The sequence below is a fragment of the Pseudomonas sp. NBRC 111130 genome (genome assembly GCF_001320485.1).
Taxonomy (GTDB): domain Bacteria; phylum Pseudomonadota; class Gammaproteobacteria; order Pseudomonadales; family Pseudomonadaceae; genus Aquipseudomonas; species Aquipseudomonas vlassakiae.
In genome coordinates, this window is record NZ_BCBG01000038.1 from 1 (window position 1) to 52,958 (window position 52,958).

At 64.0% G+C, this 52,958-nt stretch carries 42 protein-coding genes; 18 read left to right on the plus strand and 24 right to left on the minus strand.

The window, feature by feature from the left end; genetic code table 11:
* The 3 genes from APH33_RS17000 to APH33_RS17010 form a co-directional block, all read right to left on the minus strand.
* The coding region (locus tag APH33_RS17000) for a hybrid sensor histidine kinase/response regulator (RefSeq protein WP_054886263.1) at positions 1-2,327 on the minus strand (2,327 nt) is incomplete at its 3' end.
* A 13-nt stretch (positions 2,328-2,340) separates the two neighbouring features.
* Positions 2,341-2,802, minus strand: coding sequence for a response regulator (locus APH33_RS17005; RefSeq protein WP_054886264.1), 462 nt, complete (start codon positions 2,800-2,802; stop codon positions 2,341-2,343).
* A gap of 15 nt (positions 2,803-2,817) precedes the next feature.
* Positions 2,818-5,067 (minus strand): ATP-binding protein, encoded by a 2,250-nt coding sequence (locus APH33_RS17010; protein ID WP_054886265.1) that lies wholly within the window; start codon positions 5,065-5,067, stop codon positions 2,818-2,820.
* A gap of 271 nt (positions 5,068-5,338) precedes the next feature.
* Here APH33_RS17010 and APH33_RS17015 point away from each other — a divergent pair, with 271 nt between their 5' ends.
* From APH33_RS17015 to APH33_RS17045, 7 genes are all read left to right on the plus strand, one after another.
* Entirely contained in the window at positions 5,339-5,866 is a 528-nt protein-coding gene (locus APH33_RS17015; RefSeq protein ID WP_054886266.1) for a spore coat U domain-containing protein, read from the plus strand.
* 18 nt (positions 5,867-5,884) lie between these two features.
* A complete protein-coding gene (locus tag APH33_RS17020) occupies positions 5,885-6,421 on the plus strand; it encodes a spore coat U domain-containing protein (RefSeq protein WP_054886299.1) in 537 nt (178 codons plus the stop codon).
* A 19-nt stretch (positions 6,422-6,440) separates the two neighbouring features.
* Positions 6,441-6,974: a spore coat protein U domain-containing protein gene (locus tag APH33_RS17025; RefSeq protein WP_054886267.1), complete on the plus strand. Its 534-nt coding sequence runs from the start codon at positions 6,441-6,443 to the stop codon at positions 6,972-6,974.
* A gap of 15 nt (positions 6,975-6,989) precedes the next feature.
* Positions 6,990-7,493, plus strand: a complete 504-nt coding sequence (locus APH33_RS17030; protein ID WP_054886268.1) for a spore coat U domain-containing protein — start codon at positions 6,990-6,992, stop codon at positions 7,491-7,493.
* A gap of 46 nt (positions 7,494-7,539) precedes the next feature.
* A complete protein-coding gene (locus APH33_RS17035; protein ID WP_054886269.1) occupies positions 7,540-8,316 on the plus strand; it encodes a molecular chaperone in 777 nt (258 codons plus the stop codon).
* 165 nt (positions 8,317-8,481) lie between these two features.
* Entirely contained in the window at positions 8,482-10,722 is a 2,241-nt protein-coding gene (locus APH33_RS17040; RefSeq protein WP_256218666.1) for a fimbria/pilus outer membrane usher protein, read from the plus strand.
* The gene (locus APH33_RS17045; protein ID WP_054886271.1) at positions 10,719-11,678 is read left to right on the plus strand and encodes a spore coat U domain-containing protein; all 960 of its coding nucleotides are present in this window, start codon (positions 10,719-10,721) and stop codon (positions 11,676-11,678) included. The genes APH33_RS17040 and APH33_RS17045 overlap by 4 nt, the downstream gene beginning before the upstream one ends.
* 119 nt (positions 11,679-11,797) lie before the next feature.
* Here the strand turns inward: APH33_RS17045 and APH33_RS17050 are convergent, their stop codons facing one another.
* Entirely contained in the window at positions 11,798-12,946 is a 1,149-nt protein-coding gene (locus tag APH33_RS17050; RefSeq protein WP_054886272.1) for a M14-type cytosolic carboxypeptidase, read from the minus strand.
* A 196-nt stretch (positions 12,947-13,142) separates the two neighbouring features.
* Between APH33_RS17050 and APH33_RS17055 the strand changes: the two genes are divergently transcribed.
* Positions 13,143-14,357, plus strand: a complete 1,215-nt coding sequence (locus APH33_RS17055; protein ID WP_054886273.1) for an MFS transporter — start codon at positions 13,143-13,145, stop codon at positions 14,355-14,357.
* Here APH33_RS17055 and APH33_RS17060 read toward each other — a convergent pair.
* Entirely contained in the window at positions 14,337-14,852 is a 516-nt protein-coding gene (locus APH33_RS17060; protein ID WP_054886274.1) for a DUF4880 domain-containing protein, read from the minus strand. The genes APH33_RS17055 and APH33_RS17060 overlap by 21 nt on opposite strands.
* 433 nt (positions 14,853-15,285) lie before the next feature.
* Positions 15,286-15,597, minus strand: coding sequence for a DUF6124 family protein (locus APH33_RS17065; RefSeq protein ID WP_054886275.1), 312 nt, complete (start codon positions 15,595-15,597; stop codon positions 15,286-15,288).
* 87 nt (positions 15,598-15,684) lie between these two features.
* On the opposite strand from APH33_RS17065, the gene APH33_RS17070 reads away from it, so the two are divergent.
* Positions 15,685-16,392, plus strand: coding sequence for a LexA family transcriptional regulator (locus tag APH33_RS17070; protein ID WP_054886276.1), 708 nt, complete (start codon positions 15,685-15,687; stop codon positions 16,390-16,392).
* Between the two features lie 33 nt (positions 16,393-16,425).
* Here the strand turns inward: APH33_RS17070 and APH33_RS17075 are convergent, their stop codons facing one another.
* Genes APH33_RS17075 through APH33_RS17090 form a run of 4 tightly spaced genes read right to left on the minus strand, consistent with a single transcriptional unit; the run spans position 16,426 to position 21,984 of the window.
* Entirely contained in the window at positions 16,426-18,378 is a 1,953-nt protein-coding gene (locus APH33_RS17075; RefSeq protein WP_054886277.1) for an acetyl/propionyl/methylcrotonyl-CoA carboxylase subunit alpha, read from the minus strand.
* Positions 18,375-19,190: a gamma-carboxygeranoyl-CoA hydratase gene (locus APH33_RS17080; RefSeq protein ID WP_054886278.1), complete on the minus strand. Its 816-nt coding sequence runs from the start codon at positions 19,188-19,190 to the stop codon at positions 18,375-18,377. Before APH33_RS17080 ends, APH33_RS17075 begins: the two co-directional genes overlap by 4 nt.
* Positions 19,191-19,193: 3 nt before the next feature.
* Entirely contained in the window at positions 19,194-20,801 is a 1,608-nt protein-coding gene (locus APH33_RS17085) for a carboxyl transferase domain-containing protein (protein WP_054886279.1), read from the minus strand.
* A 19-nt stretch (positions 20,802-20,820) separates the two neighbouring features.
* On the minus strand, positions 20,821-21,984 hold the full coding sequence (locus tag APH33_RS17090; RefSeq protein ID WP_054886280.1) for an isovaleryl-CoA dehydrogenase: 1,164 nt from the start codon (positions 21,982-21,984) through the stop codon (positions 20,821-20,823).
* Between the two features lie 322 nt (positions 21,985-22,306).
* On the opposite strand from APH33_RS17090, the gene APH33_RS17095 reads away from it, so the two are divergent.
* The gene (locus tag APH33_RS17095; protein WP_054886281.1) at positions 22,307-23,983 is read left to right on the plus strand and encodes an AMP-binding protein; all 1,677 of its coding nucleotides are present in this window, start codon (positions 22,307-22,309) and stop codon (positions 23,981-23,983) included.
* Positions 23,984-24,034: 51 nt separating this feature from the next.
* Here the strand turns inward: APH33_RS17095 and APH33_RS17100 are convergent, their stop codons facing one another.
* The 5 genes from APH33_RS17100 to APH33_RS27440 all read right to left on the minus strand — a co-directional run bounded on the left by APH33_RS17100 (position 24,035) and on the right by APH33_RS27440 (position 25,698).
* Complete coding sequence (locus tag APH33_RS17100) at positions 24,035-24,295, minus strand: hypothetical protein (protein ID WP_054886282.1); 261 nt, start codon at positions 24,293-24,295, stop codon at positions 24,035-24,037.
* A gap of 59 nt (positions 24,296-24,354) precedes the next feature.
* A complete protein-coding gene (gene acpP / locus APH33_RS17105; protein WP_054886283.1) occupies positions 24,355-24,585 on the minus strand; it encodes an acyl carrier protein in 231 nt (76 codons plus the stop codon).
* Positions 24,586-24,851: 266 nt separating this feature from the next.
* Complete coding sequence (locus APH33_RS27700) at positions 24,852-24,983, minus strand: hypothetical protein (protein ID WP_256218664.1); 132 nt, start codon at positions 24,981-24,983, stop codon at positions 24,852-24,854.
* A 219-nt stretch (positions 24,984-25,202) separates the two neighbouring features.
* Positions 25,203-25,439, minus strand: a complete 237-nt coding sequence (locus APH33_RS17110; RefSeq protein ID WP_256218665.1) for a hypothetical protein — start codon at positions 25,437-25,439, stop codon at positions 25,203-25,205.
* A gap of 97 nt (positions 25,440-25,536) precedes the next feature.
* On the minus strand, positions 25,537-25,698 hold the full coding sequence (locus APH33_RS27440) for a hypothetical protein (protein ID WP_177332413.1): 162 nt from the start codon (positions 25,696-25,698) through the stop codon (positions 25,537-25,539).
* 152 nt (positions 25,699-25,850) lie between these two features.
* On the opposite strand from APH33_RS27440, the gene APH33_RS17115 reads away from it, so the two are divergent.
* The 3 genes from APH33_RS17115 to glgB are packed head-to-tail and all read left to right on the plus strand — an operon-like array spanning position 25,851 to position 33,414.
* Entirely contained in the window at positions 25,851-27,869 is a 2,019-nt protein-coding gene (locus APH33_RS17115) for an alpha-1,4-glucan--maltose-1-phosphate maltosyltransferase (protein WP_054886284.1), read from the plus strand.
* A gap of 15 nt (positions 27,870-27,884) precedes the next feature.
* A complete protein-coding gene (gene treS, locus APH33_RS17120; protein WP_054886285.1) occupies positions 27,885-31,223 on the plus strand; it encodes a maltose alpha-D-glucosyltransferase in 3,339 nt (1,112 codons plus the stop codon).
* Positions 31,204-33,414, plus strand: coding sequence for a 1,4-alpha-glucan branching protein GlgB (gene glgB / locus APH33_RS17125; RefSeq protein ID WP_054886286.1), 2,211 nt, complete (start codon positions 31,204-31,206; stop codon positions 33,412-33,414). Before treS ends, glgB begins: the two co-directional genes overlap by 20 nt.
* 55 nt (positions 33,415-33,469) lie before the next feature.
* On the opposite strand, the gene APH33_RS17130 is transcribed toward glgB, so the two are convergent.
* From APH33_RS17130 to APH33_RS27445, 9 genes are all read right to left on the minus strand, one after another.
* A complete protein-coding gene (locus APH33_RS17130; protein ID WP_054886287.1) occupies positions 33,470-34,549 on the minus strand; it encodes an autotransporter outer membrane beta-barrel domain-containing protein in 1,080 nt (359 codons plus the stop codon).
* Positions 34,550-34,869: 320 nt separating this feature from the next.
* A complete protein-coding gene (locus APH33_RS17135; protein ID WP_054886288.1) occupies positions 34,870-35,664 on the minus strand; it encodes an endonuclease/exonuclease/phosphatase family protein in 795 nt (264 codons plus the stop codon).
* Between the two features lie 159 nt (positions 35,665-35,823).
* Positions 35,824-37,977, minus strand: a complete 2,154-nt coding sequence (gene glgX / locus APH33_RS17140; protein ID WP_054886289.1) for a glycogen debranching protein GlgX — start codon at positions 37,975-37,977, stop codon at positions 35,824-35,826.
* Positions 37,978-38,130: 153 nt separating this feature from the next.
* Complete coding sequence (locus APH33_RS17145) at positions 38,131-38,397, minus strand: DUF2934 domain-containing protein (RefSeq protein WP_371263256.1); 267 nt, start codon at positions 38,395-38,397, stop codon at positions 38,131-38,133.
* Positions 38,398-38,414: 17 nt separating this feature from the next.
* The gene (locus tag APH33_RS17150) at positions 38,415-41,189 is read right to left on the minus strand and encodes a malto-oligosyltrehalose synthase (protein ID WP_054886291.1); all 2,775 of its coding nucleotides are present in this window, start codon (positions 41,187-41,189) and stop codon (positions 38,415-38,417) included.
* Entirely contained in the window at positions 41,186-43,255 is a 2,070-nt protein-coding gene (gene malQ / locus APH33_RS17155; RefSeq protein ID WP_054886292.1) for a 4-alpha-glucanotransferase, read from the minus strand. The genes APH33_RS17150 and malQ overlap by 4 nt, the downstream gene beginning before the upstream one ends.
* Positions 43,252-44,994: a malto-oligosyltrehalose trehalohydrolase gene (gene treZ, locus APH33_RS17160; protein WP_054886293.1), complete on the minus strand. Its 1,743-nt coding sequence runs from the start codon at positions 44,992-44,994 to the stop codon at positions 43,252-43,254. The genes malQ and treZ overlap by 4 nt, the downstream gene beginning before the upstream one ends.
* 13 nt (positions 44,995-45,007) lie before the next feature.
* Positions 45,008-46,567 carry a glycogen synthase GlgA gene (gene glgA, locus APH33_RS17165; RefSeq protein ID WP_054886294.1) on the minus strand — a complete coding sequence of 520 codons (1,560 nt, stop codon included), beginning with the start codon at positions 46,565-46,567 and terminating at the stop codon, positions 45,008-45,010.
* A gap of 521 nt (positions 46,568-47,088) precedes the next feature.
* Entirely contained in the window at positions 47,089-47,259 is a 171-nt protein-coding gene (locus APH33_RS27445) for a DUF6026 family protein (RefSeq protein WP_219824750.1), read from the minus strand.
* A 203-nt stretch (positions 47,260-47,462) separates the two neighbouring features.
* Here APH33_RS27445 and gnd point away from each other — a divergent pair, with 203 nt between their 5' ends.
* The 5 genes from gnd (at position 47,463) to APH33_RS17190 (ending at position 52,922) form a co-directional block, all read left to right on the plus strand.
* Positions 47,463-48,443, plus strand: coding sequence for a phosphogluconate dehydrogenase (NAD(+)-dependent, decarboxylating) (gnd, locus tag APH33_RS17170; RefSeq protein ID WP_054886295.1), 981 nt, complete (start codon positions 47,463-47,465; stop codon positions 48,441-48,443).
* Positions 48,443-49,948: a glucose-6-phosphate dehydrogenase gene (gene zwf, locus APH33_RS17175; protein WP_054886296.1), complete on the plus strand. Its 1,506-nt coding sequence runs from the start codon at positions 48,443-48,445 to the stop codon at positions 49,946-49,948. The genes gnd and zwf overlap by 1 nt, the downstream gene beginning before the upstream one ends.
* 144 nt (positions 49,949-50,092) lie before the next feature.
* Positions 50,093-51,889 carry a glycoside hydrolase family 15 protein gene (locus APH33_RS17180; protein ID WP_054886297.1) on the plus strand — a complete coding sequence of 599 codons (1,797 nt, stop codon included), beginning with the start codon at positions 50,093-50,095 and terminating at the stop codon, positions 51,887-51,889.
* A 56-nt stretch (positions 51,890-51,945) separates the two neighbouring features.
* The gene (locus APH33_RS17185) at positions 51,946-52,302 is read left to right on the plus strand and encodes a VOC family protein (protein ID WP_054886298.1); all 357 of its coding nucleotides are present in this window, start codon (positions 51,946-51,948) and stop codon (positions 52,300-52,302) included.
* Complete coding sequence (locus APH33_RS17190; RefSeq protein WP_054886301.1) at positions 52,302-52,922, plus strand: TetR/AcrR family transcriptional regulator; 621 nt, start codon at positions 52,302-52,304, stop codon at positions 52,920-52,922. The genes APH33_RS17185 and APH33_RS17190 overlap by 1 nt, the downstream gene beginning before the upstream one ends.
* Positions 52,923-52,958: the final 36 nt, after the last annotated feature.

The window sequence follows — 52,958 nt, forward strand, 5'->3', positions numbered from 1 at the left end:
TTCTGCATCACCAGGCTCCCCGGTAACTCCAGCCCTTGCAGTTCCGCATACCCGGTCAGGAACACCACCGGCAATTGCGGATAGCGGTCGCGCGCCGCCATGGCCAGTTGCCCGCCGTTGAATTCGGGCATGGCAAAGTCGGTCAGTAGCAGGTCGATATCATCGTCCAGCAAGGCCAGCGCCTGCTCCCCGCTGTGCGCCTGGCGCACCTGGTAGCCATACTGGCGCAGCACGTCACCGAGCAGGTCGCGCACCAGGTGATCGTCATCCACCAGCAGCACCGTGCGGTCCCTGCCACTGTCGTCGATGGTCAGTGCAGCGATCGGCGCGACGGGATCGATGGCCACCTCTTGCTTCACTGCCGGCAAGTACACCGCCACCAGGGTGCCATGCCCAGGCTCGGTATCGATGCGCACACCGCCACCGGACTGCTTGGCGAAGCCGAACACCTGGGCCAGGCCCAGGCCAGAGCCCTTGCCGATGTCCTTGGTGGTGAAGAACGGCTCGAACACCTTGGCCAGCACCTCTTCGCTCATGCCGCAGCCGGTGTCGCGAATGCTCAGCATCACGTATTCGCCGGGCTCCGGGTCTTCCGGGCGTTGCGGGCGGGTGCTGATGCGTGTGTTACGGGTCGACAGGGTCAACTGGCCGCCTTCGGGCATGGCGTCGCGGGCGTTGATCGCCAGGTTGAGGATGATCATCTCGGTCTGGGTCGGGTCGGTCAGCGCCTGCCACAGGCTATGGTCCAGGTCCAGGCGCACGCGGATATTGCCGCCGAGGGTGCGGCGCAGCAGTTCTTCCAGCCCGGTAAGGGTGCGGTTCAGGTTCAGCGGCACCGGCTCCAGGCGCTGGCGACGGGAGAACGCGAGCAGTTGCGAGGTCAGCTTGGCGCCGCGGTCACCGGCTTCGCGGATATGCGTGAGGCGGCTGCGGGCCTTGGCCAGGTCCCCCTTGGCCAGGTCGCGCTCAAGGAAGCTGGCGCCGGTGAGGATGACCGTGAGCAGGTTGTTGAAGTCATGGGCGACCCCGGCGGTGAGCTGGCCGACGGCCTCCAGCCGCTGCATCTGCTGCAGTGCCGCCTCGATGCGTTCACGCTCGGCGATCTGTTCGCGCAGGCGGTTGTTGGCTTCGGCCAGGCCCAGGGCGGTTTCCCGCTCGCTGGTGATGTCCCGCGCCACCACGTAGAGCAGGGTATCTTCCGGTACCACGACCCAGGACAGCCAGCGCAACTGGCCGCCGGCGTGCTGGATGCGGCCGACGAAGCGCGCACTGGTGCGGCCATGGGCGAGGGCGGCCAGTTCGGTCAGCAGCGCTTCCTGATCCGCCTCAGGCAGCAGGTGCAGCAGCGAAGCCTGGCTCAGACGCTCGCGGGAAAAGCCCAGGCTGGCCTCCCAGGCCGGGTTGAGGGCCACCGGGGTCAGGTCCTTGTTGAGCACTGCGAGCAAGTCCTGGGACAGCTCCCAGGCGCGGTCGCGCTCACGGGTACGGCGCTCGACCCGTTCGCCGAGCATCTCGTTGAGCTGCTTGAGCGCCAGGGTCGCCTGGCGTTGGGTATGGATGTCCTGCAATACACCGGTAAACCGCGTGCACTGGCCGTCGACGAACTGGCACTGGCCGCTGCTGAGCAGCCAGCGCGGTTCCAGGCCATGAGGTTGGGCAATGCGGAACTCGACCCGGTACAGGCCGTCGCTGTCCGGGCGCATGGCCTGCTCGACGGCCTCGCGCACCTTGGCGAGGTCGTCGGGGTAGATGCCGGCGTAGAACACCTCAAGGCTCATCTCGGTCTCGGCTGGCAGGCCGAAGAGGGTCTTGCAGCGCACATCCCAAACCAGTTGGCCCTGTTGCGGCCGGAAGTCCCAGGTGCCCATGCCGGCGGCATCGATGGCAATGCGCGCGCGCGCCTCGACATCAGCCAGGGCTTCTTCGGCACGGCGCCGGCGCTGGCGTTCCTGCACTTCGGACAAGGCCCGGCGCACGGCCTTGGGCAACAACGGCAGGTTCTTCTTCAGCACATAATCGGTGGCGCCCAGGCGAATCATCTCGACCGCATGCTCTTCGCCATAGATGCCCGAGAGGAAGATGAACGGCGTGTCAGGGGCCAGGCGCTGGGCGATGGCCAGCACTTCGGTACCGGACGATCCCGGCAGCACGCAGTCGCACAGGATCAGGTCGAAACTGCCTTCAAGCAGGGCGTGCTCGACCCCGACATGGTCGAAAACCAGCCGCGATTGCACCTGTAACCCGCTGCGCTCCAGGCGCATCAGGGTCAGCTCGGCGTCCATCGAGCTGTCTTCGACCATCAGCAACTTGAGTGGTGTGGGCAACATCTCTGCGGGGGCCTCAGTGGCTGCCACGGCGGTTCAGGCGCAGCGAACCGGGAGGCGGTTCGTTGAGCACCGCCCAGAATACGCCAAGGTCGGAAATCGCCGCGACGAACTCCTTGAACTCCACGGGCTTGACCACATAGGCGTTGACCCCAAGTTCGTAGGCGCGCAGCAGGTCGGGCTCTTCCCGCGAGGAAGTCAGCATCACCGTGGGTATGCTGCGCAGCTCGGGCGTGGTACGCACTACCTTGAGCACTTCCAGGCCGTCGACTTTCGGCAGCTTGAGGTCCAGCAGCAGGACGGCCGGGTTGCCGTCGGCACGCTCGTGGTAAGTGTTGCGGCGTAACAGGTAGTCGAGGGCATCGGCGCCGTCGCGCAGGACGATCACTTCGTTGGCCAGCTGGCTGCGTTCCAGGGCCAGGAGCGTCAGCTCCAGGTCCCGGGGGTTGTCTTCGACCAGCAAGATTGGTTTGAGCATGGTGATACGGGTACCTCAGGTGGTTGCGGGGTGACGGGGCAGGGTGAAGTAGAAGCAGGCACCCTGGTCGAGATGGCCTTCGGCCCAGACTCGCCCGTCATGACGCTCGATAATCCGCCGCACGCTGGCAAGGCCGATCCCGGTGCCTTCGAAGTCTTCCATGCGGTGCAGGCGCTGGAACACTCCGAACAGCTTGTTGGCGTAGGCCATATCGAAGCCTACACCATTGTCGCGGATGTATATCTGCGTCTCGTCGTGGTTTTGCTCGGACCCGATGGTGATGTGGGCGGGTTCACGGCCACGGGTGTACTTGATGGCGTTGGCGATCAGGTTGTGCAAGGCCAGGTTGATGAACGCCGGGTCGGCGATGACCTTGGGCAGCGGCGCGATATCCCAGACGATTTCGCGGCCTGCATAGTCCGGGGCCAGGTCCTGGCGGATGGCGTCGACCAGCGCATTGAGGTCGACATCCGACAGGCGCAGGGCCGAGCGGCCCATCTGCGAGAAATGGAGCAGGTTGTCGACCAGGCTGCCGGCAAAGCGCGCGGCTTCATCGATGTGCTGCAGGAAGCGTTTACCGCGCTCGCTCAGGCCCTGGCCCTCGATCTCGCCGAGCAGCTCGGTGTAGCCGGCGATGTGGCGCAACGGGGCGCGCAGGTCATGGGACACACTGTAGGAGAAGGCTTCGAGTTCCTTGTTCGAGCGGCGCAGCTCGTTGGCCAGTTGCGCCAGCTCCTCGGCTTTGCGCAGCACGATACCCAGCACTGCCGTGCGCAATTCGAGCACGCCTTCGATGACCAGTGGGTCCCAGGGGGCGCTGTAGCCGCTGATCTCTTCTCGCCAGCGCTCGAAACTGTGCCGCGGGTTGAGCGTACCCTGGGCGTCGATCTGCTTGTCGGGGCGCCCGGCCCAGTCGACGGTACGCACCTGCTCGGGGCGGAACCATAGCAGGTAGTGCGAGTGGATCTGCGAGATGGCCACGGCCAGCACGCCGCCGGCATACGCGGCCAGTTCTGGCAGTTCATCGATGTCACGGCGCAGGTTGTCGCTGTGGAATACCGTTTCTTCGCCACGCTGCTCCAGCCAGTGCACCAGGGCCGTGACCTGCGCCGCAGGCGGGGTCTGGCCGATCAGCTCACAGCGGTCGGCGGAGATGATCGCCGCGCCGCTGGCGCCTGCGAACGCCAGCAGCACCTCGGGCAAGTCGTACAGGCCATCGCTGACGCTGTCATGGTCGGCCATCGACGAGATCATGCGCACGATGTGCTGGCGCAGCTCGAGCAACTGGCGGGTCTTGGCGTGCGATTCGCGGCTCTCGATCTGCAGCGACAGCACGCTGGCCAGCAGTTCGCAGGCCGTGCGGGTACGGAACTCGACCGCGCGCGGCTGGGCGTGGTGGCAGGAGATCAGGCCCCAGAGCTGGCCATCGACCACGATCGACAATGACATCGAAGCCAGGGTACCCATGTTGCGCATGTATTGCAGGTGCACCGGCGACACGCTGCGCAGGGCGGCGAAGCTCATGTCCAGAGGCTTGCCAGTGCGCGGGTTGTTCGCCGGCAAGAGGGGGGAGGCGTGGTAGTTGGCATCTTCGATCACGCGGATGCGATTGACCCGGTACAGGTCGCGGGCCTGGCGCGGGATGTCCGTCGCGGGGAAGCGCAGGCCAAGGTAACTCGGATAACCGGCGTCGGCCAGTTCGGCGAGCACCTGGCCATTGCCCTCGGCATCGAAGCGGTAGGCCAGGACCCGGCCGAAGCCGGTGATGCGCTTCACTTGCACCACGCATTGCTGGAGCAGCTCTTCGAGGCTGTCGGCGTTGTGCAGGCTGCTGACGAACCCGCGCACCAGTGGGTAGTAGTCGCCCTGGTCGGTTACGTCCGCAGGCAGGCGGAAGGGTTCGAACTCGGCGATCAGTACCTGGTCATGGCGGTGGGTCAGCAGGCGCAGTTTGTCGCTGCACGGCGCGCCCTCGCGCAAGCGCACATCGCCGATGTGGAACGGGAACGCTTCGTCGTCAGGCAGGCGTTCGAGCTGGACGCGGAGGTCGAAGCGCTCGCTGACCAAGTCAGCGAAGGTACAGCCGATCAGCTCCCTGGCCGGTACACCCAACCAGCGCTCGATGTTCTCGCTTGCCTGGAGGATACGCAGGTCGTGTTCATCCAGTACCAGCAGAAAGCCGTGCGGCTGGATACTGCCGGGCACCTGGATCGGCTCTTCGGCGCAGCGCTCCACGGCGGCGTCGAGCGCTTTGTCTGCAGTCATTGGTGGAAACGCTCCTGTGAAGTTCTTCCATGCATGCCGCCGGCAACGGACGCTGGCGGTTGGCTAACGGCCACCCTAGCAGAATGCCGATCGCTTTTGTCGGCCCATGGCCATTGGAGGCATGGGATGGCCCGGGGTTCGCCGGGATTCGGAAATTTCTTGTCGGCCTGCTACCGCTTTGGCGTTAGCACAAAAGAATGGCACCCAGCCATCACGGTTCTGTCACCTGCTGCTACGCTCAGAATCACACGAGAAAAACAAGGAACATCCAGTGACGGAACGCTTTCTGGCCGCGCTGTTTGGCCTGTTGTTGAGCGGCAGTGCCGTAGCGGCGGACTTCCTGGTCGAGGTGCGGGTACTGGTGCAGCGCGGCTGCATGCTGATTACCCAGCAGCGTGATGCGGGCGCCCAGGCCCTGGGTCGGATCGACCTGGGTGCTGCCGCACGCCTGGACGGCCCGGATGCGCCACTGAGTGGCGTATTGCTCAGCCAGCGCCCGCCACGGCTCGAATGCAACCCTGACACAGCTTACCAAGTGCGGGTCGACGGTGGCCAGCATGGCGGCGTTGGCGAGCTGCGCTTTCTGGCCAGCGACGACACCAAGGCCAGACCGATCCCCTATCGGCTTTTCCGTGATGCCGCCTGGCGCGAGCCGGTGGTTGTCGGTGAAGCGCATGCCGCGCGTGTGCCTGATACCGGCTCGGTTGAGCTGCCGCTCTACGCCCGCATCGACAAGCTGGCCTGGGTGCCACGCGCCGGCCAGTACGCCGACCGGCTCAAAGTCACGGTCACCTGGTAGCGAGGCACCCGGCACATGTTGAACCGTACTTCGATCCTGCTGCTCAGCCTTGGCCCGTTGCTGTTGCCCAGTGGCGGGGCACATGGCACCACCACAGGGTTCATCCAGGCGCGGCTGGTGATCAGCGCTGCCTGCCAGATCAACAGCGGTGACCAGCCGCCAGCCACGCTGGGCAATCCAGGCCTGATGGATTTCGGCGAGCGCGGCCCGAACTGGGACACGCCGCTGCGCAGTCGGGTCGACGAGGCGGGTGGCGAGGGCAGTTTGCGGATCAGTTGCACGCCAGAGGTGCGGGCGTTCAATGTGCGCATCAATGGTGGCCTGAATGGCGACGATGGCGTCCGTCGTCTCAGCAATGGCCGAGAAATGATCCCCTATCAACTGGCAGTCGACCCGGGTGGCAACAGCCGCTACGGCATCGGCCAAGCCCGTGCCTTTACCGTCAGCAGTTTCGAGCAGATCCCTATTCCCATCTACGGTGTGGTAGTGGCGCAGCCGCGCGCACTGCCGGCTGGGCTGTACCGCGACACCCTGAGAGTGACCCTGGACTGGTAAACGACGCAAGGAGACTCAGATGCGCACGACTTTTTCCCGTTGCATGCTCGCCGGCCTCGGCCTGGCCATGGCAGCTCACACCCAGGCCGCTACGGTGACCGGGACCATCTCCTCGACCCTGACCCTGACCTCGGCGTGCCAGGTCAACGGCGCCGGCGGCACCTCGGGGCTGAACTTCGGTACCCTGAACTTTGGCACCCAGGAAGCCCTGTTCACCACCGCCAATGCCCAGGTGCTGGGCGGTGGCGGTGGCGCCATGAGCATCCTCTGCTCGGCCGGCACGGTGCCGGCGATCCGCGTGCGGGCCGGGTCACATGATGGCCAGTCGACCGGCGGCACGCGTGCGCTGGCTGACGGCGCTGGCAATTTCGTGCCCTACGACTTCTACACCGATGCCGGGCGCACCACGCTGTTGGCCATCGACGGCACCATCACCTTGCCGACCAGCACTGGCGTGGCGCAGACCGTCAACCTGTATGGCCAGGCGCGGGGCAAGGCGGGCCTTCCGGCCGGGACGTACACCGACACCGTGGCAGTCGAGCTGTCGTTCTGAACCATGCCCAGCGCCATGCGTTGCTGGCTCACGGGTTGCCTGACGGGGCTCGGCATGTGGCTGCCCCTGCCCCTGGATGCCGCGACCAGCAGTACTTTCCAGGTCACCGCGCAGATCGTTGCCGGCTGCCTGGTGGTGGGCGGGGTGACCAATTACGGCGCGCTCGACTTCGGCACCCAGTCGGCACTGTCCACCGGCCTTCTCAGCACCTCGCTGGGCGGCGCCACGGTGACCTTCCAGTGCACCCCGGGGGTGACCATGAGCATGAGCCTGGACGGCGGCCAGAACAGCGCCAGTGGTACGCGCAACCTCAAGCGTACGGGCGGCACCCAGGTGCTGGCCTACCAGTTGTACCGGGACGCGGCCTATAGCCAGGTTCTGGGCATCGGCCAGAGCGTGACGGTGAGTTACACCGACGCCACGGCCATCAAGTTGCCGGTGTATGGCCGTACCCAGTTGCCCGGCACTTTGCCGGCCGGGACCTACACCGATGTGGTGCAAGTATCGGTGACCTGGTGAACACACCAGGACCCAGGACCCAAGAAAAAAGACCAAGGAGAGTGGTATGGGGGGAGGCGCGAAGTGGGCGCAAGGTGCGGTCGGTCTGTTGCTGTTGGCGAGCCTGCCGGCAGGGGCGGCCACCTCGGTGCTGATCTGGCCGATCGACCCGGTGCTGGAGGCTGACCAGAAGGCCGGCGCCCTGTGGCTGGAAAATCGCGGCACGGCGCCGGCCAGCCTGCAGGTACGGGTGTTCGCCTGGCGCCAGGGTGACTATCAGGAGCAGTTCCAGGCCCAGCGCGAGGTCATCGGCAGCCCGCCGGTGGCCACCATTGCTCCCGGGCAAAAGCAGCTGATCCGCCTGACCCGCACGGGCAGTTCGCCGGCCGGCCAGGAGCAGGCCTACCGCATCATCATCGACGAGATCCCCTCGCCGATGCCCACCGACACTGCCAGCCAGGGCACCACCGCAGCGATCCGCCTGCAGATGCGCTATTCGGTGCCGTTGTTCGTCTATGGCGAAGGCTTGTGGGGCAAGCCTGACCCGCAAGGCAAGCGCAACGCCGACGGCGTCGGCAAGCCGCAGCTCAGCTGGCGCGCGGTGACGGTGCAGGGCAAACCCTATGTGGAAATGCGCAATACCGGCCCGGTGCATGCGCGTCTGACCGATGTGGTGGTGCAGCAGGGTGGCCAGGGCAAACCCTTGGCCGAGGGCCTGCTTGGCTATGTGCTGCCCGGTGCCAGCATGCGCTGGCCGGCGCCGGTAGTGCCGAACGCAGGCAGTGTGATCAAGGGCAGGGTAAACGGCCAGGAAGTGGCCGAAGCGATCCGGCAAGGGCAATGAGCCCGCGGCTGGATGAAAGGCATGGCCCATGGAGCATCTGGCAATGGTCGGAATCCGTGTGTGAGGCGGCTGTCGCGGGCTTCGCGCCGCTGGTGCCTGGGGCTGACCTTGTTCGGCCCCTGGCTGGCGCTGGCCGACGACCTGCCACCCCCGCCCAGCGAAACCATGGCCGTTGCCGACGCTACGCTGTACCTCGACTTGCTGGTGAACCAGATGCCCAGGGCTGAGCTGGTGGCGGTGCAGCAACGTGCCGGGCGCCTGTACCTGGACAGCGATGTGCTGCGCAACCTGGGCATTCAGCTGCCGGGCGATCCGCAGGGTGAAATTTCGCTGGACGATGTGCCGGGCCTGCACAGCGATTACGACAGCCAGAACCAGCGCCTGCTGCTGCAGGTGCCGCCGGCCTGGCTGCCGGACCAGCAGGTCGGTGATCGCGGGCTGTACCCGGCCACCGAAGCGCGCAGCAGCTTCGGCGCCTTGTTCAACTACGACCTGTACCTCAATGACACCGACGATGGCGGTTCCTACCTGGCAGCCTGGAACGAGCTGCGCGTGTTCGACAGCTGGGGCACGTTCTCGACCACCGGCCAGTGGCGCCAGTCGTTCAATGGTGCGCAGAGCGATGCCAATCGCCAGGGCTTTCTGCGCTATGACACCACCTGGCGGTTCACCGATGAACAGCGCCTGCTCACGTACGAAGCCGGTGACTTCGTGACCGGTGCCTTGCCCTGGAGCAGTTCGGTGCGGGTGGGTGGCGTGCAGTTGTCGCGTGACTTTGGCGCCCGCCCGGATCTGGTGACCTATCCGTTGCCGGCCTTTGCTGGCGAAGCCGCAGTGCCGACCTCGCTGGATCTGTTCATCAATGGCTACAAGTCCAGCACCACCGAATTGCAGCCAGGCCCCTACACCCTGACCAACGTGCCGTTCATCAACGGTGCCGGCGAGGCCGTGGTGGTGACCACCGATGCCCTGGGCCGGCAGGTGTCCACGACCTTGCCGTTCTATGTCACCAGCAGCCTGCTGCAGAAAGGCCTGTCGGACTTCTCCGTGGCCGCCGGCAGCCTGCGCCGCGACTATGCCGTGGAAGATTTCAGCTACGGCACCGGCGTTGCCTCGGCCAGCCTGCGCCATGGCCTCAGCGACAGCTTCACCCTGGAAACCCATGTTGAAACCGCGCAATCACTGCTGCTCGGCGGCCTGGGCGGCAACATGCGCCTGGGTAACTTCGGTGTGCTCAATGCCGCCTTGGCACAGAGCCAGTTCGAGGGTGAGAAGGGCCACCAGGTCGCCCTCGGCTACCAGTACAACAGCCAGCGCTTCGGCTTCAATTACCAGCGCCTGCAGCGCCATGGCGAGTATTCGGACCTGACCCGGGTCGACACCCCTGACATGCAACTGAGCCAGCGCAGCGAGCAGGTGACCCTGAGCGTCAACCTCGACCAGTACGGCAGCCTCGGCGCCGGCTATTTCGATGTTCGCGCCGGCGACGACACGCGCACCCGGCTGATCAACCTGAGCTGGAGCAAACCGCTGTGGGGCAACAGCAGCCTGTACCTGTCGGCCAACCGTGAGGTCGGCGACAGCAACTGGGCGGTGCAGGCGCAGGTGGTCATGCCGTTCGACTTCGGCGGCACCCTGGCGGTGGGGACTGAACGCAGCAAGGATGGCGAGCGCCTGCAACGGGTCAATTACAGCCGCGCCGTGCCGGTGGGCGGCGGCGTCGGCTACAACCTCGGCTATGCCAGCGGCAGCGACCGCGATGCCTATCGCCAGGCTGATGTCACCTGGCGCCTGCAATCGGTGCAATTGCAGGCCGGCGTTTACGGCAGCAGCGGTGAGATGACCCGCTGGGCCGACGCCAGTGGTTCGCTGGTGTGGATGGATTCCGGCGTATACGCAGCCAACCGCATCGATGATGCCTTCGTGGTGGTCAGCACCAATGGCTACGCCGATGTGCCGGTGCGTTACGAGAATCAGGAAATCGGCCGCACCGACCGTAGCGGCCATCTGCTGGTGCCGTACAGCAGCGGCTACTACCGCGGCAAGTACGAAATCGACCCGATGAACCTGCCGCCCGACGTGCTGGCCGCCGAGGTCGAGCAGCGGGTGGCGGTGCGCCGTGGCAGCGGCTACCTGCTGGAGTTCCCGCTCAAGCGTGTGCTGGCGGCGAGCATCGAGCTGGTCGACGCCAATCAGCAACCGCTGAAGCTCGGCAGCAAGGTCAGCCATCAGGAAAGCGGCAGCCAGGCTGTGGTGGGCTGGGACGGGTTGGTGTACCTGGAGAACCTGTCGCCGCACAACCGCCTGCACGTGACGGTGGAAGGAGGAGGGCAGTGCCAGGTGGAATTCGATTTGCCCGATTCGCAAGGCAGTGTTCCGCTGATCGGCCCACTGGTGTGCCGATGAAGCGGCTATTGTGTGCCTTGATGCTGTTGCCGGCAGGTTCGGCCTGGGCGCTGTGCTCGTCGGTGGCCACCACGCCGGCGGCGTTCGGCACGATCAACTCGACCCTGGTACGTACCACGATACAGAGCGCATCGAGCACCAATGCCGGGCTGCAATGCACCGGTTCGCTGCTGAGCCTGCTCAGTGCCAGCGACCATTTCTACGCGACCATCACCTCGTCCACCAGCGGGCTGGTCGGCCCAACGGGGGACGTCATTGCGTACACCCTGTACGCAGACAACAGCACCAGCTTTCCGATCACCCGCGGTGTCGCCTTCGATTTCGCCCGTAATGGCATCCTCGATCTACTGGGGTTGTTGAATGGCACCACGCCCAAGGCAGTGCCGCTTTACATGAAGACCCAGGTCGGCAGCAATGTCGCGGCGGGTTTGTACCAGGAAACCCTGACCATCGCCTGGAGCTGGAACTACTGCTCCGGGATCGGGGTCGGCGGCCTCTGCCTGGGGCGGGATATCGGCTCCGGCACCCAGACGATGACCGTCAACCTGACGGTGAGCAACGACTGCCAGATCACCACCCCCAGCATCAGCTTCGGCAGTGCCCCGGTGGTGGCCGGGTTTGGCACCGTGAGCCAGAGCGTGAGCCTGTCGTGCACCAAGGGTAGTGCCTATACGGTGGGCTTGAATGATGGGGAGAATGTGTCCGGCGGGCGGCGGCGAATGAAGTCCTCGGCGGGCAACTATCTGGCCTATGACATCTTCAAGAGCGCAGGCACCGTGCGCTGGGGCTCGCTGACCACCGCCCGGCGGGCGAGCAGCGATGCCGATGTGAACCCCGGTAATGGCACCGGGACCGGAAGCCAGGTGTTCAACTACAACGCCAAGGTCTACACCGACCAGGCCACACCGCCAGCGGCCAGTTACATCGACAATGTGATTCTCGATGTGCAGTTCTGACTGGACAAGCCTGGTCTGGCCTCTTCGCGGGTAAACCCGCTCCCACAGGTTCTCCACTCGCCTCAAGGCCAGTGCACTGCCTGTGGGAGCGGGTTTACCCGCGAAGAGGCCGAACCTGATCAGCGCAGATTGTCGACCATTTTCAGCAAGGTCTCCAGCACCGCCCCGGCCAACGCCTTGGACCGCGCCCCCGACCACTCGGCCAGCGGCTCCGGTGCATCGTCATGGTCCTTGAACGGCATCTCCAGCGTCAGTGACAGGCAGTCATACGCCATGCCCACTGCATTGCACGCCAGTGTGGTATTTGCCTGTCCCGGCTCGTCCCGCGTGTAGCCATGCACTGTCTGGAAGTCCTTGGTCACACTGCACAAGGTCGTGCGGAACTGCTCTTCCAGCTTGGCCAGCCGCGGTGTGTACCCCGGGTTGCCCTCACAGGCCGCCGTGAACACATGCGGGATTTCCTCATCCCCATGCACGTCGATGAACGCATCCACCCCGTACTGTTTCATCTGCGCCTGGGCAAAGAACACCTCCGGGCTGAACTCGACACTGGCATCCTGCCAGGCCCGGTTCAGGTCCTTGCCCTTGAAGTTGGTGCGCAGGTGGCCGAGGAAAGCGCCGTCCGGGTTCATGTTCGGGATCAGGTACAGGTCGGCTTTCTCCAGCAGCTTCTGAACGGTTGGGTCATTGGCTTGCAGCCGGTCGATCACCCCCTCCATGAACCACTCGGCCATGTGCTCGCCCGGGTGCTGCTGGGCAATCAGCCACAGCTTGCGCTTGCCCGCCGCGCCATCGCCTGCGCGCAGCAGCGGGATATCCCGGCCTTGCACGCTGCGGCCGTGGGCCAGCAGCTCGACGCCAGGGATCTGCTGGGCACGTTCGATCAGCTGGTTGTGGCGGGCACGCGAGTAAGGCTCGAAGTAGGCGAACCAGACCTGCTCCTGCTCGGCCTTGAGTTCGAACGACAGCGCCTTGCCATCGAACTGGCTTGGCACGCGGAACCAGCTCTGCTGGTCGTAGGAGGCCACGGCGTTGTAGCCGCTCCAGGCGTTCTTGTAGGAAGACTCGCTGGCGTTGTCCAGGCTGAAGCGATGGACCTGGCCCGGGGTGAGGCCGCTGACCTTGAAGTGGAACCACTGGAAGTGGCCGCTGTTCGTGTCCGGGCGGATGGCCAGGCGCACCTGGGCCGGATTGCTGGCATCCAGGACCTGGATGTTGCCGGAATCGAAATCGCAGTCGATTTGCAGGGGGGACAGCGTCACGGTCATGGGCGGGCTCCTTGGGATTTGTTGTGGGGGTACTGTACACCGCTTGAGAGGGAAGTGTGCGGGTGACTATCAGGCTCGCGAAGCTAGGGGGTAGACGTTTCCTACAGATATTTAAGGGTATTCGCTCTGTTTTTTGTCTTGTGCATCTTGCTCGAATACATCCCAATTTCTCCGTTTGAAATTGAGGGTTGGCTATATGAAAAGGCGAGACACTCCGCGGTCCACTAATTGTTATGTTTTATTGCTCCTTCTCATCACGCTTCTGGGCGTGTTTCCGCTAGATGTGATCTTGCCCTCTGTGCCGTTGCTGGCCCGGGACTTTGCTGTTGATGCGCAGTACATTGCGTACTCAATCAGCCTGTTCGCCATCGGTGTTGCCATTTCACAAACTATCATCGGTCCGCTTTCCGACCGGATGGGGCGAAAACGTCTGCTGATTGTTGGTCTGGTGGTTTCCATTGCAGGTGCGGCGGGATGCATCTTTGCAACCCGTTACGAAGGCTTCATGGTCTTTCGTTTACTACAGGCAGTCGGATGCGGGTGCTTCGTGCTCAGCCAGGCTTTGGTGCAGGATAAGTTTAATGGCCATCAGCGCAATGCGATGCGTATCCTCTTGACCAGCGCAAGTGGTGTATTTATTTCTTTGTCGCCACTTGCGGGCAGCGTACTCCAGCGACATCTCGGTTGGGCAGGCAGCTTTCAGGTCTTTGTGGTGCTGGCCATTGCTGTGCTGGTGCTGGCTTTGAAGTTGCTGCAAGAGAAGCCGACATCTGCTGCCAGTGCAGGCGTATTGGATAGTTATCAGGCTTTACTCAAGGACCGCGCGTTTCTCGTCAGTTCGCTATTTTCTTGCTTGGCGTTCGCCTGCCATTTTTCATTTGTGGTCGTCTCCCCATTGTTGCTAATCGAGCAACTTGGCCTGACGGAGTTCGCCTTCTCCATGGTCTTTCTCGGGTATGGGCTGGCGTACCTGATCGGCGGCTTCATTGCCAGCTGGCTGAATTGCCGCATCGCAATGCAGGCGCAGGTGGGTTGGGGATTCGCACTCATCGGTCTGGCTGGGCTTGCTCTTTGCCTGGTTGTCACCCTGCATGAGCTTGGGGTTTTCAGCCTTCTGCTTCCCTTGGTGCTCTGTACCATCGGCACAACCATTGTGCGGCCAGCTGCAACCAGCCATGCGCTGGGGCTGCACCCGCAGCGTGCAGGTGCTGCGGCTTCGCTCAGCAATACGATGCTGTTTGCATCCGGTGGGGGCGCCAGCATGCTGGTGGCATCTACGAGGTACAGCTTGCCGATGAGCCTGGCGCTGGGCTTTATCGTCTGCAGCCTTGCGGGCGGGTATTTGCTTATCTATCTGAATGGTTTGGAGCGGCGCCAGCGGGTTTGTGACTCAGGCCCAATACCCAAATAGCAGTAGCGCGGCCAAGCCCAAACCAACCGCCACCGAACACCCACCCACCGAAATCGCCGCCCGCCCTTGCCGGTACCAGCCATCCTGCCCCAGCTCCTGCGCCGGGGCGAGCAGGCTGCGCCAGCGCAGCTCGGTATCGTGAAACGCTTGCAAGTGTGCAGGTGCCGCATCCAGCCAACGGCGAAAATCGATGCGTTCGCACGACGTCACCTCAGGGCTCTGCAACCGCACATACCATTGCCCGGCCACGCTGGCCAATGCATCCCCGCGTGGGTGTACGACCTGCAGGGCCTGGTTCATGTTGCGTTCGATGCTGAGTAGCGGAAGGTCGAGGCGTTTGGCGATGCTGGCAAAGTCCAGCTGATCGAGACGGTTGAGCAGAAACACTTGCTGCACACGCCGAGGCAGGCGCTTGAGCGCATGCAGCAGTTCATTCTCGGCAGCCTGCTCGCGGGAAGGCGTGGGATGCTCAAGGGGCAGCAGCAGACGGCTCATGGACAGCTCCTTGCTCGGGGGTAGGGTGGGGGCATCGTCCTTGATGCAGAAACAGCCTAGATAAAACGAGATTGATTCTCAAGTGCTGATTCCGCAAAGATTTGTAATGAGCGTTCACGCTCTGAAACACTTTTGCTATCATGCGCGCCATCAACGATCTTCATTAGCCTGAAGAGCCAAAAAAAATGACCCGGCAAAAAGCCGGGTCAAAAACCGTGATTAGCCTGATGAGGAGATAATCTGGAGCGACCTAAGCTCCGGGTTATCCAGCAGATCTCGCGATCAGCTGAGTGCAATAATAATCGTTATCATTTGCCAGTCAAATGAATTTTCAGTTATCCGGTAAAAAGATTTTACCGGCGCGCTTCCCGATCCCGGCAAATGGGGCCTTTTGCCGTTACCCGGCCATCACGTTTCTCCCGCCTTTTTTTGCCTATAAGCCGTTCTGCAGGGCGCGTCTGTGCTCCAGCAGGGCCCTGGCCATGTCGATCATGTGCATCAGCGCGAACGTCAATTCGCGGGTGCTGCCTTCCTGATGGGTGGCGGTTTCGTGGGCTGTGGCGGCGGCGCAGCGCAGCAGCTCGATGGCGTGATCCTGGGCCTGCTCGGCGGTGACGCCTTCGTGCAGGGTCCAGATCCGGTTGTTCGCGCTAGGGCGCGTGGGGTTCGGATTGAGGTAGTAATCGAGCGCGCGGCGGGCTGCTTCGCTGTCGAGATCTGTTACGTCGTCTTTCGGTGGTTTCATCCTGATACCTGCGCAGGCCAATGGGAAAGGGTTCTGCCTCAGTTTAATACCTTGGGTATTTATGTGCTTTTCTAGAAATAATACTGAATGTTTATTGAGCGCCAGAAGGCAGTCCGTATCGTGCCAGCGATGAATATGGATAAATGGATTGCCCTCGTCCGTGACCGGATGGAGGAGCTGAAGCTCACTCAGGAGCAGCTGGCCGAGCGCGTTGGCGTGTCTCAAGGCAGCGTGGGGCATTGGGTGAACAAGCGGCGCCAGCCGAAGATCGAGTCGATGAACCGCACCTTCGTCGAGATTGGCATGCCTCACTACAGCGTCAGCCTGCAGTTGCGCATTCAGGGGCAGGTGGGTGAGGAGCGCGGCATCTACGAGGTGGATGACGACGATGACGAACTTGACCTCATGCAATACATCGTGTGCTTTCGCTACCCGGTGTTGGCTTGGGATGAGCTTGGAACTGCAGAGATGGCTGAGCCCGGCGAGTTCGAGCAGACGGATTACCTGGCACAGGGCAAGGCGTTCTGGTTGACCGTTGAAAACGACACGATGAGTTCAGCCAGTGGCCGCAGCGTGCCCCAGGGCATGCGGATACTGGTGGATCCGGGATTGGAGGCGGAGCCGGGGCGGTTGGTCATTGCCCGGCAGCCGGGGAAAACGGCGATTCTGCGTGAGCTGGCCGAGGAGGGTGGGCAGCAGTACTTGAAGGCGCTGAACCGCAGTTATCCGACGCTGGTGTGTGAAGAAGGCTGCGAGTTTCTCGGCGTGGTCGTGCGGGTGCACGGCGTCTTCTAGATTGCTGGGGCCGCACAGCGGCCCCTGTATGCCTCACTCAGCCAGTTCGACCAGCACTGTCCCTTCGCTGACCATATCCCCTTCCTGGCAGAACAGCGCTTTCACCGTCCCGGCATGGGGCGCACGAATGCTGTGCTCCATCTTCATCGCCTCCAGCACCACCAGCGCCGTTCCAGCCTCAACTGCCTGCCCAGGCTCTACCAACACCCGCACGATACTGCCGTTCATGGGCGCGCCGAGCCCGCCCTGATGGCTGTGGCTGGCCTCGGCTTCGGCAATCGGGTCGAAGGCTTCGACGGCATGCACCTCGCCATCCCAGTGCAGGAACAGCGTGCCACCGCGGCGTACCGCCAGAGAGCGACGACGGATACCGTCTGCGTCATGGCCCAACTGTTCGCCCTCCAGCTGCCAGGTCGATGCGGCACTGCACTCCAGGGCAACCGCCTGGCTTTCACCGCCACAGACCAGGTGCAAGCTGCTGCGCGCCGGCAGCCCCAGGCGCAGGCCATTGCGTTCGGCCCACGGCGAACGCGCATCGTCGGCGCGCTGGTGCGGCGGCTGGCCTTGCAGCCAGGCTTGTGCCGCGGCCTCCCAAAAGCCCGCAGGCAGTGCCTGGGGGGCTGGCAGCAGCACCTCCTGATGCCGGGGAATGAAGCCGGTGTCCAGCTCGGCGGCGGCAAAGGACGGGTGGGCCAGGATGCGGCGCAGGAAGGCGATATTGGTCTTCAGCCCGCCGATGGCGAACTCGTCGAGCATGGCCAGCAAGCGCAGGCGTGCCTGTTCGCGGTCCTGGCCCCAGGCGATCAGCTTGCCCAGCATCGGGTCGTAGAAGGGCGATACCACGTCGCCTTCGCCGACCCCGCTGTCCACCCGGCGGCCTTCGCCCGCTGCCGATTCGCGGTACAGCGTGAGCGTGCCAGTGGCCGGCAGGAATTCATTGGCCGGGTCCTCGGCATACAGCCGCACCTCAATGGCATGGCCGATCAGCGGCACCTGTGCCTGGGTGATCGGCAGCGGCTCGCCGCAAGCCACGCGAATCTGCCAGGCCACCAGGTCGAGGCCGGTGATGGCTTCGGTGACCGGGTGCTCGACCTGCAGGCGGGTGTTCATTTCCATGAAGAAGAACTCGCCACGGGCATCGAGCAGGAACTCGACGGTGCCGGCACCGACGTAGCCGATGGCCTGGGCCGCACGTACCGCTGCCTCGCCCATCGCCCGGCGCAGCTCGGCGGACAGGCCCGGCGCGGGCGCTTCCTCGACCACCTTCTGGTGCCTGCGCTGGATCGAGCAATCCCGCTCGTTGAGGTACAGGCAGCTGCCGTGCTGGTCGGCGAACACCTGGATTTCCACATGGCGTGGCTTGAGCACGTACTTCTCCACCAGCATGCGCGCATCGCCAAAGGACGACTGCGCTTCACGCTGGGCCGAGGCCAGGGCGTCGGCCAGCTGGCTTTCGTCCTCGACCACTTTCATGCCCTTGCCACCGCCACCGGCGCTGGCTTTGAGCAGCACCGGGTAGCCGATGCGCTCGGCGGCGGCGCGGAAGGTGTCCAGGTCCTGGGCTTCGCCGTGGTAACCGGGCACCAGTGGCACCCCGGCCTCTTCCATCAAGGCCTTGGCCGCCGACTTGCTGCCCATGGCATCGATGGCGCTGGCCGGCGGGCCGAGGAAGATCAGCCCGGCCTGTTCGATGGCGCGGGCAAAGCCGGCGTTCTCGGACAGGAAGCCATAGCCCGGGTGGATGGCCTGGGCGCCGCTGGCCTTGGCCGCAGCGAGAATCTTGTCGACCACCAGGTAGCTGTCGGCGGCCTTGCTGCCGCCCAGGTCGACGCGAATATCCGCTTCGCGGCTGTGGCGGGCGTCACGGTCGGTGGCGCTGTGCACGGCGACGGTGGTCAGGCCCATGGCCTTGGCGGTGCGCATCACCCGGCAGGCGATTTCGCCACGGTTGGCGACCAGCAGGGTGGTCAAAGCGGGGCGGCTCATGGGCGCGGCTCCTTCTTGTCGTCGGTTTGCCAGGCGGGGCGGCGTTTTTCCAGGAAGGCGCGCAGGCCCTCCTGGCCTTCGGCGCTGACGCGGATGCGGGCGATGGTGTTTTCGCAGTAGCGGCGCAGGGCCGGGCTGAGTTCGCCGTCGTCCACTTCGCGCAGCAGGTCCTTGGTGGCGCGCAGCGCTTGCGGGCTGTTCTGCAGCATATTGCTCACCCAGGCTTCGACCTGCGCGTCCAGTTCACTGGCCGGGTACACCTCGGCCAGCAGGCCCAGCTCGCGGGCCCGCGCGCCGCTGAAGCGCTCGGCGGTCAGGGCATAGCGGCGTGCGGCGCGTTGGCCGATGGCCTTGACCACGAACGGGCTGATCACTGCCGGGGCCAGGCCGATGCGCACTTCCGACAGGCACAGTTGGGCGTCTTCGGTGCCAATGGCCATGTCGCAGCAGCTGATCAGGCCCAGCGCGCCGCCGAAGGCCGCGCCTTGCACCACGGCCAGGGTCGGTGCCTTGAGGCGGTGCAGGGCGTACATCAGTTCGCCTAGCTCGCGGGCGTCATCGAGGTTGGTGTTGAAGTCCAGCTGCGCCGATTGCTGCATCCAGGCCAGGTCGGCGCCGGCGCTGAAGTGCCGGCCGCGGCCGCGCAGCAGCAGGAAGCGCAGGCTGGCATCTTCGGCCAGTTGGTCGAGGGCAACGATCAGTTCGCGGATCATCAGCGCGTTGAAGGCGTTGTTCTTGTCCTCGCGGCTCAGCCACAGGGTGGCGAAGCCGCGAGGGTCGCGGATCACTTCGAGGGTGCTGAAATCGCTCATGGATCACATCCGGAAAATGCCGAAGCGGCTCTGTTCGATCGGCGCGTTAAGCGCGGCGGACAACGCCAGGCCGAGCACGTCGCGGGTCTGCGCCGGGTCGATGACACCGTCGTCCCACAGGCGAGCGCTGGAGTAGTAGGGGTGGCCCTGGTGTTCGTACTGGTCGAGGATCGGCTGCTTGAGCCTGGCCTCGTCCTCGGCGCTGAAGGCCTGGCCGCTGCGTTCGCTCTGCTCGCGCTTGACCTGGGCCAGCACCCCTGCAGCCTGCTCGGCACCCATCACGCCGATGCGCGCGTTGGGCCACATCCACAGGAAGCGTGGGTCATAGGCGCGGCCGCACATGCCGTAGTTGCCCGCGCCGAAGCTGCCGCCGATGATCACCGTGAACTTTGGCACCTGGGCACAGGCCACGGCGGTGACCAGCTTGGCGCCGTGCTTGGCGATGCCGCCTTCTTCGTACTTCTTGCCGACCATGAAGCCGGTGATGTTCTGCAGGAACAACAGCGGGATGCCGCGCTGGCAGGCCAGTTCGATGAAGTGCGCGCCTTTTTGCGCGGCTTCGGCGAAAAGGATGCCATTGTTGGCCAGGATCGCCACTGGGTAGCCATGCAAGTGGGCGAAGCCGCACACCAGGGTGGTGCCGAACAGGGCCTTGAACTCATCGAACACCGAACCGTCGACCAGCCGCGCGATCACTTCGCGCACGTCGAACGGCTGCTTGGCATCGGCCGGCACCACGCCATACAGCTCGTCAGCGGCATACAGGGGGGCCACCGGTGCCTGGCATTGCAACTTACCGAGCTTGTGCCAGTTGAGGTTGGCCACACTGCGCCGGGCGATGGCCAAGGCGTGCTCATCGTTGTCGGCGTAGTGGTCGGCAACGCCGCTGGTGCGGCAATGCACATCGGCGCCGCCGAGGTCTTCGGCGCTGACCACTTCACCGGTGGCGGCTTTCACCAATGGCGGCCCGGCGAGGAAAATGGTCGCCTGCTGGCGCACCATGATCGCTTCGTCGGCCATGGCCGGCACATAGGCGCCGCCCGCCGTGCACGAGCCCATCACCACGGCGATCTGTGGGATGCCCAAAGCGCTCATGTTGGCCTGGTTGAAGAAGATGCGCCCGAAATGTTCGCGGTCGGGGAACACTTCGTCCTGGCGCGGCAGGTTGGCGCCGCCGGAATCCACCAGGTAGATGCACGGCAGGCGGTTCTGCAGGGCAATGGTCTGCGCGCGCAAATGCTTCTTCACCGTCAGCGGGTAGTAGGAACCGCCTTTGACCGTGGCGTCGTTGGCGACGATCATGCATTCCACGCCTTCGACGCGGCCGATGCCGGCGATCACCCCGGCGGCCGGCACGTCTTCGCCGTACACCTCATGGGCCGCCAGCTGGCCGATCTCGAGGAACGGCGAGCCTGGGTCGAGCAGCCGGTCGATGCGCTCGCGCGGCAGCAGCTTGCCACGCGAGGTATGCCGCTCCTGTGCCTTGGGCCCGCCGCCCTGGGCCACCTGGGCGAGCAGCCCGCGCAGGGCCTGGACCTGTTCGAGCATGGCCGCGCGGTTGCCGGCGAACTCCGCCGAACGCGGGTTGATCTGGGTGTGCAAGGTAGCCATGTGCGCCCGTCCCTCGTGCTCAGCGGGTTTCGTTGAACAGTTCGCGGCCGATCAGCATCCGGCGGATTTCGCTGGTGCCGGCACCGATCTCGTACAGCTTGGCGTCGCGCAGCAGGCGGCCAGCCGGGAATTCGTTGATGTAGCCGTTGCCACCGAGAATCTGGATCGCTTCCAGGGCCATCTGCGTGGCGCGTTCGGCGGTGTAGAGGATCACCCCGGCGGCGTCCTTGCGGGTGGTCTCGCCACGGTCGCAGGCCTGGGCCACGGCATACAGGTAGGCGCGGCTGGCGTTGAGCTGGGTGTACATGTCGGCGATCTTGCCCTGGATCAGCTGGAACTCGCCGATGCTCTGGCCGAACTGCTTGCGGTCGTGGATGTACGGCACCACCAGGTCCATGCAGCTTTGCATGATGCCGGTCGGTCCGCCGGACAACACCACGCGCTCGTAGTCCAGGCCGCTCATCAGCACCCGCACGCCGCCGTTGAGCTGGCCGAGGATGTTTTCTTCCGGCACTTCGACGCTGTCGAAGAACAGCTCGCAGGTGTTGGAGCCGCGCATGCCCAGCTTGTCGAACTTGTTGCTGCGGCTGAAGCCTTTCCAGTCACGTTCGACGATGAACGCGGTGATGCCGTGCGGCCCCTTGTCCAGGTCGGTCTTGGCATAGATCACGTAGGTGTTGGCATCAGGGCCGTTGGTGATCCAGGTCTTGCTGCCATTGAGCACATAGTGGTCGCCGCGCTTTTCGGCGCGCAGTTTCATCGATACCACGTCGGAGCCGGCGTTGGGTTCGCTCATGGCCAGGGCGCCGATGTGCTCGCCGCTGATCAGCTTGGGCAGGTACTTGAGCTTCTGTTCGTGGGTGCCGTTGCGGTTGATCTGGTTGACACAGAGGTTGGAGTGGGCACCGTAGGAGAGGGCGACCGAAGCCGAACCGCGGCTGATCTCTTCCATCGACACCACATGGGCCAGGTAACCCAGGCCGGCGCCGCCGTATTCCTCGGCAACGGTAATGCCCAGCAGGCCCATGTCGCCGAACTTGCGCCACATGTCGGCGGGGAACAGGTTGTCGTGGTCGATCTGTGCAGCGCGCGGGGCCAGTTCGGCGGCAACGAAGGTACGCACCTGGTCGCGGAGCATGTCGATGGTTTCGCCCAGGGCGAAGTTCAGGGAGGGGTAATGCATGCTGGGGCACCTTGTTGTTCTTGAAATTGGGTTACACCGTAGCTCAAGGACAATCCGCCGGCCCTGTGGGAGCGGGTTTACCCGCGAATGCATTGGCAGGGTCACCGTCATTGCCTGACAGATCGCATTCGCGGGTGAACCCGCTCCCACAGGGTCGGCGCTGTACCGAAGATCCGGGTGTCGTTCATCACCTTTACGTTAACGTAAACCTGCAATCGGTGACTGTCAATCCGCTGGTCACCTTTACGTAAACGTAAATCTGCGCCACAGTATTCCCAGCTCGCTTCAGCCGTGCCCAGAACAACCACAAGAAGGGACACCCATGAGTCAACCAAGCTACACCCGCGGTCGCCAGGACCAACCGTTGCTGACCCTGACCATCGGCCAGGCCTTCGATGCCACCGTGGCCCGTTGCGCCGACGGCGAAGCGCTGGTGGCGCGCCACCAAGGCCTGCGCTACAGCTGGCGGCAGCTGGCCGAACAGGTCGACACCCATGCCCGCGCCCTGATGGCCCTGGCCGTGAACACTGGCGACCGGGTCGGCATCTGGTCGCCCAACTGCGCCCAGTGGTGCATCTTGCAATTGGCCAGCGCCAAGGTCGGTGCGATCCTGGTCAACATCAACCCGGCCTATCGCGTGGGTGAACTGGAGTACGTGCTACGCCAGTCTGGCTGCCGCTGGCTGGTGTGTGCCGATGCGTTCAAGACCTCTGATTACCATGCCATGGTCCAAGCGTTGGTGCCGGAGCTGGCGACCGCCAACCTTGGCGAGCTGGCCAGTGAACGCCTGCCCGAACTGCGCGGGGTGATCAGCCTGGCGGCCAACCCGCCCAGCGGCTTCCTGCCCTGGCAAGCGCTGGCCGAGCGGGCAGGGCAAACGCCGCTGCAAGCCTACGTGGCTCGCCAGCACAGCCTGCAGTTCGACCAACCGGTGAACATCCAGTACACCTCCGGCACGACCGGTGCGCCCAAAGGTGCCACGCTCAGCCACTACAACATCCTCAACAACGGCTTCATGGTCGGTGAAAGCCTCGGCCTGAGCGACCGCGACCGCATGGTGATCCCGGTGCCGCTTTACCATTGCTTCGGCATGGTCATGGCCAACCTCGGCTGCATCACTCACGGCAGTACCATGGTCTACCCCAATGACGCCTTCGACGCCGAACTCACCTTGCGCGCCGTCGCCGAAGAACGTGCCAGCATCCTGTATGGCGTGCCAACCATGTTCATTGCCATGCTCGACCACCCATCGCGCACGCAACTGGACCTGTCGACCCTGCGCAGCGGCATCATGGCCGGCGCCACCTGCCCGATCGAGGTGATGCGCCGGGTCATCGAGCACATGCACATGGCCGAGGTGCAGATCGCCTACGGCATGACCGAAACCAGCCCGGTATCCTTGCAAACCGGCCCGGACGATGAACTGGAGCTGCGCGTGACCACCGTCGGCCGCACTCAGCCGCAGCTGGAAACCAAGCTGGTGGACGCCGATGGCTGCATCGTCGCCCGGGGTGAGATCGGTGAGCTTTGCACGCGCGGCTATAGCGTGATGCTTGGCTACTGGGGCAACCCCGAGGCCACGGCGGATGCCATCGACCCGGCTGGCTGGATGCATTCGGGCGACCTGGCGGTGATGGATGAGCACGGGTATGTGCGCATTGTCGGGCGCAACAAGGACATGATCATTCGCGGTGGGGAGAACATCTACCCGCGCGAGCTGGAGGAGTTCTTCTACACCCACCCGGCAGTGGCCGACGCACAGGTGGTGGGCATTCCGTGCAACCGATACGGCGAAGAGATCGTGGCCTGGATCAAGCTGCACCCGGGGCACAGCGCCACGGCTGAGGAGCTGCAGGACTGGTGCAAGGCACGTATTGCGCACTTCAAGGTGCCACGGTATTTCCGCTTCGTTGACGAATTTCCGATGACGGTGACCGGGAAGGTGCAGAAGTTTCGCATGCGGGAGATCAGTATCGAGAGCTTCTCCTTGCGGGAATGATGACGATGGAAACAGGTCGGTGTTCCGGCCTGTTTCCTGTCAAGCAATCGCTCAAGGCGTGCAGAGCGTTTCGATCACATCGCCAACGGTCATCGCATCGCTATAAGTTAGCGGTTTCCGGGTGGCCACCCGAAGCGCTTTCAAGTACAAGCGTAGTGTCTTCTCGCCGAGTGCTTCCCTTAGCAGCAGTTCATCGTGAACTTTGAAATCCTGCAATAACTCGCTTACGCCATAGGCTCTGGTGTGTTGCAGCTGTTTGTTGGACAGAATCTTCTGAAGGCTTCTGACTACGAGCTTGCGATATTGATCCATGATGGCGTCTCCGGAGGGCGCGAAGGCTTGGTTTGAGGTCGCATGGGCGGACTTCTGGCCTATTGGGCGCTGATGTAATCGATTGCGTCTTGCACGGTGGAGAGTTTTTCCGCGTCTTCGTCGGGTATTTCCATCTCGAACTCTTCTTCCAGCGCCATGACTAACTCTACGGTGTCGAGCGAGTCTGCGCCGAGGTCCTCGGAGAATGATGAAGAGAGCGTGACCGCATCAACTTTGACGCTCAATTGCTCTGCAACGATTTGCTTTACGCGTTCCTCGATGGTGCTCATCTCATGCTCCCGCTGATGGCTGGTGTGCCTTGTATAGCGCGCAGGAGAAAGTACCGAAACTGGTAAAAATGACAGTTGTCGAAGGCACATTGCGTGCTTGCTGTCTTTGGTTCTTGCCGGTTGACGTATTTGCGCTACCGGCCCTTTCGCGGGCACGCCCGCTCCCACAGGTATTGCGCCGGACTTGATACGGCGCGGTACCTGTGGGAGCGGGTTTACCCGCGAAGAGGTGCAGCCTGGCGGCGGAATGTGCTTGAAAGGCGGACTCAACCCATCGACTCCAACTGGCTATAGTAGGTCTGCGCCATTTCCTTCACTGTTTTACACGCTTTCATGGCGCTGCCAGGAGCCTCGTTGAACTCCTTAAAGTCCAGGTCAATTTCGTTCAGTGCCTTCATGACCTTGTCCCGACCCATTGCATCTACCGTGTCGGTCAGACTCGGGTCGGGAATCCCTGCTTCTTTGAGTTTTTTAATGACATAGGCCAGAGCATCCGGTTGTCATCATCAGACATGGTGTAGCCTCTTTGAGTATTGAGGAGGCTTCAGTGTCAGAGTGAGCCGTTAAAGGCACAACTGGCATTTTTGTCAGTTCAACAGGCGAGCTGACTGGAAGGGTCAGCTCAGTTCCATTGCCTTGCAAAGCCCCGCGGCAAGCTCGGCAACGGTCTGGTAATCACGGCGCAAGTGCACGCCGTAACGTGCCTCCAGCGCCATCAGCGCGAATTCGCATTTATCCTTGTCCTGATGGGCCAGCCAGGTTCCCAGCCATGGGTCGACCACCCCGGCATCCTGCAAGTAGTCGATCACTTGTCGCTCGAACTCCATGCGCAGCCAACGGGTCGCGATATGCACGATAGGGGGCTCCTTGGCATAAATAGGGAGCCCTCATCTTCAGCAACGGCGGCAAACCGCGCTACTGGCAAAAATATCAGTCCGCCGTCGTCTACCCTTAAGCCTTCACCGGTGGTTCATCACTCGGCGGATCCCCCACCGTTGGCGGCATGGTCGGCTTGATCGGCAGCTCGTCCGGGTCGTCCTCCGGCACGGGCGGCGGCAGGCTCGGGTCGTCGATATTAGGGTCGGGTGTTTCCGGTGGAATGGGAATGTTCATGGCTGGGCTCGTGTGAATGCGCGTGGGTGGAATTGAAGAGGTCCTGCAGGCTCTGACCGCTGGCAGCAGCCATTCGCTCCAATTTTTTTGAACCCCTTGACGTGCGCCCGGCTCTGAACCCTTACCGCCACCAGCCTGAGGGAGCAAGGTCGATGTCACGCAACGAGCCCTTTGAACATGCGCCCACGGCGAATGATCACCCGGACCAGGCCATCAGCCTGTCCCAGGCGCTACTGGCGCCACGCATCGTCATCGAAGACACCCAGCCGGTGCTCGACGCCGGCAGCTTCGCGGCCAAGGCCATCAGCGGCCAGCCTGTGGCGGTCAGCAGCAAGGTCTATACCGATGGCCATGACCGCATGGCCGTGGTGCTGACCTGGCGCCAGTCGCAAAGCCGCCGGGTGCACTGCGTGCCCATGCAGTCGCCGGGCAATGACCTGTGGCTGGCCGAGTTCACGTCCACCGAGATCGGCCCGCACGTGTTCAGCATCGAGGCCTGGATCGACCCGTTCGCTACCTATTGCCATGATCTGGAGAAAAAGTACCACGCCGGCGTCGACGTCAAGCTGGAGCTCGAAGAGGGCCGGCTGATGCTCGGCAAAGGCATCGAACTCAGTGAAGGTGTGCTTCGCGACGAACTGCAACGCTTGCAACAGCAATTGGGCGAGCTGCACACCGATGATCAGGTAGCACTGTTGCTGGGCGCCGAAGCGTCGCGGCTGATGGCCGAAGCCGAGCACCGTAGCTACCTGACCCGCAGCATCGAATTCCCGCTGGATGTCGACCGGCCGGCAGCGCAGTTCGCCAGTTGGTACGAACTGTTCCCGCGTTCGATCACCGACAGCCCCGAGCGCCACGGCACCTTCAACGACGTGCACCAGCGCCTGCCGATGATTCGCGACATGGGTTTTGACGTGCTGTATTTTCCGCCGATCCACCCCATCGGCAGCAAGCACCGCAAAGGCCGCAACAATGCACTGCAGGCCGAGCCCGGTGACCCGGGCAGCCCCTATGCCATCGGCAGCCCGGACGGTGGTCACGACGCGATCCATCCGCAGCTGGGCAGCCGTGACGACTTCCGCCGCCTGGTGTCGGCCGCCGCCCAGCATGGCCTGGAGATCGCTTTGGACTTCGCCATCCAGTGCTCCCAGGACCACCCGTGGCTCACCGAACACCCAGGCTGGTTCAGCTGGCGGCCGGACGGCACCATTCGCTACGCGGAAAACCCGCCGAAGAAATATCAGGACATCGTCAACGTCGATTTCTATGCGCCCGACGCGGTACCCAGCCTGTGGCTGGCCCTGCGTGACGTGATCATCGGCTGGGTCGAGGAGGGGGTGAAGACCTTTCGTGTCGATAACCCGCACACCAAACCGTTGCCCTTCTGGCAATGGCTGATCGCCAATGTGCGTGCTCAATACCCCGACGTGATCTTCCTCGCCGAAGCCTTCACCAAGCCCGCGATGATGGCGCGCCTGGGCAAGGTCGGGTACGCCCAGAGCTACACCTACTTCACCTGGCGCAACACCAAGCAAGAGTTGCGCGAGTATTTCGAGCAACTCAACCAGCCGCCATGGAGCCAATGCTACCGGCCGAATTTCTTCGTCAACACACCAGACATCAACCCGTACTTCCTGCAGCATAACGGCCGCGCCGGTTTCCTCATCCGGGCGGCGCTGGCAACCATGGGCTCGGGGCTGTGGGGCATGTACAGCGGCTTCGAGCTGTGCGAAAGCGCAGCGCTGCCGGGCAAGGAGGAATACCTGGACTCGGAGAAGTACGAAATCCGCCCCCGGGATTTCACCCAGCCTGGCAACATCATCGCCGAGATCGCCCAGCTCAATCGCATCCGTCGCCAGAACCCCGCGCTGCAGACCCACCTTGGGGTGGCGTTCTTCAACTGCTGGAACGACAACATCCTGTACTTCGCCAAACGCACGCCAGCGCGCGACAACTTCATCCTGGTTACGGTGAGCCTCGATCCGCACAACGCCCAGGAGGCGCATTTCGAATTGCCGCTGTGGGAACTGGGCCTGGATGACAATGCCGAAACCCATGGCGAAGACCTGATGACCGGCCATCGCTGGTCCTGGTACGGCAAGACCCAGTGGATGCGCATCGAACCCTGGAACCTGCCGTTCGGCATCTGGCGCATCAGCAAGGCCCGATAGGGCAAGGAGTCGCACATGGCCAAGCGGTCCCGCCCGGCAGCCTTCATCGATGACCCGCTGTGGTACAAGGATGCCGTGATCTACCAGCTGCATATCAAGTCGTTCTTCGATTCGAACAACGACGGCATCGGCGATTTCGCTGGCCTGATCAGCAAGCTCGACTACATTGCCGAGCTGGGCGTCAACACCCTCTGGCTGCTGCCGTTCTACCCCTCGCCACGGCGCGACGACGGTTACGACATCGCCGAGTACAAGGCTGTGCACCCGGACTACGGCAGCATGGCCGACGCCCGCCGCTTCATCGCCGAGGCGCACAAGCGCGGCCTGCGGGTGATCACCGAACTGGTCATCAACCACACCAGCGACCAGCACCCGTGGTTCCAGCGCGCCCGCCACGCCAAACGCGGCAGCAAGGCGCGGGACTTCTACGTGTGGTCGGACGACGACCAGAAGTACGACGGCACGCGGATCATCTTCCTCGACACCGAAAAATCCAACTGGACCTGGGACCCGGTAGCCGGGCAGTACTTCTGGCACCGCTTCTATTCGCACCAGCCGGACCTCAACTTCGACAACCCGCAGGTGCTCAAGGCGGTGATCGGGGTGATGCGCTTCTGGCTCGACCTCGGCGTCGATGGCCTGCGCCTGGACGCCATTCCGTACCTGATCGAGCGCGACGGTACCAACAACGAGAACCTCGCCGAGACCCACACGGTGCTCAAGGCAATCCGCGCCGAGATCGATGCCAACTACCCTGACCGCATGCTGCTGGCCGAGGCCAACCAGTGGCCCGAAGACACTCGGCCGTATTTCGGCGAGGGGGATGGCGACGAATGCCACATGGCCTTCCACTTCCCGCTGATGCCGCGCATGTACATGGCGCTGGCCATGGAAGACCGCTTCCCGATCACCGACATCCTGCGCCAGACCCCGGACATTCCGGCCAACTGCCAGTGGGCGATCTTCCTGCGCAACCACGATGAGCTGACCCTGGAAATGGTCACCGACCGCGAGCGCGATTACTTGTGGAACTACTACGCCGAGGACCGTCGCGCCCGTATCAACCTCGGTATCCGCCGGCGTCTGGCGCCGTTGCTGCAACGTGACCGGCGGCGCATCGAGCTGCTTACCAGCCTGTTGCTGTCGATGCCGGGGACGCCAACGCTGTACTACGGCGATGAACTGGGCATGGGCGACAACATCTACCTCGGCGACCGCGACGGTGTGCGCACGCCGATGCAATGGTCACCGGACCGCAACGGCGGTTTTTCCAGAGCCGACCCGCAACGCCTGGTGCTACCGCCGATCATGGACCCGTTGTACGGCTACCAGACCGTCAACGTCGAGGCCCAGGCCCACGACCCGCACTCGTTGCTGAACTGGAACCGCCGGCTGCTGGCAGTGCGCAAGCAGCAGAAGGCCTTTGGCCGCGGCAGCCTGCGTACGCTTACGCCGAGCAACCGGCGCATCCTGGCCTACATCCGCGAGTACACCGACGCCGACGGCAATACCGAAGTCATCCTTTGCGTCGCCAACGTTTCCCGCGCCGCCCAGGCGGCGGAGCTCGAACTGTCGCAATACGCGGGCAAAGTGCCGGTGGAGATGCTCGGTGGCAGCGCCTTCCCGCCGATTGGCCAGCTGCCGTTCCTGCTGACGTTGCCGCCGTACGCCTTCTACTGGTTCCTGCTGGCTGCCCATGACCGCATGCCCAGCTGGCACATCCAAGCCACCGAGGGGTTGCCGGAATTGACCACTTTAGTGCTGCGCAAACGCATGGAAGAACTGCTGGAATCGCCCTCCAGCGACACCCTCAACGACACCATCCTGCCGCAATACCTGCCCAAGCGTCGCTGGTTCGCGGGCAAGGAAGGCCCGATCGATCAGGTGCGCCTGCGCTACGGCGTGCGTTTCGGCACCGCTACCACCCCGGTGCTGCTCAGTGAGATCGAAGTGCTCAGCGATGGCATAGCCACCCGCTACCAGTTGCCGTTCGGCCTGCATGCGGAAGAGCAGATCAACTCGGCGCTGCCACAGCAGTTGGCGCTGTCGCGGGTGCGCCGTGGCCGTCAGGTCGGCCTGATTACCGATGCCTTCGTCCTCGAACCGTTCATCCGTGCGGTACTGCGGGCCTGCCAGGACGGCACGCAGCTGCCCTGCGGCAATGGCCAAGGCGAGTTGCGCTTCGCGTGCACCGCTCAGCTGGCCGGGCTGGAACTGAACGAGCAAAGCCAGGTGCGCTACCTCAGCGCCGAGCAATCCAACAGCTCGGTGGTGGTTGGCGACCGCGTGGTGCTCAAGCTGATTCGCCGGGTCAACCCAGGCATTCACCCCGAGCTGGAAATGAGCGCCTATCTCACCGCCGCCGGCTTCGCCAACATCTCGCCGCTGCTGGCCTGGGTCAGCCGCGTCGATGAGCAGGGCGCGCCGCACCTGTTGATGATCGCCCAAGGCTACCTCAGCAACCAGGGCGATGCCTGGGCCTGGACCCAGAACACCCTTGAGCGGGCCATCCGCGACGAGATGGAGCCTGGCACTGCCGACCCAGAAGCGCATACCGACGCGCTGGCCGAACTCACCGGCTTCGCCGCCTTGCTCGGTCAGCGCCTGGGCGAGATGCACCAGCTGCTCGCAGCACCGAGCGACGACGAAGCGTTCCAGCCGCGCCCCAGCGACGCCGACGACTGCCAACGCTGGAGCGCGCAGATCAGCGCCGAACTGGATCATGCCCTCGACCTGCTGGCGCAGCACCGCGAACACCTCGACAGCGACAGCCAGGCCCTGGTCGACGACCTGCAACAGCAGCGGGACGGCCTCGCCCAGCACGTCGCCAGGCTCGCCGAACAGGCCCAGGGCGGCCTGCTGATGCGCGTGCACGGCGACCTGCACCTGGGCCAGGTGCTGGTGGTGCAGGGCGATGCCTACCTGATCGATTTCGAGGGCGAACCTGCCCGTCCGCTGGACGAACGCCGGGCCAAACACAGCCCGTACAAGGATGTCAGCGGCGTGTTGCGATCCTTCGACTATGCTGCTGCGATGATCTTGCGCAGCGCGTCTGCCGTAGACCTTTCCGACCCGGCCCGGCTAGCCCGGCAACGGGTTGCCCGGCGGTACCTGCACCAGTCGCGGCATGCCTTCGTCGAAGCCTACGGCCTGGCCACCGCCGCCGTGCCCCACGCCTGGCAACATGCCGAGGGCGAGCGCGCCGCACTGGAGTTGTTCTGCCTGGAAAAAGCCGCCTACGAAATCACATACGAAGCCGAAAACCGTCCAAGTTGGCTGGCCGTGCCTTTGCATGGCCTGCATGGACTGATCAGTACCTGGGGGAGATTCATAGATGAACGCAACCACGCGTGAAAACGGCGGCCTTCGGCAACGGGACCTGGATGCCCTGGCCCGCGCCGAGCACGCCGATCCATTTGCAGTGCTGGGCCCCCATGGCGACGGGCAGGGCGGCTTGTTCGTCCGTGCCTTCCTGCCCAATGCCCTGAGCGTGCGGGTGCTGGCGCGCCATGACCGGCGTGTCCTTGCCGACATGGTGCAGGGCAGCCTGCCTGGCCTGTTCACTGCGCACCTCGATGAGGCACAGCCGTACTTGCTGCAAATCGGCTGGGCCGGTGGCGAGCAGGTGACCGAAGACCCTTACAGCTTCGGCCCGCAACTCGGCGACATGGACCTCTACCTGTTTGCCGAAGGCAACCACCGCGACCTCTCCGGGCGCTTCGGCGCTCAGCCGACCCAGGTCGAGGGTGTCGATGGCGTGTGCTTCTCGGTGTGGGCTCCGAATGCGCGGCGGGTGTCGGTGGTCGGCGACTTCAACAACTGGGACGGCCGCCGCCACCCCATGCGGCTGCGCCACAGCGCTGGCGTGTGGGAGCTGTTCGTGCCGCGCCTGGGTGTGGGCGAAACCTACAAGTTCGAAGTGCTCGGCAAGGACGGCATACTGCCGCTGAAGGCTGACCCGCTGGCCCGCGCCACTGAGCTGCCACCTAGCACCGCGTCCAAGGTGGCCGCCGAACTGAGCCATGCCTGGCAGGACCACGACTGGATGGAGCACCGCGCCCAGCGCCACGCCTACAGCGCCCCGTTGTCGATCTACGAACTGCACCCCGGCTCCTGGCAATGCGAGCTTGACGAGCTGGGTGAAGTGTCGCGCTACTACAACTGGCGTGAGCTGGCCGAACGCCTGGTGCCTTACGTGCAGCAACTGGGGTTCACCCATATCGAGCTGCTGCCGATCATGGAGCACCCGTTCGGGGGCTCGTGGGGTTACCAGCCGCTGTCGATGTTCGCACCGACCTCGCGCTACGGCAGCCCTGAGGACTTCGCGGCCTTCATCGATGCCTGCCATCAGGGTGGCATTGGCGTGATCCTCGACTGGGTACCGGCGCATTTCCCCACCGACGAACACGGCCTGGCCCGCTTTGACGGCACTGCACTGTACGAGTACGACAACCCGCTCGAAGGCTACCATCAGGACTGGAACACGCTGATCTACAACCTCGGCCGCAACGAGGTGCGTGGTTTCATGATGGCGTCGGCCCTGCACTGGCTCAAACACTTCCACATCGACGGTTTGCGCGTCGATGCGGTGGCCTCGATGCTGTACCGCGACTACTCGCGCAAGCCCGGCGAATGGGTGCCCAACCGCCACGGTGGGCGCGAAAACCTCGAGGCCATCGACTTCATCCGCCACCTCAACGGTATCGCCGCCCATGAGGCACCGGGCGCACTGATCATCGCCGAGGAATCCACTGCCTGGCCGGGTGTGAGCCAGCCGACCGAGCAGGGCGGCCTGGGCTTCGCCTACAAGTGGAACATGGGCTGGATGCACGACACCTTGCACTACATCCAGAACGATCCGGTGCACCGAACCTATCACCACAATGAGATGAGCTTCGGCCTGATCTATGCCTATTCCGAACACTTCATCCTGCCGATCTCTCACGACGAGGTGGTGCACGGCAAGCACTCGCTGATCGACAAGATGCCAGGCGACCGCTGGCAGAAGTTCGCCAACCTGCGCGCCTACCTGACCTTCATGTGGACCCACCCGGGCAAGAAGCTGCTGTTCATGGGCTGCGAGTTCGGCCAGTGGCGCGAGTGGAACCATGACCACCAACTGGACTGGTACCTGCTGCAATATCCTGAGCACCAGGGCGTGCAGCGCCTGGTAGGCGACCTCAACCGCTTGTATCGCGAGCTGCCGGCACTGCATGAACAGGACTGCCAGCCCCAGGGTTTCCAGTGGCTGATCGGCGATGACGCGCACAACAGCGTGTACGCCTGGCTGCGCTGGAGCAGCCAGGGTGAGCCATTGCTGGTGGTGGCCAACTTCACCCCGGTGCCGCGCGAGGGTTACCGGATTGGTGTGCCATTTGGCGAGCGTTGGCAGGAGTTGCTGAACAGCGATGCCGAGCTGTATGCCGGGTCGAACGTGGGCAACCTGGGGGCGGTGGCGAGTGATCAGGTGGCCAGCCATGGGCAGCCACTGTCACTGGCACTGAACTTGCCACCGCTTGGCGTTCTGGTGATGAAGCCGGCCTGATTTATTGCCCGTACTGGCCTCTTCGCGGGTTCACCCGCGAAGAGGCCAGACCTGCCTACCACCGCATCCGCACCCCAAGGCTGCCTATCAGCCCATTGAGGTCGTTGCCATCCACATCACTGCTGTAGTCGGCACTGACGAACAGCGCCACCTTGGGTGTCACCCGTGCCACCAGGCCCAAGCCCAGTTCTACCGTGGTCGAGTATCGCGAGCTGGAGATCTTGTCGACCTGGTCCAGCTTGACATCGCTGGCGTCGTTGAAGTCATACCAGACGTTGGTTCGCACATAGGGCTCGATCGGCATGCCTTTCACGTCGTAGCGCCCGGACAGCTTGGCACCGACCCGGCCGCTCCAGCTCGGCTGGCTGTCGAAGGCCTGCAAGGTCTCCGCCTGCACCTGGTTACCCGGGAAGAACTGCTGGTTGATCAATTGCGCCTGGGGCTCGATCACCCAGCCGCCACCCAGGCCGATCGGGTAACCGCCTTCAATCGAAAAAGTCATCGCATGGCCACTGTCATTCAGGCGTTGGCCACTGTCGCCGCGGCCCATCACCTCGATGCGTGAGCCCATGGCCACGGCATCCAGGTGCCAGCCTCGCTCATGGGTCATGCTCCAGAATACCCCCAGGCTTTCGCCACTGAGGTTGACTGCGTTGCGCTGCTTGTCACCCAGCAACGGCCGTACGCCATTGAAGCTGCTTTGCAGGTTGTTATGGCCGACGAAAATCCCCGCACGGTGGACATTGCCATCGGCGGTTTCACGCACGAACAGGTCCGGGCCGATCATCAATTGCTGGCTGGGCGCTTCCAGTTGCTCTGGCGCTCGCGCCCCAGGCCGAGGCATGGTGCCAGGGAAGAACTGTGCCCACTGGCCGCCTGCCCGCTCGGGGGCCGACAGGTTGTGGCGTTCGCCCATTTTCTCGCTGAAGGCGTTCAGTGTCCCCATGTTCAGGCCGCTGGCGGTGACCGGGTCTAGCGACAACGTCGGCACCGTCGTTTGTTGCAAGTAGCTGGGCGAGATCGGATCTTCCTGCAGTTCGAACGCGAAAGTTTCCACTGGGGTTGCCAGAAGCATCGACGTGGAAACCGCATAGAAAATAGGTTCGAAGCGCAAGGGATTCGAGGTTCTTTTCATGGCGGATCTCCTCTGTTTTTTTTGGTGTGAAGCCCAAGGACCTGGCCTGTTGTCACGAGCTGTACGTCAAAAACAGAGGGCGACAAAAACCAGCACGCCGGCGTTCACGAGCGCGCACAAAGGCGCGAGCTAGAGGCCCGGCGCGAGTTCTTACATCTAGTGATAGTGTTCAGCTAAGGAGAGACAGGCGCTTGCGTCAAGAAAACGTGAAATGTCTGTTCAAACCCTGTGTTCAGCAGTAAGTCATTGATTGAAATAATTAACTTTCCATATATAGCGATGATCGCTATTTCTGCTGCACTGGCTATGCCGAATCATTGTTACAGCCTGACCTCTACGGCCAGTGGCAAGTGGTCGGAGAGGTGCGTCCAAGGTTTGTGCCCCAGTATCTGCGGCGCATGGCTATCGGCATTGCGCAGGTAGATGCGATCCAGGCGCAGCAGGGGCAGGCGCGCCGGGTAGGTACGGGCGAGGTGGCCATGGTGGCGTTCGAAGGCCTCGTGCAGGTCGCGCTGCAGGCCAAGGGTGCGGTTGCCGTGGGACTTCCAGTCATTGAAATCGCCGGCAATGATCACCGGTGCCTCGGCAGGCAAGGAATCAAGCAACTGACGCAGCAGCTTGAGCTGCTTCTGTCGATGGTTTTCCAGCAATGACAGGTGCACGCAGATGGCATGCACGTTGTGCTGGCCGGGGACGTCGAGGATGCAGTGCAGCAGGCCGCGCCGCTCGGGGCCGGTGATCGACACGTCGAGGTTGCGGTGCTCGATGATCGGGTACTTGGACAGCAGCGCATTGCCGTGGTGGCCGTCGGGGTAGACCGCGTTGCGGCCATAGGCGAAGTCGCTCCACATGCTGTCGGCAAGGAATTCGTACTGCGAGGTCTGCGGCCAGCCGGGGTAGCGCGCGGCATGGCGGTCGTGGCTGCCGAGCACTTCCTGGAGGAACACGACGTCGGCCTGGGTGCTGCGCACCGCCTCGCGCAGCTCAGGCAGGATGAAGCGCCGGTTGAAGGCGGTGAAGCCCTTGTGGGTGTTCACCGTCAGCACCCGCAGGCGTTTCACGGGAGGGGCCTGGCGGGTGCTGGCGAAACCTGGGTTGCCGGCTTCGAGGTTCACGGTGACTCCTTCATGCGGGTTGCGCACCTGTAGGAGCGGCCTTGTGTCGCGACAGGGCTGCGCAGCAGCCCCGGCAATTTCTGCTGCGCAGCTCAAATCCTGGGGCCGCTTCGCAGCCCTTTCGCGACACAAGGCCGCTCCTACAGCCGCCTGGTGGGTTCAGTCTTCCTCGCGCTGCAATGCCAACAGCAGCAACGACCGCCCCTTGACCTCAAAGGTACTGTCGAACTGCACATGCTGCGGCTTGCGCAGCTCCGGCCGGTCGGTGTCGATCAGGCAGCTCCAGTAGTCACCTTCCGGAACCGCCGGCAGCAAGAATGGCACCACATCGTGGTGCGCATTGACGATCAACAGCATGGTCGCCTCAGACCCAGGCCGGGCAATACCACTGACCTGCGCGCGACCATCGATCAGCATGCCCAGGCAACGGCCGTGCGGGTCTTCCCACTGCTCCACGCTCATCTCGTTGCCATCGGGCGCCAGCCAGGTCACGTCCTTGACCCCGATCGCTTCGTTGTAATCGCCGACCAGGAAGCGCGAGCGGCGCAGCACCGGGTAGGCCAGGCGCAGGCGGGTCAGACGCTTGACGAAGGCCAGCAGTTGCTTGCCTTCGTCATCCAGGTCCCAGTTGACCCAGCCGATCTCGCTGTCCTGGCAATAGGCGTTGTTGTTGCCATGCTGGGTGCGGCTGAATTCATCACCGGCGACGATCATTGGCGTACCCTGGGCCAATAGCAACGTGGCGAAGAAGTTGCGCATCTGGCGCATGCGCAGAGCGTTGATTTCAGGGTCGTCGGTCGGGCCTTCGGCGCCACAGTTCCACGACAGGTTGTTGTCGGTGCCGTCCTGGTTGTTCTCGTCGTTGTCTTCGTTGTGCTTGCCGTTGTACGACACCAGGTCGCGCAGGGTGAAGCCATCGTGGGCGGTGATGAAGTTGACCGAGGAATACGGCCGCCGCCCGCGGTTGTTGAACAGGTCGCCTGAAGCGGTGATACGTGCGGCGAAATCGGCCAGCTGGCCTTCGTCGCCCTTCCAGAAGGCCCGTGCCGTGTCACGGAAGCGGTCGTTCCACTCGGCCCAGCCCGGCGCGAAATTGCCGACCTGATAGCCACCTGGGCCGCAGTCCCAGGGTTCGGCGATCAGCTTGACCTGGCTGAGCATCGGGTCCTGGCGGCAGGCGACAAGGAAGCCGTGACGCTCGCTGTAGCCGTCGTGATAGCGGCCAAGGATGGTCGCCAGGTCGAAGCGGAAGCCGTCTACATGCATTTCGCCCGCCCAGTAGCGCAGCGAGTCGGTGACCAGCTGCAGTACGCAGGGGTGGCTGAGGTCGAGGGTGTTGCCGGTGCCGGAATCGTTGATGTAGTAGCGCTTGTCGTCGGGCATCAGGCGGTAGTAAGAGGCGTTGTCGATGCCACGCATCGACAGGGTCGGGCCGCGTTCGTTGCCTTCGGCGGTGTGGTTGTAGACCACGTCGAGGATCACTTCCAGGCCTGCGTCATGCAGGTGTGCGACCATCTCCTTGAACTCGGCAATCTTGCCGCTGGCCAGGTAGCTCGGGTGCGGTGCGAAGAAGGCGATGCTGTTGTAGCCCCAGTAATTGTTCAGGCCCTTGTCCAGCAAATGCTGGTCGTTGACGAAGGCATGGATCGGCAGCAGCTCGATGCTCGACACGCCCAGGTCCTTGATGTGCTTGAGCAGTTCGTCGTTGGCAAGGCCGGCGAAGGTGCCACGCAGCTCTTCCGGCACGGCAGGGTGGCGCATGCTGATGCCGCGGGTGTGGGCTTCATAGATGATCGTGCGCTCCCAAGGGACCTGCACGCGCTGGTCGCGGCCCCAGGTGAAGGCCGGGTCGATGACCTTGCACTTGGGCACGAAAGGCGCACTGTCGCGTTCGTCGAACGACAGGTCGCCATCCGGGTGGCCAATGGTGTAACCGAACAGCGCCTCGGACCATTTCAGGCTGCCGACCAATTGCTTGGCATAGGGGTCGATCAGCAATTTGTTCGGGTTGAAGCGGTGGCCGTTTTCCGGCTCGTAGGGGCCGTATACGCGGTAACCGTAGACCAGTCCGGGATGCGCATCAGGCAAGTAGCCATGGTAGATCTCGTCGGTGTACTCGGGCAGCTCGATGCGCTCGAGCTCCTGCTCGCCGGTGGAGTCGAACAGGCACAACTCGACCTTGGTGGCATTGGCCGAAAACAGGGCGAAATTGACCCCCAGGCCGTCCCAGGTCGCGCCGAGGGGGAAGGGCAGGCCTTCGCGGATGCGCGTTGGGGCGACGGAGCGGGTTTTCTTTGGGGTGCGCGGGCTCATGGCAATCCTCGATTGGCCGTTGTGGAGGGTATGTTGCGCAGTCCGGCAGTGGCCTCTTCGCGGCTCAAGCCGCTCCCACAGCAACTGCATTGCCCTCAAGGGCAGTGGAGAACCTGTGGTAGCGGCTTTAGCCGCGAAAGGGCCGGCACGGGCTTAACCAGCAGTTGGCTTTTTCACCGCGCGAGGCTTCTTGGCAGCCACCGGTTTGCTGGCCCCAGGCAACGCCGCAGCCTTCGGTTCAGCTGCTACCTTGGGCTTGGCCGGCGCCCGCTTGCGCGGTGTCGCCTTGGGGGCCAGCGCTTCGGCTTCGGCAAGCTTGCGTGCCATGTCCCAGTGGCGTTCCTCCTGACCCTCCGGCTTACCCTCCGATTCCCAGATCTGATAAGCGAATTCACGTACTCGTTTTTCTTCGACACTCATCACGACGCTCCTGAATGCTATGCATGTTCAATCAACAAGTTGACTGGGAATTGGGCCAAGACCGCGCTCAACATCAGCTCCCTTGTAGGGCTGACAGCGGCGCCGCCGAAAAGTCCAGTCCAAGTGGCAGGCGACAAGGCAAACGGCAGGATCACTCGGGTATCGTCCCAGTTCTGTGCCGGGATCAACGGTGTACTGGCGCCGCCGAGCAAGCCGCAGGCCAGGCGCGGGGCGACGACAATGGCGCGTTGGCCTTCACCCAGGCGGGCGAAGGCAATGACCTGATCGGCATGCCGGCCCTGCACCTGCAGCGGCAGGTAGGCCCCGCGTCGGAACAGCTCGGCGTGGGCCTGGCGGCAGTCCAGCACCCGGGCGATCAGCGCCTGCTTGATGCGGCCGTCACGCCAGTGCGCCAGCAGCTCGCCGGGCGCGCTGGTATCGTCCAGGGTGCGACGCCTGCAAGCGTAGTCCACGGCGCGGCGGTTATCCGGGTCGACCAGGCTGAAATCCCAGTATTCGTTGCCCTGGTACAAGTCGGGCACGCCCGGCACGGTCATGCGCAGCAGGCTCTGGACCAGGCCGTTGAGCGCGCCGGGGCAGGCGATCAGCTGTGCAGCATCGGCCAGTGACTGGCGCAACTGCTGGTTTTCCCGGCCCAGCAGCAAGCCGTCGACATAGGCGGCGCAGGCCGCTTCATAGGCTTCGTTGGGCGCGCTCCAGCTGCTGCGCAGCTTGGCTTCGCGCAGGGCCTTCTGCTGCCATTGGCGGATACGTTCGGCGTACTGGCGCAGTGCCTTGTCATCCTGCAGGTCAAGCGCGAGTGGCCAGCTACCCAGCAACGTCTGCCACAGCAACAGCTCGTCGCCGGGGCTGGGGGCCACGCCCTCATCCAGTTGCTCGCGCAGCGGCGCGGCCAGCTCGCGCCAGTGTTCCACGCGGCTGGCCAACCAGGGCCCACGCTCGCTCAGCACGGCCAGGCGAGCACGGCTGTCCTCGCCGCGCTTGTGGTCATGGGTGGCGGTGGCCAGCAGGTTGTCGGGGAAGTCGCGCAGGCGGCGCTGAGCCTCGTTATGGAAATGCTCGACGCCTGCGCTGAAGCGCTCGGCCTCGAAGCCGACATCGTTGCGCGACAGCAGCCGTGCCGAGCGGTAGAAGGCGGTGTCTTCCACAGCCTTGGCGGCACTGGGTGCGGTGAGCTGCTGAAAGCGCACGCAGGCATGGCGCAGGTGCTTGCGTGGGCGGCCCGGTGGCAGCTGGCGCCAGGGTTGGCCACCGAGCCATTGCTCGAGCTGGTCGAGCAACGGCCAGTCGGCTTCGCCAAGGTCCTGGCGGGCATTGGCCAGGGCCTGCTGGAAGAAGCGTTCGTCCTCGGCCGGGCGCCCGCAGGCATTGAAGTAGGTGCGATACACCGGGTAATGCGCAACCAGCGCTTGCAGCGCGCGGCGAATCGCGCCCAAGGTCAGGTCGCGGGTCATCAGGTCGTCACGGGCGACCTGCAACAACGCCTGGGCGACGGATTCGCAATCGCCGGCGAGGCTGGCATTGAGCACCAGATGGCGCGCCAGCCGCACTTCCTCGGGGAACGCGGGGCGCTCGCTGACCGTAGCCCACAACTCGGTCAGCGGCGCTTCACCGGCCGGGTCGTGTTGCAGCAGCGAGACCTGGTTCATGAACTCGTAGCCGGTGGTGCCGTCGGTCAGCCAGTCGCGGTGCAGGTGTTCGTCGGTGCCGAGGATCTTTTCCACGTAGATCGGGAAGTGTTCCAGCGCAGCCTGCAGCGGGCGCCTGGCGAGCAGGCTGTCGACCCGGCGGCGCAGCTTGCGGCAATAGCCGCGCGGGTCGGCCAGGCCGTCGATATGGTCGATGCGCAGGCCGTCCACCAGGCCGCGCTCGATCAGTTCGAACAGTTTGGCGTGGGTGGCTTCGAACACCGCACTACGCTCCACCCGCAGGCCGCCCAGTTCGTTGATGTCGAAGAAGCGCCGCCAGTTGATGTCATCGGCGGCAGTGCGCCAGCTGGCGAGGCGGTAGGTCTGGCGTTCGAGCAACAGGTGCAGGCGCTTGAAGCCGTTTTCGCTGCGGCTGTCGAAGGCGATCAGGGCCGACTCCAGGTCCGCGCCTTCGCCCACCAGGCGCGCCAGTTCGGCGTGCAGTGGCAAGGCGTTCGCCACGGGTTCGGGGGATTCGCGCAAGGCGGTGAAATGCTCCGCCAGGGCCTTGAGTGCCGGCTCGGGGCTCTGTGCGAGGATCCAGCCGTAGTCCAGCGGGCAGATCGGGAAGCGATGGTGATAGTGGGCGATCTGCAGCACGCCGGACTGCGCGTCGAATTGCAGCGGGATGTCGCCGTTCTTCAGCGCCACGCCGTAGTCGCTGCCGAGAAACGGCAGCAGCAACTGCCCGGCCAGCAGCGGGTCGCTGGAGTGCCACTGAATGTCGAAGAACTCCGCGTAGGGGCTGCGCCGGCCCCAGGCCAGCAGGCTCTGCCACCACGGGTTGTCGGCGCCGCCCACGGCCATGTGGTTGGACACGGTATCGAGGATCAGCCCCATGCCATGCTGGCGCAGCGCAGCCACCAGCCGTTGCAACGCAGCCTCGCCACCCAGTTCGGGGTTGACGCAAGTCGGGTCGACCACGTCGTAACCGTGGCGCGAGCCGGCGCGGGCCTTGAGGATCGGCGAGGCGTACAGGTGGCTGATGCCCAGCCGGGCGAAGTACGGCACCAGTGGCACCGCGTCATCGAGGCTGAAGTCGCTGTGAAATTGCAGGCGTAGCGTCGCGGTCAGTGGTTTCATCGGTCACGCTCCCAGGCTTGTTCGCGGGCCTGGGCCAGCAGTTCAAGGCGCCGTGCGGCGTCTTCGTCGTCGAGTAGTTCGTGCACCGGAGCGGCGAAGCGCCGGCGCCAGTTGGGGTGGCCGCTGGTGGTGCCGGGCAGGTTGGGCTGCTCGTCACTGCCCAGCAGGTCTTCCAGTGGGATCAGCACCAACGGGGCGCGGGTGTGGCCGACGTAGCGGATGGCGGCATCGATCAGCGCGTCATTGTCCGATTGCGGGCCATAGTTCGCTTCCAGCGTGCGGCGCAGGCCTTCGCGTTCCTTTTGCCGATCGTGGCGCCAGTGCAGTTCGGTGGCGGCGTCGATCAGGTTCAGGCGCTGGCTCCAGTCGATGTCGCGGCTTTGCAGCCAGCCGGCCAGTGGCGCCAGGTCATGAGTACCGGTGGTGGCCAGGGCATCGTCCGGCCAGTCGAGGATCGGTTTGAAATGGCCGGGCTGGGTCTGTTCGAACGGCAGCACGCGCATGCCCAGTATGGCCTTGGCCGCCAGTTGCTCGCGCAGGCCCTCGGGCACGGTGCCGAGGTCTTCACCCAGAATGATCGCCTGGTGGCGTACCGACTCCAGGGCCAGCAGGCGCAGCAGGTCTTGCACCGGGTATTCGAGGTAGGCGCCCTGGTCGGGCTCGCAGCCACGCGGGATCAGCCACAGCCGGCGCAGCCCCATCACATGGTCGATGCGCAGGCCGCCGGCATGGGCCAGGTTGGCGCGCAGCATCTCGATGAAGGCGCGGTAGCCGTTGCGCTTGAGGCCTTCGGGAGAGAAGGCGCAAATGCCCCAGTCCTGGCCCGAGCGGTTGAGAATATCGGGTGGCGCGCCGACCTTGAGGTTGGCCAGCAGCTCGTCCTGGCGGCTCCAGGCCTGGCTGCCGGCGCCATCGGCACCGACGGCCAGGTCGGCGATCAGGCCGATGGCCATGCCATTGCTGCGTGCGGCGTGCTGGGCGCGTTGCAGGCTGCGTTCGGTCAACCACTGGCAGAACGCGTGGAATTCGATCTTGGCCGGATACGCGTTGGCAAAGGCTTCGACTTCCGGGTGGTACGGGTCGTGCCAGGCGCTGGGCCAGTTGCGCCAGTCGGCGCCCAGGCCATGCTCGACGGCATGCGCCTGCAGCACTTCGAAGCGGCAGTGGTGTTCCAAGGCCTGGCCACGGGCCTCACGGAAGCTGTCGAAGTCTTTGCGCAACGGGTGGTCGGCCTGGCTGAAGTCCAGGTACAGCGCTTCGAGTAGCCGCAGGCGGGCGTCGGCGGCGCGGGGCCAGTCGACCAGTGGGCGTTGTTCCAGGTCTTCGAGTACTTGTTCCAGGCCGCAGGCCTCGATCGCCATGCGCACGGCGCGCTCGCCCAGCAGCGCGGCGGGGCTGGCATACAAGGTATTGAGCAGCAGGCGGCTGGACGGCGAGTAGGGGCTGTAGTGTTGCTGGTCGATGGCTGACAGGGCATGGATGGGGCTGATCGCCAGGGCGTCGGCGCCGCGTTCGGCGGCACTGCGTGCCAGCTGCTCCAGCGCCAGGCAATCGCCATATCCGCCGTCGCCTGGGCGGCGCAGGCTGTAAAGCTGCACGGCCAGGCCCCAGCAGCGCGGCGGTGGTTCGCTGACGACGTCAGCCAAACTCCAGCAACGCGGCGGTGCCACGGCGACGGTGAAGCTGCGGTCGTTGACCTGCAGCAGGTGATAACCCACCGGCAAGCCGCCGGGCAGGTTGCCCTGGGCATCGAGGGTCAGGTACTGCAGGCGGTTGCTTTCCAGGGTGCAGCGCACGGCGCTGCCTGGCGGAAAGTAGCGCCCCAGGGGCAGCGGTTGGTCAAGCTCGGCAGTGATCAGCGGGGGCAGGTGCTCGGCGTCTTCGGCGGCTTCCACTGCGCGCAGGCTGGCGAGGATGGCAGGCTCGTCGTCAGCAGCGTGGCCCAAGCCGTCGAGGACCTTGCGCAGGACCTCGTCGCTGACCTGCTGCGGCCGGTTGTTGGCGTCGATCCAGTCGCGGGCCAGCCCTACGCGGGCGGCCAGTCGGTGCAGGGCGGTTTCGCTCATGGGCGCTCCTGGCCAGGTGGAAGCAGGCTGACCACGCAGCTGTAGGCGGACAGCGCGGTATCGGGGTGGCGGGTGTCGCTGCTGTCGAACAGGCGCCATTGCGCGGCGGGCAGTTCAACGACCTGCGGCGTCGCGGCCAGGTTAAGGTCGATGCGCAGGATACGGCCATCGCCCAGGCGCCAGCGTGCGGTCAGGGCCTGATCACCCAGCACCACGGCGCCCAATGCACGGCTGCCGGGCAGGTGTGGGATGACATGGCGCTGGCGCACGTCGAGCAGCTGCTGATACAGGCCGTGCCAGCCGGCAAGGACCTGCTTGCTTTGCGGCCGCGATGCCTGGAAGGTCTGCTCGGCGTTGGGGTCGGGTATGTGTTCGCGTTGCTCGGGGTCGGCAAACGCCTTGAAGTGGGCGAACTCGCCGCGCCGGCCCTCGCGCACGGCATCGGCCAGCTCGTCGTGGAAGTCGGTGAAGAACAGGAACGGCTGGCAACTGCCATCTTCATCGCCCATGAACAGCAGCGGAATCATCGGCGCCAGCAGCAGCAGGCCGGTGGCGGCACGCAAGGCCGCTGGCGAGCACAGGCGAGTCAGGCGTTCGCCCAAAGCGCGATTGCCGATCTGGTCATGGTTCTGCAGGAACAACACGAACGAAGAGGGTTCCAGGTGCCCGCTGGGTTCACCGCGGGGCGTACCGTGGCGGTTGGCCTGACCTTGGAAGACGAAGCCTTCGGACAGGCAGCGAGCCAGTTTTTCGATGGGTTTTTCCTGGTAATCGGCGTAGTAACCTTCGGTTTCCCCGGTCAACAGGACGTGCAAGGCATTGTGGCCATCGTCGTTCCACTGGGCATCGAAGCCCTGTTGCAGCAGCGAGGCCTGGTTGTGCTCGTTCTCCAGCACCAGCCACACATGCCGGCCCGGTTCCACCGCCGCGCGCACGCGTTGCGCCAGTTCCACCAGGAAGTCGGGCTGGTCGATGGCGTGCACCGCGTCCAGGCGCAGGCCATCGCAGCGGTAATCGCACAGCCACATCAGGGCGTTCTGGATGAAGTACTCGCGCACCTCTGGGCGGCGGAAATCGATGGCGTCGCCCCAGGGCGTCTGGCGGTCTTCCCTGAAGAACGGGCTGGCGTACTGGTGCAGGTAGTTGCCGTCCGGGCCGAAGTGGTTGTAGACCACATCGATCATCACCATCAGCCCGTGGCCATGGGCCTGATCGACCAGCGCGCACAGCTGCTCCGGGCTGCCATAGCTGTGCTGCGGCGCATAGGGCAATACACCGTCGTAGCCCCAGTTACGGTCACCGGGGAACTGCCCCAGGGGCATCAGCTCGATGGCGCTGATGCCCAGTTCGGCCAGCCTCGGCAGCCGCCGGGCGACCCCCTGGTAGCCCTCGAGCACGCCGACGTGCAGTTCCTGGATCACCGCTTCGTGCCAGGGCCGGCCCTGCCAGGGGTGCTGCCAGTCGAAGGCGCCGACATCCACGACCTGGCTCGGCCCGTGCACCCCTTCGGGTTGGTAGCGCGACGCCGGGTCAGGCACTTGCAGCTCGCCGTCGATACGATAGTGATAACGGTCACCGGCCCGGCACGGGGCAACCCCGGTGTACCAGCCGCCGTCTTCGGGCAGCAGCTCGATCGCGGGCTGCTGTTCCAGTTCCAAGCTCACGCTGCGCGCATCGGGCGCCCACAGGGCGAAGCGCGCCGACGTGGCGTCCATCAGGTGTGCGCCATGTCTGTGCATCTTCTAACCCCGCTCAGTAGTGGCTCAGGTGGGCCTGCTTGACCAGGTCCTCATACAGGCGCGCGTAGGGTTCCACCGCCTGGCACCAGTTGAACGGCTGGGTCATCGACAGGCAGCGCATGGCATTGAGCAGGTCCTTCTTGCCGTAGGTATAGAAGGCACGGCTCAGTGCTTCACGGTAACTGTCGACGGTCGATTCATCGAACAGGAAACCGGTAACGCCGTTCTCGATGGTGTCGGCCAGGCCGCCGGTGTTGCGTGCCACCGGGAGTGAACCGAAGCGCTGCGCGTACATCTGGCTCAGGCCGCAAGGCTCGTAGCGCGAAGGCATCAGCAGGAAGTCGCTGCCCGCGAACATGCGCCTGGCGTCGGTTTCGTTGAAACCGATGCGTACCCCGATGCGACCAGGGTAGCGCAGGGCCAGCTCGCGCATGGCCTGTTCCTCTTCCGGCTCACCGCGGCCGATGATCGCAATCTGCCCGCCTTGCTCGACGATGTAGTCGGCAACGCCGAGGGTCAGGTCCAGGCCTTTCTGGTAGACCAGCCGCGAAACGACGGCAAACAGCGGCCCTTCGGAAGGTTGCAGCCCGAACAGCTTGCGCACGGCGTCGGTGTTGCGTGCCTTGCCTTCCCAGTCGTTGATGCTGAAGTTGTGCTCCAGGTGCTTGTCGGTGGCCGAGTCCCAGCTTTCGTCGATGCCATTGGGGATGCCGCCGAGCAGGCCTTGCTGGGCCTTGCTGGCCAGGAAGCCATCGAGCCCACAGCCAAATTCCGGGGTAGTGATCTCCTGGGCGTAGGTGGCGCTGACCGTGGTGATGTGGCTGGAGTAGGCAAGGCCGGCCTTGAGGAACGACAGCTTGCCGTAGAACTCCATGCCTTCTTGCTGCATGGCATGGTCGGGTATCGCCAGCTCCGGGCTGCAGCCGCGACTGTAGACGCCCTGATAGGCCAGGTTGTGAATGGTGAACAGGGTCGGTGTGTCCAGCCCGCGCCAGTGCATGTAGGCCGGTGCCAGGCCTGCGGGCCAGTCGTGGGCATGCACCACTTCTGGCTTCCAGTGGATCATGCCTTCGCCGGCGGCGATCTCCGCCGCGGCCAGGCCCAGGCGGGCGAAACGGATGTGGTTGTCCGGCCAGTCGCGACCGTTGTTGGCGCCGTAAGGGGTGCCGTCGCGCTGGTACAGCTCGGGGCAGATCAGCACATAGATGACCAAGCCGTCGGCCATGTCCATGCGGCCGATCTTGCAAGGCGGCAGGGCAGCGTGGCCGCCGAGCTCGCCGACGATGTGGATGGGATTGTCGCTTTCCACCACCTGCGGGTAACCCGGGATCAACACGCGGACATCATGCAAGTGCGCCAGGGCGCGTGGCAGTGCTGCGGAAACGTCGCCGAGGCCGCCGGTCTTGACCAGGTCGGCGATTTCCGAGGTGACGAACAGGATCTTGCGCTTGTTGGGGTTGTGCTGGCGTTGGGCGCCGGGTGCCGTGCCTGTCTTGGCGAAATCCGGGGTAAGCGGCTCGCGGTTGTCCGGTTTGAATGACTCTACGTGAGGCTCGACAGCGGCACTGATCATACTTCTCTCCGTCCCTAAGTGTTGGCAGGGTGCTGGCACCCTTGGTGTTATCTCGTGCGGTTCTCTCTGATTCGGCAATTGCGTGATGCTATCCATGCCCCGAAGCCGTGCGTGCAGGCACAACGCGATCGGCATTCCGGCCGAAGGCGCTTGGACTGGTTGGGGTAGGCGGGCCGTGCGAAGGAAGTCCTTTGCGATTGGCCTACTTAGTTGCTGACCCGCCACCATTTCCAAAAGTTCGACTTTTTTACGTCGCTCTTCCTCTGAGCAAATGGCGGGCCGAAACCTGAGTGTAGGAGAGCGGGCGATAAAAAGGTGACCCATTGGTCACTTCGGTTATGACCGAGATAGACGCAAACGTTGGCGAGTGTGACCGGATATGAACAGGGGTGTTCGAGGGTGGGGCAGAGCTGGCTCACGCGTGCGCCATCAGGTGACTGATCAACGTGTCGCGCACCAGAATGGGGCGGGGTTACAGCGCTGTGGGAGCGCGAAGCTCCCACCAGGAGAGGGGGGATGAATCAGAAGCCGACGGTTTTGCCGTCGTCGCTACGTGCCTGTTCCAGCAGCATGTGCAATTGAGCGACCTGCTGGCGCAGCTGGTCACGTTCGTCCTTCAACTGGCGCAGCTCGTCGCGGCGCACGGAGACATAGAGGGTCTGGGTTGGAGTAGCAGGCATCAAGGTACCCATGGCACACCTCGCGGTTTTGGCTGGTGACAGTTAAAGCGTAGTCGCTTCACGCGGCGCGCATTCTGAATTCTTTCTCCGCCTAAGGGAACTTTTTTGTTTAACGTTGTCACGCCGTTCGTCGCTGAACCCTCAGGCGCCGTGCTGGACTAATCTGAAAAGTTGAACTGTGGTTGTCATTTATCTGGTAAGGGGAGCATCGGCTCATGCAATTGGGAATCGTCGGGCTGGGCCGCATGGGCGGCAATATTGCAAGGCGGCTGATGCGCGCCGGCCACCGCACCGTGGTCCATGACCGAAACCGTGAAGCCGTGGTCGGGCTGGAAGGCGAAGGCGCCCAAGGTGCCCACGACCTTGGCGCACTGGTGCAGAAACTCAAGGCGCCACGGGCGGTGTGGGTGATGCTGCCAGCCGGCGAGGCTACCGAGCAGACCATCGCCCAGCTGGCCGAGCTGCTGGAACCGGGCGATGCCATCATCGACGGGGGCAACACGTTCTATAAGGATGACATGCGCCGAGCGGCCGAACTTGGCAAGCGTGGGCTGCATTACCTGGATATCGGCACCTCTGGCGGTGTGTGGGGCCTGGACCGCGGCTACTGCATGATGATCGGTGGCGAGAAGGCGGTGTTCGAGCGCCTTGAGCCGCTGTTCAGGGCACTGGCCCCGGGCGTCGGCGACATTCCGCGTACCCACGGCCGCAGCGGTGAGCACGAACGTGCCGAGCACGGCTATATTCATGCCGGCCCGCCTGGCGCAGGGCACTATGTGAAGATGGTGCACAACGGTATCGAGTACGGCCTGATGCAGGCCTATGCCGAAGGCTTCGACCTGCTGCGCAGCAAAGGCGGCACCGAGCTGCCGGAAGACCAGCGCTTCGACCTGAACGTGGCCGAGATCGCCGAAGTGTGGCGCCGTGGCAGCGTGGTCACCTCCTGGTTGCTTGACCTCACTGCCGATGCGCTGGTGGCCGACCCGACGCTTGCGCAGTTCAGTGGCTCGGTGTCCGACAGTGGCGAAGGCCGCTGGACCATCGACGCCGCCGTCGAACAGGCGGTGCCGGTACCGGTGCTGTCCAGTGCGCTGTTCGCCCGCTTCCGCTCGCGCCAGCAGCAGGGCACCTATGGCGACAAGATCCTGTCGGCCATGCGCCTGGGCTTCGGTGGCCACGTCGAGAAAAAAGACTGATGACCCAACAGACCATACCTGCTGCTCCGCCCTGCACGCTGTTCCTGTTTGGCGCCAACGGTGACCTGGTCAAGCGCCTGCTGATGCCGGCGCTTTACAACCTCAGCCGTGACGGTTTGCTGGACCGCAACCTGCGCATCGTCGGCGTCGACCACAACCCGGCCACGGCCGCTGAATTCGCCGAGCGCCTGCATGCCTTCATGCAGGCGCGCGACAAAGGCGGCGAGGGCGCTGCCAAGTGCCTCGACGAAAAGCTCTGGGCGCGGCTGGCCAAGCGCCTGGACTACCAGACCGGCGACTTCCTTGACCCAGCGACCTATGCGGCGTTGACCAAGCGCATCGAAAAAACCAGCCACGGCAATGCCATTTTCTATCTGGCCACTTCGCCACGTTTCTTCCCGGAGGTGGCTCAGCGCCTGGGCGACGCCGGGCTGCTCGACGAGTCGGCCGGTGGCTTCCGGCGTGTGGTGGTGGAGAAGCCTTTCGGCACCGACCTGGCCAGTGCCGAGGCGCTCAATGCCTGCCTGTTGAACGTGATGAGCGAGCGGCAGATCTACCGTATCGACCATTACCTGGGCAAGGAAACGGTGCAGAACATTCTTGTCAGCCGCTTCTCCAATGGCCTGTTCGAGTCGTTCTGGAACAACCACTACATCGACCATGTGCAGATCACTGCCGCCGAGACAGTCGGTGTGGAAACCCGCGGCGCGTTCTATGACAACACCGGCGCGCTGCGCGACATGGTGCCCAACCACCTGTTCCAGCTGCTGGCAATGGTGGCCATGGAGCCACCGGCGGCGTTTGCCGCCGACGCGGTGCGAGGCGAGAAGGCCAAGGTGATCGGTGCCATCCGCCCCTGGTCGGCAAAAATGGCCCTGAAGAACTCGGTGCGTGGCCAGTACACGGCGGGCAAGCAGGGCCGCAAACAGCTGCCGGGCTATCGGCAGGAAAACAACGTCGCTGCCGACAGCCAGACCGAAACCTACGTGGCGCTCAAGGTGATGATCGACAACTGGCGCTGGGCCGGGGTGCCGTTCTACCTGCGCACTGGCAAGCGCATGAGCGTGCGCGACACCGAGATCGCCATCTGCTTCAAGCCCGCGCCCTACGCGCAGTTTCGCGAGTCGGAGCTGGAGCGGCCCAAGCCCAACTACCTGAAGATCCAGATCCAGCCCAACGAAGGCATGTGGTTCGACCTGCAGGCCAAGCGGCCGGGGCCGGAGCTGGTGATGGAGAACATCGAGCTGGGCTTTGCCTACAAGGACTTTTTCAAGATGACCCCGGCCACCGGTTATGAAACGCTGATCTACGACTGCCTGACCGGCGATCAGACCTTGTTCCAGCGGGCCGACAACATCGAGAACGGCTGGCGGGCGGTACAGCCATTTCTCGATGCCTGGGCCCAGGGCGGCGAGGTGCATGAGTACCCGGCAGGGCAGGACGGCCCCGAACTAGGCAATGAATTGCTGACCCGCGACAAGCGCGAGTGGCACAAACTGGGATGAAAGTGCTTTGTTGCCTGCTCGGGCCTCTTCCCGGGTAAACCCGCTCCCACAGGTACATCACTGGCTGCGAGGTAGTGATATCCCTGAGGGAGCGGGTTTACCCGCGAAGAGGCCCGGGCAGGCAAGCTTTGAAAAGGAGGTTTGATGCCCGCCCACATCGAAGACTACGCCCTGCTCGGCAACTGCCGCAGTGCCGCCCTGGTCAGCCGCGACGGCTCGATCGACTGGCTCTGCCTGCCGCGTTTCGACGCCCCGGCCGTGTTCGCTGCATTGCTGGGCAACGAAGAGAATGGCCGCTGGCGCCTGGCCCCCACCGACCCCATCGAACACAGCAGTCGCCAGTACCTGGGTGACACCCTGGTGCTGGAAACCACCTGGGTCACTGCCAGCGGCCGCGCCCGGGTGCTCGACTTCATGCCGCTGGGCGAAGTCAATTCGGTGGTGCGCATCGTCGAGGGCGTCACCGGTGAAACCCACTTCGAAATGGACCTGGTGCTGCGCTTCGACTACGGCCGCAGTGTGCCCTGGGTAGAAAAACTCGACCCGCTGACGCTAAGTGCGGTGGCCGGCCCCGACCGCCTGATCTTGAGCAGCAGCGTGGAGCCCCATGGCCTGGACCATCACACCGCCGCCCGTTTTCGCGTGGGTGCCGGCGAGCGGCAGGTCTTCAGCCTGCGTCATCAGTCTTCGCATTTGCCCGTGCAGCCCGACTGCGACATCGACCAGGCGCTGCAATACGCCCTCGCGCATTGGCAGGCATTCGCCGACCGTTGCCCTGAGGTCGGCCCCTACACCGGCCTGGTGCGCCGATCGCTGCTTACCCTCAAGGCCATGACCTATGCGCCCACCGGCGGTATCGTCGCAGCGGTCACCACCTCGCTGCCCGAGCGCATCGGCCACGAACGCAACTGGGACTACCGCTTCTGCTGGCTGCGCGACGCCACCATGACGTTGCTGGCGTTCATGAACCTTGGCTACTTCGATGAAGCCCAGGCCTGGCGTGAATGGTTGTTGCGCTCGGTGGCTGGCAACCCTGAACAGATGCAGATCATGTACGGTTTGGCTGGCGAGCGTGACCTGCAGGAATACACCTTGCCCTGGCTGGCTGGCTACGAGCACTCGCAGCCGGTAAGGGTGGGCAACGCGGCTGCCGAGCAGAGGCAGCTGGACATCTATGGCGAACTGGCCGATGCCATGGCCCAGGCGATCAAGGGCGGTTTGCCGCGTCACCCGCGCAGCGCAGCGATCTCCCGGCTGATCCTGCCCTATGTCGAGCGGATCTGGCGTGACCCGGACGAAGGCATCTGGGAAGTGCGCGGAGGCCGTCAGCATTTCGTCCATTCCAAGGTCATGGCCTGGGTCGCCTTCGACCGTGCCGCGGGGCTGGCCGACACCACCGAAGAAGGCCGCGAGCAGGGCCGTCACTATCGGCAGGTGGCCGACCAGATTCATCAGGAGGTCTGCGCCCGCGGGCTCGATGCCAGCGGCCAGCATTTCGTCCAAGCCTATGGCTCTACCGAGATGGACGCCAGCCTGTTGCAGATCGCCCTGACCGGCTTCCTGCCGGCCGAGGATCCGCGCTTTCAGCGCACCCTGGTGCAGATCGAGCAACGCCTGCTGAAGAACGGCCTGCTGTTGCGCTACGACAGCGACAGCTGCAGCGACGGGCTGACGCCAGGGGAGGGCACGTTCCTGGTGTGCTCGTTCTGGCTGGCCGATGTGTACGTGCTGCTGGGGCGCAAGGCCGAGGCCCAGGCGCTGTACGAAACGCTCACCGGGCTGTGCAACGACGTCGGCCTGCTGGCCGAGCAGTACGACCCTGCCGGCAAGCGCATGCTCGGCAACTTCCCCCAGGCGTTCAGCCACATCGGCATCATCAACACGGCGCTGAACCTGCACCGGGCACAAAGCCCGGCGCGTGATCGGGCACGATGTGACTAGGGGCGTCGTCAACTCCCGGAGTAGACTAGGGCAAACCCATTCTGCAAGGAGCACGCATGAGTGTTCGTGGCCACGATCGGCAGATCGACAACATCGAGTTCAACGTCAGCGACATCGCACGGAGCAAAGCTTTCTACGGTAGCGTGTTCGGCTGGCGCTTCACCGACTACGGGCCGACCTATACCGAGTTCAGCGATGGGCGCTTGACCGGAGGCTTCACCACTGGCGAAGCGGTGCGGCCGGGCGGGCCACTGATCATCCTTTATGCCGACGACCTGGAAGGCGCGCAACAGCGGGTCGAGGCCGCCGGATCGAAAATCAGCCGGGCTACCTTTGCCTTCCCGGGTGGTCGCCGTTTCCATTTCATCGACCCTGACGGATACGAGCTTGCTGTGTGGACGGCCCAAGCCTGATGGCCAACCACAAGATCGAAATCCGCCGTCGCAATATCGAGAAGATCCTCGTCGCCGCAGAAAAGGTGTTCGCCGAAAAGGGTTATGGCGCCACCTCGATGGGTGACATCGCCGAGCAGGCCGAGCTGCCGCGTTCCAACCTGCATTACTACTTCAGCACCAAGGATGAGTTGTTCCGCGCGGTGCTGCAGGACCTGCTGGATGTGTGGAAGCAGGACGCGCTGTGCTTCGAGAACTTCGAAGACCCGCGGGTGGTGCTGACCAGCTACATCCGCGCCAAGATGGGCCATTCGCGTTCACGGCCGCTGGGCTCGAAGATCTGGGCCGAGGAGATGCTGCATGGGGCGCCTGTACTGGGGGTGAACCTCGCTGAGAGCCTGGTGCCTTGGGCGAAGCTCAAGGAAGACAAGATTCGTCGCTGGGTGGCGGAAGGGCGCATCCTGCCGGTGGAGCCTTCGGCGCTGCTCTACATGATCTGGGCCTCGACCCAGCACTATGCCGATTTTGGTTATCAGGTGACGTTGCTGAACGAAGGTGAGCCATTGTCGGACCTGGCGTTCGAAAGCGCGGTGCAGACGGTGACCTGCGTGATCTTGCGCGGCATAGGCTTGGAACCGTGAGTGAGTGGGGCCGCTTTGCGGCCCTTCGCGGGCAAG

Coding starts and splice junctions, on each gene's coding strand:
- APH33_RS17005 (WP_054886264.1), bottom strand. CDS start 2,802: ATGCTCAAACCAATCTTGCTGGTCGAAGACAACCCCCGGGACCTGGAG.
- APH33_RS17010 (WP_054886265.1), bottom strand. CDS start 5,067: ATGACTGCAGACAAAGCGCTCGACGCCGCCGTGGAGCGCTGCGCCGAA.
- APH33_RS17025 (WP_054886267.1), top strand. CDS start 6,441: ATGCGCACGACTTTTTCCCGTTGCATGCTCGCCGGCCTCGGCCTGGCC.
- APH33_RS17030 (WP_054886268.1), top strand. CDS start 6,990: ATGCGTTGCTGGCTCACGGGTTGCCTGACGGGGCTCGGCATGTGGCTG.
- APH33_RS17035 (WP_054886269.1), top strand. CDS start 7,540: ATGGGGGGAGGCGCGAAGTGGGCGCAAGGTGCGGTCGGTCTGTTGCTG.
- APH33_RS17040 (WP_256218666.1), top strand. CDS start 8,482: ATGGCCGTTGCCGACGCTACGCTGTACCTCGACTTGCTGGTGAACCAG.
- APH33_RS17045 (WP_054886271.1), top strand. CDS start 10,719: ATGAAGCGGCTATTGTGTGCCTTGATGCTGTTGCCGGCAGGTTCGGCC.
- APH33_RS17050 (WP_054886272.1), bottom strand. CDS start 12,946: ATGACCGTGACGCTGTCCCCCCTGCAAATCGACTGCGATTTCGATTCC.
- APH33_RS17055 (WP_054886273.1), top strand. CDS start 13,143: ATGAAAAGGCGAGACACTCCGCGGTCCACTAATTGTTATGTTTTATTG.
- APH33_RS17060 (WP_054886274.1), bottom strand. CDS start 14,852: ATGAGCCGTCTGCTGCTGCCCCTTGAGCATCCCACGCCTTCCCGCGAG.
- APH33_RS17065 (WP_054886275.1), bottom strand. CDS start 15,597: ATGAAACCACCGAAAGACGACGTAACAGATCTCGACAGCGAAGCAGCC.
- APH33_RS17070 (WP_054886276.1), top strand. CDS start 15,685: ATGTTTATTGAGCGCCAGAAGGCAGTCCGTATCGTGCCAGCGATGAAT.
- APH33_RS17075 (WP_054886277.1), bottom strand. CDS start 18,378: ATGAGCCGCCCCGCTTTGACCACCCTGCTGGTCGCCAACCGTGGCGAA.
- APH33_RS17080 (WP_054886278.1), bottom strand. CDS start 19,190: ATGAGCGATTTCAGCACCCTCGAAGTGATCCGCGACCCTCGCGGCTTC.
- APH33_RS17085 (WP_054886279.1), bottom strand. CDS start 20,801: ATGGCTACCTTGCACACCCAGATCAACCCGCGTTCGGCGGAGTTCGCC.
- APH33_RS17090 (WP_054886280.1), bottom strand. CDS start 21,984: ATGCATTACCCCTCCCTGAACTTCGCCCTGGGCGAAACCATCGACATG.
- APH33_RS17095 (WP_054886281.1), top strand. CDS start 22,307: ATGAGTCAACCAAGCTACACCCGCGGTCGCCAGGACCAACCGTTGCTG.
- APH33_RS17100 (WP_054886282.1), bottom strand. CDS start 24,295: ATGGATCAATATCGCAAGCTCGTAGTCAGAAGCCTTCAGAAGATTCTG.
- acpP (WP_054886283.1), bottom strand. CDS start 24,585: ATGAGCACCATCGAGGAACGCGTAAAGCAAATCGTTGCAGAGCAATTG.
- APH33_RS27700 (WP_256218664.1), bottom strand. CDS start 24,983: ATGAAGGCACTGAACGAAATTGACCTGGACTTTAAGGAGTTCAACGAG.
- APH33_RS27440 (WP_177332413.1), bottom strand. CDS start 25,698: ATGAACATTCCCATTCCACCGGAAACACCCGACCCTAATATCGACGAC.
- APH33_RS17115 (WP_054886284.1), top strand. CDS start 25,851: ATGTCACGCAACGAGCCCTTTGAACATGCGCCCACGGCGAATGATCAC.
- treS (WP_054886285.1), top strand. CDS start 27,885: ATGGCCAAGCGGTCCCGCCCGGCAGCCTTCATCGATGACCCGCTGTGG.
- glgB (WP_054886286.1), top strand. CDS start 31,204: ATGAACGCAACCACGCGTGAAAACGGCGGCCTTCGGCAACGGGACCTG.
- APH33_RS17130 (WP_054886287.1), bottom strand. CDS start 34,549: ATGAAAAGAACCTCGAATCCCTTGCGCTTCGAACCTATTTTCTATGCG.
- glgX (WP_054886289.1), bottom strand. CDS start 37,977: ATGAGCCCGCGCACCCCAAAGAAAACCCGCTCCGTCGCCCCAACGCGC.
- APH33_RS17145 (WP_371263256.1), bottom strand. CDS start 38,397: ATGAGTGTCGAAGAAAAACGAGTACGTGAATTCGCTTATCAGATCTGG.
- APH33_RS17150 (WP_054886291.1), bottom strand. CDS start 41,189: ATGAAACCACTGACCGCGACGCTACGCCTGCAATTTCACAGCGACTTC.
- malQ (WP_054886292.1), bottom strand. CDS start 43,255: ATGAGCGAAACCGCCCTGCACCGACTGGCCGCCCGCGTAGGGCTGGCC.
- treZ (WP_054886293.1), bottom strand. CDS start 44,994: ATGCACAGACATGGCGCACACCTGATGGACGCCACGTCGGCGCGCTTC.
- glgA (WP_054886294.1), bottom strand. CDS start 46,567: ATGATCAGTGCCGCTGTCGAGCCTCACGTAGAGTCATTCAAACCGGAC.
- APH33_RS27445 (WP_219824750.1), bottom strand. CDS start 47,259: ATGGGTACCTTGATGCCTGCTACTCCAACCCAGACCCTCTATGTCTCC.
- gnd (WP_054886295.1), top strand. CDS start 47,463: ATGCAATTGGGAATCGTCGGGCTGGGCCGCATGGGCGGCAATATTGCA.
- zwf (WP_054886296.1), top strand. CDS start 48,443: ATGACCCAACAGACCATACCTGCTGCTCCGCCCTGCACGCTGTTCCTG.
- APH33_RS17180 (WP_054886297.1), top strand. CDS start 50,093: ATGCCCGCCCACATCGAAGACTACGCCCTGCTCGGCAACTGCCGCAGT.
- APH33_RS17185 (WP_054886298.1), top strand. CDS start 51,946: ATGAGTGTTCGTGGCCACGATCGGCAGATCGACAACATCGAGTTCAAC.
- APH33_RS17190 (WP_054886301.1), top strand. CDS start 52,302: ATGGCCAACCACAAGATCGAAATCCGCCGTCGCAATATCGAGAAGATC.